The sequence below is a fragment of the Saprospira grandis genome (assembly GCF_027594745.1).
Taxonomy (GTDB): Bacteria; Bacteroidota; Bacteroidia; order Chitinophagales; family Saprospiraceae; genus Saprospira; species Saprospira grandis.
In genome coordinates this window covers 3,787,915-3,845,585 of sequence record NZ_CP110854.1, presented here as the reverse complement: position 1 = coordinate 3,845,585, position 57,671 = coordinate 3,787,915, and the positions used below count along the sequence as shown (strand labels likewise).

The window sequence follows — 57,671 nt, the reverse complement described above, 5'->3', positions numbered from 1 at the left end:
CGATGATATCAGAACCATGGCTAAAGATCCTATTATCTTTGCCTTGGCCAACCCAACTCCCGAAATTATGCCCGAAGAAGCCTATAAAGGTGGGGCTGCAGTAGTGGGTACAGGCCGTTCTGACCTGCCTAACCAGGTGAATAATGTACTTGGTTTTCCCGGTATTTTCCGCGGAGCCCTAGATGCTCGCGCCAAGGTCATTTCTCCCAAAATGAAGTTGGCCGCTGCCTATGCCATTGCCGACTGTGTGCATCCGCCCACTCGCGACATGATTATTCCTCCAGCCCTCAATGAGGTAGTTGCCTATAAGGTGGCCAAAGCCGTTAAGGAAGCCGCCCTAGCCGAAATGGGCCTACCCGATGAGATGACCGGATACAATGGCTAAGCTGTATAGCTTTCTGCCTAAATGAAAAAGACCCAATTGCCACAGCAATTGGGTCTTTTTGTCATAAAAAAAGTGGCCCTCTTGCCCAGAGCCACTTTCATTATTTTGCCTTTATTTCAGAAATTGTGCGAACAGTTTGCTGTAATTTCTTTCCTTTAAAACGAGCCCTTCTAAAAAACTGCTGCTTAATAAAGCAAAAAAAATTGAAAAATGATTAAAAAAATTTTGCCCCTCTTCTTTGGGCTCTTGGCCCTTTCGCTAACCGCCCAACATTGTCCAGATTGCCAAGCGCTGAAGGAAGCCGCCTGGAAAAAAGGCTGGGATGGCCAGGCTTTCCAAAAATCGAGTTTGCATCGACTAAAAGATATGGATGTGCTCTCTTATGCCTTGGAGTTGGAGCTTTTGGACCCTAACAAACGATTTTTGAAGGGCAAGGCCCTTTTGCGCATTCAACTTTTGCGAAAAGGCCTAAAAGAAATAGAACTGGACCTACAGGGACTCAAGGTCCAAACCGTAAAAGTTAATGGTAAAAAACGTGCGTTTAAGCATAATGATCCCCTCTTGCTCATTCGCTTGCCCAAAAAATATAGCCTAAAAAACCCCATTGAGGTAGAAGTACTGTATGAAGGAGCGCCCCAAGAAGACAAAAGCTGGGGCGGCTTTTACTTTGAGCAAGGATTTGCCTACAATATGGGCGTGGGCTTTGCCGACAACCCCCATAATTATGGACGAATTTGGTTTCCCTGCGTCGATAACTTTCAAGATAAATCAACTTACAGTATTTCGTTAATCACCAAAGACAGTCTTGCGGGCTACGCCAATGGTCTTTTGGTTGAAGACCGTCTATTAACCAATGGTTTAAGGAAAAGAAGTTGGGAACAAAAAGAGGCTATTCCTAGCTATTTGGCGGCCATTGCCGTGGCTAACTATAGCGATATAACCCAAGCTTTTGCGGGCATAAATTCGTCCATACCCATTGCGTTAGTCGTTCCAAAAAAAGACAGTCAAAAGGCGGTGGCGTCTTTTATTCATTTGCCGCAGGCGCTTTCGGCTTTTGAGTATTGGTTTGGGCCTTACCGCTGGTCCAAAGTGGGTTTTTGCATGGTTCCCTTTGAGGCTGGGGCCATGGAGCACGCTAGTTTGATAGCCTACCCCCTCTATGCGGTAGACGGCAGTTTGAAGCAAGAGCGTTTGATGGCCCATGAGCTTTCTCATCATTGGTGGGGCAATTTGGTTACCTGCGCCAAGGCCGAAGATATGTGGATCAACGAAGGCTTTGCCAGCTATTGCGAGTTTCTGTTTAAGGAAGCCTGTTATGGGCGAAAAGAGGCCTTGCCCATTTTGCAAAAAAACCTAGCCATCAGTTTATATCAGGCGCCTAAGCGAGAGGGAGGGCATCGGCCAGTGGCGGCAGTGCCTTGGGCGCATACTTATGGCAGCCATGTCTATAAAAAAGGGAGTTTGGTGGCCCATAACTTAAGACATTATTTGGGAGACAGTCTGTTTCGGCAAGGGATGCAGGCTGTTATGGATAGCTTTGCCTACAAAAACTTATCGACCGAAGAGTTTTGCCAGTTTTTGAGCAAAGAGTTAGGACAAGATATGCAGCCTTTTTTCAAAAATTGGTTGTGGCAAGCAGGTTGGCCCAGTTTGCATATTGTGCAGGAAGAAATTGGGGCCAATAGCATCCAGCTGACTATTGAGCAGCAGCTTATAGGAAGAGATAGCCTCTATGAAAAGCTTCCGCTGAAGATTCGTTTATTTTTGGCTAATGGCGCATATGTAGACCGTGAAATTCTGCTTAGCGAAAAGAAACAGCAATTTCATTGGAAAGAGTTAGCAGCCCCTGTTGTTTATGCTTGGATCAACCCCAATCAAAGTTTGGTGCAAGCTCGTTTTGAGCATTTTTTTGAAGATTGGAACAGTCAAAAGAAAGAGCTGAGTTTGCTCCAAATAAAAGACTTTCGTTTTAAGCGGCCTTGTTTAGCTGCCGAGCAGCTGCATTTGGCCTATTATCCCGAAGCGGAGGGCGAAGCCTACTGGCAAATCAGAGGACGGATAAAAGGAGCTAGCGTTCCGGCCGAGCTGGCCCTAAAACAGCCGACTCCATCGGCCCGGCTCTATTATCGTACTGCGGCGGGCCAAGACTGGCTACTTTATCCGCATTCTGGAAAGAGCCAAGCGGGCTACTACTATATAGAGCAAGTTCTTTTGGGCGATTATAAGTGGGTAGAATAAAATCTGCGGTTTTGCAGGGCCGAAGGCCCGCAGGCCCAGCGATGTGCAGCAGTGGCCGAAGGCCAGACCGAGCAAAAACTTGTTTTTGCGAAGGGCCGAGCGAATAGCGAGCTGCGCAACGTAGCGGCGGCCAGCTTGCTGGCCGCGGGCCCCTCCCCTTTATTCAATTCGTCTATAAAAAAGAGCGCTTGGGCCAAAAAGCCGAGAAGAAGTTCGATAAGGCTTAAGTTCTTTGGGCGCTTTTAACTTTAATTGCGTTTAGTAGACAGTAGTCACCCCAAGATTTCACCATCAAAATTATTACAGCATGCAATCCCTCCCTTATTTGGGCCTAGTCCTTCTGTTGTTCTGTTTTAGCAGCCAGCTTTGGAGCCAGGAAAAAGTCAGTTTATCGGGCTATCTTCGAGATGCCGAAACTGGAGAAGAACTGTTATTTGCCAATGTCGCCATTCCTGCCGAGGCCATGGGCGTGAGCACGAATGAGTACGGCTATTATGCCCTGAGTTTGCCCAAGGGGCAATATGTGGTTTCTTATTCTTATGTGGGTTATCAGACTGTTTTGGACACCATTGATTTGCAAGCGGATTTGGTTAAAGACATCGAGCTTTTGCCAGAATCGACCACCGTAGATGCGGTTGTCGTGACCGATGAGCGGACCGATGAGAACGTGAAAAGTACCGATATGAGCGTGCTTTCGCTAGATATGAAAGAGGCCAAAAAAGTGCCCGTTATTTTTGGGGAGCAAGACATTGTCAAAACCCTTCAGTTGATGCCTGGGGTGAGCCCCAGTAGCGAGGGCGGCAGTGGTTTTTTTGTGCGTGGGGGAAATGCAGACCAAAACCTAATTTTGCTTGATGATGCTCCGGTTTATAATGCGGCCCACCTTTTGGGCTTTTTCTCGGTCTTCAATTCGGATGCCCTCAAGGATGTGAAATTGTATAAAGGAGGCGTGCCGGCTGAGTTTGGTGGGCGGGCCTCTTCGGTTATGGATGTACATATGAAAAACGGAAACAGCAAAACGTTTTCGGGTTCTGGAGGTTTGGGCCTCATTTCTTCTCGGCTGACCTTAGAGGGACCAATCGTAAAAGATAAAGGCTCTTTTATTGTGTCTGGCCGCCGCACCTATGCCGATTTGATGTTTCAGTTGGTGGCCGATGATTTTGATGGCGGCTCGCTTTATTTTTATGATTTGAACCTGAAGGCCAACTATAAATTGGGCCAAAAAGACCGCCTTTATCTGTCGGGCTATTTCGGCCGAGATGTCTTTGGCTTTGATGGTTCGGGTTTAGATTGGGGAAATGCCACCCTGACGCTTCGTTGGAACCACCTCTTTAATGAAAAGCTCTTTGCCAATACCACTTTTGTCTATAGTGAGTATGATTATGGCTTTGCCGTGCGCACCGATAACTTTGATATTGATTTATCGGCTGGAATTAACAACCTCAACCTCAAGCAAGATTATAGCTACTACCTCAACCCCAATAACAACATCAAATTTGGCTGGCAGTCGCTTTATTACAACTTCCGTCCAGGCAGTTTTGAGGCTAAGGATTCGGAGACCGATGATGTTTTGGGCTCGGCCAAATTGGCCCAACAATATGCCCTAGAGAATGCGGCTTACATTAGCAATCAGCATAAAATTAATAAGAAACTGAGCATGAACTACGGTTTGCGCCTCACTTCTTTTTCCAATATTGGCGCCACTACCGTAAAAACCTACAATGAAGCCAATGAGGCCATTGATAGCGTGAGCTACGGCTCTGGGGAGTTTTTCAATACTTACTTTGGGCTAGAACCTCGGGTGAATGCGGTTTATTTGCTAGACGATAAGAGCTCAATCAAGGCCTCTTATAACCGCATTTATCAATATCTACACATTTTGTCTAATGCCAGCTCGGGCACACCCACCGATATTTGGGCCCCCTCTACCCCATTGATTAAGCCACAGTATGCCGACCAAGTTGCGCTGGGCTATTTCCGAAATTTCCTCGATAATAAGCTGGAATTTAGTGTAGAAGGCTACTACAAGCAACTAGGGAATCAAGTTGATTATGAAGATGGGGCCGAAACCTTTCTGAATGAAGACCTAGAAGCCGAATTGGTCTTTGGCCAAGGCCGCGCCTATGGTATGGAAGTCTTTTTGCGCAAACGCCAAGGCAAATTTACGGGTTGGGTTTCTTATACCCTCTCCAAATCAGAACGCCAATTTGCCGATATCAATAATGGCAACTGGTTTTCGGCTCGACAAGACCGCCGCCACGATATTTCTGTCGTTGGGGTCTATGATATTACTAAAAAATGGTCACTTTCGGCCGCTTGGGTCTATTATACTGGCGATGCCATTACCTTCCCTTCTGGAAAATATGAGGTGGATGGCCAAATTGTCAATCTCTTTTCTAGCCGAAATGGCGACCGCATGCCCGATTATCATCGCCTAGATATTGGCGCCACTTATGTCTTCCGAGATAGCAAAAAATGGTATTCTGATATCAACTTTTCGGTCTATAATGCCTACAACCGAAAAAATGCCTACAGCATTTCTTTCCAAGAAAATGAGGCCGGTACAGGCACCGAAGCCGTTCGCCTAGCCCTCTTTGGCATTGTCCCTTCTATTAGCTGGAACTTCAAATTTTAATCTTATGCGCAGTTTATCATATTGCTTTTTATGCCTTTTGGCCCTTTCTTTTACCGCCTGCCAAGATGTGATTATCCTCGATTTGGAGGAGTCCGCACAGCAGACCATTGTGGAGGCGAATATCCTGAGCGATGCCCAAAGAGCGGAGGTTCGCCTTTCTAAATCTGGCGGTTTTTACCAAAGTAACGATTTTGAGATGGTCAATGGGGCCAGCATTACGCTTTCGCTCAATGGCCAAAATTATAGCTTCCAAAGCGATAATAATGGCTACTATTGGGCCGATAGTCTGCAAATTCAGGCCGGCGATTCTGCCTTTATGAGCATTAGCCTGCCCGATGGCCGCCAAATTTCGGCCGCGGCCGCCTGCCCCAATTCGGTCTTGCTCGATAGCCTGAGCTATGAAGAGTTTAGCTTTCCCTTTGGCGGCCAAATTGGCTACCGTCTCTATTACCATTTTCAGGACCCCGCCGATACGGCCAACTACTACCGCACGAAGGTCTGGACCAATGGCGAAATAGAGGATAATTACATCCTCATTGAAGACGAACTCCGCGACGGCGATTATCTCGATTTGCCATTTTTTGGCCCACCTTTCGAGCCTGAAGATAGCATCCAATTGCAACTGATTTCGGTCAATAAGGCCTATTACGATTACTTTGAACAGGTCTCGGAGGTCAGCCAATCTGGCGCCTCGGCTAGCGTGCCCTACAACCCCAAAGGAAATTGGGACGACCCTAGTATTTTAGGCTATTTTGGCATCATCCACCGCCACCAACTCCAAATTGAAATGCCGCAATAATTCTTTTTAATAAGGATTTGGGGCCCGCGGCCGCCCATGGGCGGCCGCCGCTATGCTGCGGGGCTCGCTATTCGCTCGGCCCTTCGCAAAAAACAAGTTTTTTGCTCGGTCTGGCCTTCGGCCACCCGCTCCGCAGCGCTGGGCCTTTCGGGCTCGTAAAAAAAGGCTGCTGTGCTTATGCACAGCAGCCTTCCCTTATTTGCGCCTAAACGATATTAGTGCGCATGGCCCAACATTAGCAGACTGACTGCCATGACGGCCATTCCAGCCAACATTCCATAAATAGACAAATGGTGCGCCCCATAATCTCGAGCAGAAGGCAGCAATTGGTCTAGAGAAATAAAGACCATAATTCCAGCTACCCCAGCCAATAAAATAGACATGACCGTCTCATCTAAAGCATTGCCAAAAAGGGCAAAAATAAGAATTGCGCCTACGGGCTCTACCACCCCAGACAAAAAGGAGTACCAAAAGGCCTTAGACTTGCTGCCCGTAGCATAATAAACGGGCATAGAGACCGCAATCCCCTCGGGAATATTGTGCAAGGCAATAGCCAACCCAATGGTTAAGCCCAAACTGGGGTCTTCTAAAGCCGCTACAAAAGTAGCCATACCCTCCGGAAAATTGTGTAGGGCCAAGGCCAAAGCCGTGAGCAAACCCACCCGCATTAGTTTACCGTTTTTGCTGTTTTGCCGCTCCAATTGTCCCGGCTCCTGCTCATCCAACTCCTCTTCGGTCATCAACTCATGAGGGTTCTCCTCATGGGGAATCATTTTATCAATTAGGGCCACTAAGATCATCCCCCCAAAAAAAGCCAGTACGCCCCAATGTCGACTATGACTGTGGTCCAAATGGGCCAAAGCATGCGGAAAAATCTCCATAAAGGAAACATAGAGCATCACTCCTGCCGCAAAACCCATAGAAACCGTCAAAAAATTAAAATTGCGCCCCTTTACTACAAAAGCAATAGCGCTTCCAATACCTGTAGACAAACCCGCCAATACAGTCAGGCCAAAAGCAGCCCAAAAATGTTCGTGCATTATGTATAATGATTTATAAGGAAGTATTTATTTTAGTGTTATCTAAAAATAAGATTCGGCTAAATCTAAGGAGAAAAACCGAGCTTTCTTGCAATTAGGTTGCAAATTTAGGCAAAAGGCAGTGATTATTGCGTACTTTTGAATACAGACTTAGACTAAACAGAACCAAAGACCCTTTGTGATGAAAAACAGTAAAATTATATTTACAGGTAGCTTTGCCGCAGGCAAAAGTAGCATTTTGGCCCAACTACTAGGAGATACTTTTCAGAGCAGTTATCATACGACAATTGGTCCCCGTTTTTTGGAGCACAAAAGAGGGAAAGACCATTACTTTTTTGTGGATTTGGGCGGAGAAGTGGGCCAAGAAAAAATTCCCGCCATTCGCTTCATCAATGCCAAGCATATTGTTTATGTAGTAGACCTCAGCCGCCCTCAGCTTTTTGAGCAGGCAAAAAAAGATCTGACTTTTTTGAGCCGGCAGTATCCCGATATTCCACTTCATTTTTTGGCCAATAAACAAGACCTACTAGACGAAGATATTTTGGCCAAACGGCTGGCGGCTTTGCCCCAAGAACCCATTTTGGTTTGCAGCGCAAAGACGGCAGAAAATATTCAGGAGATTTGGAAGTTGTTTTAGGTCTAGATGTAGGCAAAAAAAAAAGAGAAAGGAGCTCCTTTCTCTTTTTTTTCGTCCAGCCTTTAGCGATTTAGAGATCGCTATTATTCATGGCCAAGTTTTCAATTTCAGTAGCCACCTTTTGAGGAATATAAAGAATAAACTTCATTTCTTCCTCTAGGGCTTGGCCTTTGAGTTTAACCACCTTTTGGCCCTTGGGCATAATAATTTTGTAGGCGGTGCCCATATCTTCTAGGGCAATTTCGTAGCGGCCTACGGCCACTAGGCGGTCCAGAATTACTTGTTGGCAGTTTTCTACGGCTACAATAGTTTGTAGTCGGGCAAAATCTTTGTCCCAAACCTGAAGCTCTACCTGGCCAGGCAGGCTAGCCAAGAGTTCAGTGCGTCCCTCTAGGGCAATAGAGCGGACCAAAGTTTTTTGGGCCTGGGCGGCCATTTGCCCTACAAACATAAACTGAAGGGCCAAGATGCTGAGTATAAAGTATAGCTTTTTCATAGGGTATATAATTTTATAGGGAATGGGAAATTTTATTTCGATTCCCTTCATTCATTTTCTTTCTTACAAAACGATCGTCGGGGGCAAATAGTTGGTAGAAAATTTAATATTTTATAAAATAAAGGGCAAAAGCCTTTTTTGTTAAATTGTAGTACTCTTTTAGCTGGCCCCGAAAGGCCTAAGCAAAATCCTTATCTTTAGGGCTCGGCCTGGCCTAGCGATGCGGCGGGGTGGCCGTAGGCCAGACCCAGGCGGCGCAGCCGCCGCAGGGCCGAGCAGACCTGCGAGCCCCAAAGCGTAGCGCCCGCCGAAGGCGGGAGGCCCCAAAAAAAATTTAATCATCATAATAAATAGCAATGCAAAAATTCAGTATTCTAGTTTGTGCCTTTTTATTGTTGGCTCCTTTGGGCTTGCAGGCGCAAAAAAGTTTAAGTTTGGAAGATGCCGTGATGCAACAATGGCGAAAATTTCGGCCAGAGCATTTGAGAGTAGCGCAATGGCGGGAAGACGGCAAGGGCTTTACGCAATCGGGGCCTCGTTATCAGGAAGTATTTTATTATGAGGGCAAAAAGGCGCCAGAATCTTTGTTTTCGACCAAGGATTTGCAGGCGGCTTTTGGGGAGCAGGTTCCTTATATTGCCAACTTTGGCTATTTGTCTAAGACAGAGATTTTCCTCTCTTTTAGGCAGGCCTACTACCGCTACGACTACAAAAGCAAGAAAGGCAAAAAGTGGGTGGCTTATCCGCAGGAGGCGGCCAATCTGGCCTTTCATGAAGAGACGGGCCGTTTGGCTTATACGATAGACAACAATATTTATTTGGCGACGGAGCAGGAGGAAAAAACGGCGGTTACTCGTTTCAATAATCCAGCAATTGTATCGGGCCAAGCCATTGCCCGCAGTGAATTTGGCATTAGCAAGGGCTTATTTTGGTCGCCTAATGGGCAATATTTGGCCTTCTACCAAAAAGACGAGTCGGAGGTATCCGATTATCCTTTGGTCGATATTAGCAGCACCCCCGCCAAATTGCGCAATATTAAGTACCCGATGGCTGGCCAAGCCAGTGAAAAAGCTCGAGTAGGCGTTTTTGATCCAGCATCTGGACAAACCGTTTACCTCAAGATTGAAGGCGATGAAGCCGATCAGTATTTGACCAATTTGGGTTGGGGCCCAAAAAGTGAAAAAATTTATTTGGCGCAGATCAATCGCGACCAAAATGCCATGCGTTTGAACGTTTATGAGGCCAAAACGGGCAAATTCATCAAAACCCTTTTTGAGGAAAAACATGAGCGTTATGTAGAGCCAGAAAAAGCCGTTTGGTTTTTGCCCAACAACCCCAAGGAATTTCTTTGGGCGAGTGAGCGAGATGGCTTTACGCATTTGTATCGCTATGAGGCTGAAACGGGCAAATTGCTCAATGCCGTGAGCAAGGGAAATTGGGAAGTAGAAGAAATTTTGGGCCTAGACAGCAGCGGAAAATCGGTCATTTGTATGGGCACCGACCCTTCTGGTCTTAATTTGTATGCCTACAAGCTTGCCCTAAACGGCAAAAAGCAAATGCAACTGACTAAGGAAGAAGGGCAGCACCACTGCCAATTGAGTCCCAACGGCAAATGGTTGTTGGATGAATATAGCAACATCAGCACGCCTAATGTCGCTCAACTGATCTCGACCAAAAACGGAAAACTAAAGCGGGAGTTCATCAAGGCCGAAAATCCCTTGAAAGATTATAAGGTAGGCACCACCGAGCTACTCACACTCAAAGCTGCCGATGGTACTGATTTGCAGGCGCGTTTGATTAAGCCCTCTGACTTTGATCCGAAGAAAAAATATCCTGTTATTGTTTATGTCTATGGCGGTCCACATGCCCAAATGGTGACCAATAGTTGGTTGGGCGGCGCTTCGCTCTGGATGCAACAGCAGGCCGAAAAAGGCTATTTGGTCTTTACCCTAGACAATCGCGGTTCGGCAAATCGAGGCTTTGATTTTGAGAGCATCATCCACCGCCAATTGGGCGAAGTGGAAATGCAGGACCAATTGGTTGGGGTGAATTACCTCAAGCAACAAGCCTTTGTAGATGCCGATCGGATGGCGGTGCATGGTTGGAGCTTTGGTGGCTTTATGACCACTTCTTTAATGCTTCGTCAGCTAGGTGTTTTCCGTGTTGGTGTAGCGGGTGGCCCAGTAACCGACTGGAAATTTTATGAGGTGATGTATGGCGAGCGCTATATGGATCGTCCAGAACAAAACCCTGAAGGCTATGCCAAAAATCGCCTCCATAATTATGTAGATCAATTGCAGGGCGATCTCTTATTGATTCATGGCAGTGTAGATGATGTGGTCGTTTTGCAACATAACCACAGCCTTATTCAAGCCTTTGTAGAAGCCGAAAAGCAGGTAGATTACTTTGTTTATCCAGGCCATCCGCATAATGTGCGCGGCAAGGATCGGGTGCATTTGATGCGCAAGGTACTGCAGTATATTGAAGATAAGTTGAACTAACTTTTGGCGGAAATAAATAGAAAAGAGCGGGCAGATTTGCCCGCTCTTTTTTTTGGGGCCTGCCCTTCCCGAACTAGGAGCGCATAAACATTAGTTCATTCTATTCAATAGTTTAGTCATGCTTATATCATTTTCATCCAAGCAATTTTCAGAAAAAAAATAGCTTCTATGACTATTTTCAGCATAACAAACTAATAATCCATCCTGTACAAAAAGATCTAAGCAAGCAAGCATTTGAGGTAATGGGATATCCTCAGCTATAGTTTCTTGAGACCTATAAAACTCTTTAAAGCTCCATAAGGATATGTACAAATCCCCCTCCCCTAATCCTACTACATTATAATCTAAATCGAAACTAGGAAATTTAAGACTACAGCCTGCACCATGATAGTTGTAATGTACAGCTTGGCCCTGTACGGAAATTACTCCTTTTGAAGGAAATAATTTTTGAAAGAAATACGGCTGACCTTTTATAGTATACTTATTCATCAATGCAAATTCAAAGCATCGAATACTCTCAGCATAGATCAATAACTGTTTCTTCAGTTTCACATACATATCAGTCTAAATATCATTTTTTTACGCTATTGTATTTGTATTTTTTGGGGCCTGCCGCCTGCGGCGGCCGGGCCCTTGCAGGGCTCGCAGGTCTGCTCGGCCCTGCGGGCTTCGCCCTTGGTCTGCCGCTGCGCGGCCCCCTTTCAGGCCCCTAGGCCGATTTGGCCTTCGGCCCTTTTTATTCGCTATAAATAATCGAAAAAGTCTTCAAAAAACAGCATTCCTGCACTAGGCTGCGCGCCAAAAAACTTCATCCCCTCATGAACAAAGTCTAATCCAGGGATTACATATTCCTCTTCACTGTAAGTGATTTTGTGAATCCCATGCTGATCAAAAAATGTAGTCAGTTTTTCGTCCAAATCAAATTGTTCTTGGGTAAAGTATTCAAAGTAACTCTCTGTATCAATCCGTTTATCCCAAGCCTTAGGATCTGGGTTTTTCACAGTACAACAAAACGTTAGGCGTACTACATCCACTAGTTTAGAAATGACTATAGTCGTACTATAGTTAATCTCTAATTCCCCATACTTAAATGTGGGGTGATTAACATAAGCGCTCACCCTTGGAAGATCGAAGTTATCATAAATTTCGGCCGATTCTCCTAATTCTGCTCTCAATGCATCTATTAGCGGATAAGGCTGCATAACTTTTTCTCGGTATTCCTCCTTAGAGAGCGCCATCACACGATCAATTAAGGGATAAAAATCATCATCCATATTTCTTACTCTTTTCAGTTGTTATTTAGTCTCTCCCCTTAAAGAATAATCCTAGCGCTAAGTTCCAATTAACGGCATAAAATAGGACTGCCTAAAGTTTTGTGTTTTTATTTTTTGGGGCCTGCCGCCTGCTAGCTGTGGCTGCAGGTTGAAACCTACAGCCATACAACAACCCCATTCTACATCTATAGTGCGGAGAGGATTAAAATCCTCTACCGCTTTGAACAAGGGTTGTTTTTTCTTCGGTAGGTTGATTTTGTTTTTTCTCCCCCATAAATTTCATAGAAACCCTAGGGCCAAGGCCCTAGGCTAGCTAAAAAATCGTCATCCCCTCATTCGAGGGGATTTTCTGTTCTACTAGGCCCCATCAGCAAACAAGGGCTTTAGCCCGCCAGTTTGCTCAGACCCGCAACCATGGGCTTCAGCCCATGGAAGAAAAGGCTAGCCAATATAATCTTTAAGCTTATTTAAGCGGCCCTGGGCTGAAGCCCAGGGTTGTAGACTTGAGCGAACTGACGGACTAAAGTCCTTGTTCGCTTTTCTTGCTTCTAAGGGCCCAAAACTGCCCAGCTGCTAAAAGACACTTTCTTTTTCTCCCTTTTTCAAACTCCAAGGAAAAGTTGAGGGACTAATAAACTAGGGCGATGGGGTTGCACAAGCCCCAAATAGGGGTCCTCTAAGGTATAAATTAGGTCCAAGAACCCCAAAATACACCTTCTAAGCTTTGCTTGCAACTATAGGCACTGCTATTTAGATGTCCAAAACTTACTGGCTAAGTTTCTTGGCCCAAGAATAGCCGTCTCTGACTGTATTCAGTAGGTCTAGAACAGCTAAATATCATTCTACAACTCCTTGAATCCTCTTCTTGACAAGATAGATACAGTGCTAAACTCCAGCCAAGAAGCAGTTTAACCCTTAGGAGCTATACTTTTACCTTTGGCTGCAGTTCGTTTATCCTCAGCTTCAGTTTTTTTATCTTCAACTCCAGTAATTTTATCTCTGCTAGCTGTCTATTATAGAAAAGGTCGGGTTCTGAAACTTTTTTAGTTTAGTTTATGAACTGCAAGCTTAGACTTCTCCAGAATTTGCTTGCAGTAGGAAAGAGAAAGCCAAGAGTTAAATTATATCTGCCATGGAGTTCAGGACGACTCTTATGCAGTAAGAGGAGCTATAACGAACAGCTAGTGACTGCATGCAATGACTTTGACAAGCTATATCGTAGAGTTCAGGACGACTAAAAAGGAGTTTTGCTAGACATTAGCCCATAAATATATAGTATATACACCTGTAGGTTGAAACCTACAGCAACAAAAGCGGCCAAGCTAAGCACAATAAAAATGAGCCGAAGGTTGAAACCATCGGCCCATAACTAGCGAGACTAATTTCCTGCGTCTAGAAGGAGCGAAGCGACTGGCCTAGCGATGGTAGGCAGTGCGGCAAAGCCGCAGACCAAGCAAAAACTTGTTTTTTGCGCAGGGCCGAGCGAATAGCGAGCTGCCGAACGTAGCGCCCGCCGAAGGCGGGAGGCCCCAAAAACAAGAAATAACAAGAGGCTTAGACTAGATTTCTGGAGCCGCTTAAATTATGACAAAAATTCCTTAGTTTCGCTGCACACTTTAAGCGCAGAAAAAACTATGGTAAACGTACAGATTTTGGCCGTGGATAGGCAGCGGGAGCATCAGGCAACTTTAGAGCAGTTTTTGGCTCCTTTAAAGGCTAGCGGACAAATTCAGATTGTGGGGGAGCAGGAAGAAAACCCCTTTGAGGCCTATGAAGAGAAAGACTTGGCCGTTAATATTTTGATCTTATTGCTTTCTCCCGCCTATTTGGAAGATGCCCAATTGGAGGCCGCTCCTTTGGCCCAATTGCTGGCCCGAAAAGCGCAGAAACGCCGCGAGTATTGGGTGCAACCCATTTTGTTGGAGGCCTGCGATTATAGCCATAAACCCTATGCGGATTATCCCGTTTTTCCCATGCCCAATGGGCAAAAAACAGCCCTGCCCGTCTTAGATCCTAGCTGGTCCTCTACCGCAGAGGCCTGGAAAAGAGCCGTGGAAGGGGTAGAATTGGGCGTGACTTATATTGAGCAGCAACGCAGCAATGCGCCTACAGCCGCTGGGCCGCAACAAAAATTGCTTTTGCTGACGGCCAACCCTAAAAATACGCAGGCCTTGGACCTCAATATTGAGATCAATGCCATTAAAAATGCACTTCGCCGCTCTGATTATCGCGATAATTTTGAAGTGGAACTGTCTTTAGACATTCAGAAAAAGGCCCTTTTAGAGACCCTTTTGCAAGAAAAACCTCGCTTTGTCCATTTTTCTGGCCACGGAAGTGGAGAAGACGGCCTACTCTTTTATGGCGCGTCTGGAGAATCAGAATTAGCAGACGGACCAAGTTTGGCCCAACTCTTTCGCCTCTTTCAAAAATACATTGATTGCGTTTTCCTCAATGCTTGTTACTCTGAGGCACAGGCCAAAGTAATTGCGCAATATATTCCCTATGTTATTGGGACCAATAACGCCCTTTCTGATCAGCAGGCCATTTTATTTTCTGAGGCTTTTTATATGGCCATCTTTAACGGTACCACGCCTGCAGAAGCCTTTGCCTTAGCTTCGGCCCAGGTCGATTTTCAAAATTTACCCCCCTCGGCCCAAGCCATGTTTTATGAGCATGGCCAACTGACCCTTTCTCAGAAAGCGGCCGCTAGCGGTGGAACGCCTGTTGGTCCCAGCCGCTCGGCAGAGGTAGAAAAAGAGGAAGAGCCAAAAGTGGAGGAACCGCCAAAAACAGAGGAGCCGCCAAAAGCAGAGGAGCCTCTCCCCCAGCCAGAGGTTTCTGCAGAAAAAACAGCCTCTTATTGGACCGATCCCAAAGATGGGCAAAAGTATCCTGTGATTAAGATTGGGAAACAAGATTGGATGGGGCGCAACTATGCCTTGGCTTTAGCGGACAGCATGCCCTCTAGTTTGGCCGATGGTGGACAGCTATACAGTTGGGAGCAGGCCGTCAAGAACTGTCCTGCCGGTTGGCGCTTGCCCAATAAAAGTGATTGGGAGGCCCTATTGATCATGGTAGATCATAAAAGCTCGGCCCTAAAGGCCAAAACGAGCTGGGTCAATAAAAAAGGGCTAGATAGTCGTCAGTTTGCGGCCCTGGCCTGCGGAGAGTATAAATTGGAGCGCAAACTGCTCTGGCAAGAAGGCCATTATGGCCATTTTTGGTCGAGTACCGATCGGGCTGGAGAGATCTATAAAGGGGAACAACTGGCTTATCGGCTGCGCTTAGCCTATAATAGCGAGCAATGTCAGTTGGCAGCCATTTATAAGAGCAGCTACTTCTCGGTCCGTTACATTAAGATCGAAGAATAATTTTCTTGAAAAAAATTAAAAAAGTTTTTCCCTGATAATCTTAGAGTTAGCTCCAAACGGGCATTATCAGGGAACTTTTCTAGAAAAAAAGATTTGGAGATTTAAAATCTTGCCGTATATTTGCAATGCATTCAACGGAAAGCAATACAAAATAAGGGCGAATAGCTCAGTTGGTTCAGAGCATCTGGTTTACACCCAGAGGGTCGGGGGTTCGAATCCCTCTTCGCCCACTACAAAAAAGAGTTACTGATTTAATCGGTAACTCTTTTTTTTGCTTTCTAGAAAGCTATATTCGCACTGGCAAAATCAACCGACAGGCGACTACCTTACCTTTATGTTTAGCGGGCTGCCAGAGATATTCTTTGTCTAGTTGTTTTAGGGCTTGAATAGCTGCTTTTTCCAGTAAGGGCGTCTTTCTTCTTCCTGGGGGATAAATAGCTTGTATTTGGCTTAAATTACCTGTTGTACTGACAACAAACTGAAGATAAACTGCCGAGAAGCGCTCCTCCCCCCTATTGGGCGGAAGATTTTTGTTCATTTCCTTGGCCATCAACTTCAGTAGGAGATGATTGCCGGCTGCTCTTTGGGCTTTGCTATATGTTCCAGCACAACTATCGGTCAATAGGTAGGGCATTTCTTCGGCAATAGTCAGCACCCTATCCTTTTTTGGAGTTTGTTCTACACTTAGCCTTGGCGGCATCCCTCTCCGTTGCCAGCAATTTGTACTATCTATGGCTTGGGCAAACCCTAAAGAAGAAGAGAGGAGCATAAGGCTTAGGCATTTAATTATTAGGTTCATCTAGCTGTCATTTTTTAGTTAGATGCCCAGCTTTAGAAAAAGGTTGCTGCCTATAGATTTTTCTTTTTTTGGGGCTTGCCTGCTAGGCTCGGTGTTTCCCTTATTCGTAAAACTAACGCCCACTAGTTTTTCACTTCAGTATTCGCACCCAAAGCCCGGCCATCCTCCATTTCAATACGTAATTCAATTTTCGTACTATGGGTATCAGCTAGTAGCTTTTTAAACTCAGCCTTAGGCATCCAAAAGTAAACTTCACTGCCCAAGAGGTCTTTCCAAGTTTTCTTAGAATTAGAATTATAGTTCCTTTTGAAATCAGTTAAACTTGAAAACACTTCTGTCCCTAAACAAGAACAACTATTGGTGCCGGAAGGATAACTCTCTGTAGTATAGGAAGTGTTTACAGCTTTTTCTATATTGACAAAACTGAAGTTTTCATTTCCTACAAGGAAGCTATCTATAGAGTTTTGATCAAACAACGTTTGTAATGATATCTTATGAATTTTTTCTTCTGTTCCATAAAAACCTTTTGGCTGATACCCAATAACTATGTAAGTGCCATTGGTTGAATCAGAATAAAACCTTTTATAAAACCTAAGGGCTATACCGCAGGAGTCATTTTTCCTCTCATTCAAATAACTATCTATGATAGCGCAGCCCATACTGTCTTTGCCAAGATAGTCAACTACTCGAATAGTTACTTTCTCCAAATAAAATCGGTCTTCAGGGTATTTCTTCTTACAGGAAAGAATACAATAGAGTGCTAGCAAGCTAATAGCCCCCAAATAAATAAAACTAATTTTTTGCATAAAATGGTCCGCAGCCTTTTAAGTAACAAATCTCTTAAATTAAGGAATTTAATTCTTACGATATCTCTTCATAAGGATACTTTTTTTGGGGCCTGCCTGTAGGACGGATATATCCCCCTACAGCTATAAGCCCTCATCTAAAATAAGGCATAGAGTTACGGTAATTTAAAACCCATGAACACTCTTGCCTCCGTATAGCTGAAGTATCATGGCTTAAAGAAACAAAGCCATATCTATAGTCTACAATAAAATTACTAGTATGAATGCTATCTGATACCCATATTTGCTTGTCCCTTTTTCTGTCTAATTCATAAGCCATCAGGCCAAATTTAAGCCCATCTAAAGCGATTTTTGCCCCTTTTATCTCTCGTTTTCCATTACTAACAGTAACAGTTGTCGATTCAGGATAAACATAAAGGATTGCAGTAGACTTTAAAGATGCAGAAACCACTAGCAACTTCTCTATGCAAAGCACTTCATCAGACATAACATCACTATTGTAAACTTCTAATCGCCTACTGCTTTTACAGCTTAACAAAAACACAAATACAATAAGTAAGGTATACTTCATATTTTTTTGTCTTGTCCTGGGCCTTGTTGCATAAATAACCCCCTTCAAATCAGCTAATTACAAAAAACCTTGCGAATTAGGCATAAAAAAAGGGACAAGCCCCGTAGATTTAAGTTTTTTCGACGAACAATAAAACCTCGAGCTGTCCCATGACAAATGTAGAAAAAACCTTACAGAATTACGCACTAACCAACAGATTTTATACCGCCCAAGGGGAGTTTATTTTTAATGTTTGGTTCCCGCCTTTGGCAAGCAAAAACCTCATAGCTAAGCCTTCAAAACGCGGCAGACCTAAAACAATTTCTGATGAATTTATTCGCTATTTATTCCGCTTAAAAGTGCTTTTTTCGTTTGGATACCGACAATTAGAAGGTATTCTAAAATGCGTTATTTCCGAATATAATTTGGATGTCAATCCAATATCTTACAGCCAAATATGCCGCAGAGTCAAAAAACTAAAGCTGAATATTAAGCCTAAAAAAACGGATACAAAAAGATCGATAGCGATAGATAGTACAGGGCTAAAAACCAAAGGACAGGGAGAATGGTTAAGAAAAAAACACCTAGAAAAACAGCGCTCTAGCTGAATTAAAGTGCATTTAGCAGTGGATGATAAAACAGGAGAAATCTTATCCGTAGAGATTACCACAGAGCGAAAAACCGATGCCTCTCAGCTTCCAAAGCTGATGAAAAAAATGAAATCCTTGCATATTACCCATGTTTACGCAGACGGAGCCTATGACCAAATAAAATGTCGAGAAGCAATTTGTGCGGTTGGGGCGGTTCCATTGATTCCCCCACGTAAAAATGCTCGCCTAAAAAAAGGAAAAAATGGAGAGCTAGTCGATAGTTATCGCAATGATGATATTTTATATATCTGGGAGTTAGGAGCCGCTGCTTGGAAACAAGATTTAGGCTATCATCGTCGAAATTTAAGCGAGACTGCAATGATGCGACTCAAGCACTTTTTCTCTGAACGGCTCTCCTCGCTCAGCTTTAAAATGCAGAAACAAGAAGTCCTGATGCGTATTCAAATTTTAAATGAGCTTAATGCTATCAAGCTAGAAGTTGCTACTAATCAATAAATTATGATTTATGCAACAAGGCCCTTGTCCTGAACAATTCTATTTTTTTGGGGCCTGCCGCCTGCGGCGGCCGGGCTGTGTCGCAGCTCGCAGGTCTGCTCGGCCCTGCGCCGCTTTCAGCGTCTTGGTCTGGCCTTCGGCCACTGCTATCCATCCCTAGGCCTGCGGCCCTTCGGGCCTGCTAGCTGTGGCTGTAGGTTTCAACCTACAGCCATACAACAATCCCATTCTACATCTATAGTGCGGAGAGGATTGAAATCCTCTACCGCTTTGAACAGGGTTGTTTTTTCTTCAGTAGTTTGATTTTGTTTTTTTTCTCCCCCATAAATTTTATAGGATCCCTAGGCTATTGAAAAAATCGTCATCCCCTCATTCGAGGGGATTTTTCTGTTCCACTAGGCTTCATCAGTAAACAAGGGCAAAATGTTTATTTATGGAGGGTTTCAACCCTCCATTGAACACAAAAATGCATTCGTTAATTGGCTGTAGGTTTCAACCTACAGGCCCATATAGCAGGCCCCTAGGGCCGCACTACAGGAGCAGCGGAGCGGATAACTAGTGAGCTTTGCGAACATGGCTATTCCGCTGAGTAGCTGCACGACTGCGAGACCGCCTCTAAGCCCATTTTTGATGAGACTGTCGGCAAAATGGACGGCGCAGTAGTAGCAAGCAGCAACGCTTTACCAAATACTATCTTCCCATAAACCAATTGTAGTTAAATATTTCAATTCACCAAAGTTTTCGAAACCTGTCCCAACGCTAAAAACACTATTTGGTTGAATTGGCTCTTTAAATACTCCGATAAATGGCACTATAAATTCAACTATTTCAATAGTATTTAATTTGAAGGTTTTTACTTCAGTTTTGAATCTCAAATATATTGAAATATGACCACCCAAATAATATGGATTGTAAATTACTACTCTAGCTCTATCTTTTAGTCTAAGAGTGTCGTTAAATTTTTTCACAAATTTTATTTCGCCTTGCATTAAAAACGATCGATCATCCATTATTTTCTTTTTTCGTATTTTAATATTTTTCTCATCATTCGTTTATAATAATACGGATTAGCAAACGCCCTAATTCCTTTTATAAGCCTGCGGCCCTTCGGGCCTTTTAACTGTAGGTTGAAACCTACAGCAACAAAAGAGGCCATACTAAACGCAATAATATGGGCCGATGGTTGAAACCATCGGCCCATAATGAGTTGTAATAAACAGCTTTATCATTTATAGCAAACAAGGGCTTCAGCCCGCCAGTTTGCTCAGACCCGCAACCATGGGCTTCAGCCCATGGGCCCAAACTGACTAACCGCCGAAGAAAACAGCCCAAAGAAAAAAAACAGCTGAGCGGCCCAGCGCTGCGCAGCCGTGGCCGTAGGCCAGACCAAGTTTTTTTGAGCAAAGCGAAAAAAAACGAAGGGCCGAGCAGACCTGCGAGCGGCGCAGCATAGCGGCGGCCGCCTTGGCTTTGCCAAGGCGGCCGCGGGCCCCAAAATAAATAGATCTAACTACTTTTCATTAAATCTTAGCTACTGTTTGGAAAAACAGGATGGGATACATAATATTTGCGCGTTCATCCTGAGGGAAATAATCTACTTGATGGAGGTAACCCAACTGAAAAGAGAATTTTTCTAAGTCGTAAGTGGCTCCAGCATACAAGCGATTGCGCATAAAATGCCATTGTGCATGATGATTATTGGCCTTGATATAGACCTCTTCATAGGCGGCAAAACCCAAAGGCGAGTTGGGCAGGCGGTAGGCTAGCTTGAGCAAATAGCGAAAACGAGGGGTGTAATTCCAGTCGTTTTGATGCCATTCGGTCCCTTCAAAGGCCCATTTTTCCTTAATTTGATGCTCATAGCGGTAGCGATGCACCAACTTAAAGCCCTTGCCTAAAGGCTGCTTAATTTTTAGCTGAGCCCAGGGACGATATTCTCGAACCGGCCGAGGAATCCCCCCACCGGGATAAGTTTGGCGAAAGGTAAAAACCCCCGAAAGTTGAATATTTTTGCTCAGTGGATAATGATAAAAACCTGCCAGCATGAGGGCATCCCAGTTTTCGACCCAGTCTTCTCGGCGGATTTGCAGCTCGGCGGTCCATTTGCCCTTACCAGCTTGGCCACCAACTTGGAAATTAAACCAATTGTTCACAGGGCGAACCGAAGTCGTGTCACTCTGCGCCCAAATAGACTGCCCCAAAAAGAGAAAAGCCAAAATAAAAAGTAAGCGAGAGGCTCCTAAAGTTTTCATAGTTATAGAGTTGTGCAAGCCCCCCTTTTGCAAAATAAAATTTTAATTTCTCTCTAGATTGTTCTCATATAAAAATAAAATGAGGACAAGCTAGCTTATAGTGAATAAAAAATGATTTTGCTTGGAGGGGTATATAAAAAAAAGCTATCCCGACAAATCTAGGATAGCTTTTTTATATTGTTTGTAGGTCCAGTCACAAAGGATCTATTAGACTAGAACAGTTGCACTAACTGAGCACTTTTTTTTTTCGATTGCTTTTTGGGCCAAATCGAGGGCCAAATTTAGTTGTTCATTCATGCTCAACTCGCTATTATCAATAGTAATGGCATCATCGGCTTTGCGTAGGGGGCTATCCTCTCGGCTAGAGTCAATCTGATCTCTTTCCATGAGGTTTTCACGAACCTCTTCTAGAGAAGCGCTAAGTCCCTTGGCTTGCAATTCGGCTAGGCGGCGTTGGCTGCGGACCTCATAGCTAGCGGTCATGAATAACTTGAGTTCGGCTTCGGGAAAAACAACGGTGCCAATATCGCGGCCATCCATCACTAATCCTTTGAAGCGGCCCATGGCTTGTTGTTGTTTGACCAAAAAGCGGCGAACAGCGGAGATCGCGGCTACGGGGCTCACCCATTTAGAGACATGCATTTTACGGATTTCCTCTTCTACATCTTCGCCATTGAGGAAGCAATGGTTGGCTCCGGCTCTATGTCGGAAATCTATCCGAATATTATCCAAAGCCTGAGCAATCGCTTGCTCATCTTCTAGGGAGATTTTTTCTTGGAGAAAATAGAGGGTTACGGCACGATACATTGCCCCAGTATCTACATAGATGTAATTTAATTTTTTGGCCAAGGATTTAGCAAGGGTGCTTTTTCCACAAGCGGCAAAACCATCTAGAGCAATAATAATTTTTTGGCTAGGCATAAGGCTGCGATTCTCTGACTGTTTGAAAATGAAACTAAGAATTCGCTCACAAAGATAAGGAAATAAAAAGGCGGCCGAAAATTTAATTTTCGATTTGGTCCAAAAAAGCCCCTAAAAAACTAAGATAAAACAAAGCTAAAGTACTGATAAACAAAAGAAAACTAAATCATCCGCATTCTGATTTGTACAATTAGTGCGGCAAAAAAGGTAAGGGCCGCAATGCCATAAAAACAAGCCGTCAGGCCAAAGAAATACCAGAGCAGAGCCGAAAAAAGCGCCCCAAACAAATAGCCCAAATCTCTCCACAAACGAAAAATCCCAATGTATTCTGCTCGCTTTTGTACAGGGCTCAACCGACTAATCGCCACCAAAAAACTAGGGTACACCAAGGCCGTTCCCAAACCCAAGAAAAAACTAGAAAGCATAAAGCTGAGAAAATCAGAACTGTAAGCAAAACCCAAAATAGCAAAAGCCTGCATATACATCCCTCGGCGAATGAGTTCTTTGGTCGGCATTTTATCGGCTTGTTTGCCTGTGACCAATTGACCCAAGCCCCAAACAGCTGGATAAAGAGCCGTGACCCAGCCTATTTCATTGGGCAGTAAGTCTTGTTCCAATAATAAGATCGGCAACAAGCCCCAAACCATGCCGTCATTGAGGTTATTGACCCAACCCGCAAAAGTGACCGAACTCAAACTGGCCTCCAAAAAACTCACCTTCTTAAAGGTCGCCCAAGCCGAGGCCGCCTCCTCTTCCCCACTCAAGGGAGGAGAAGTTGTTTGCTCTAAAAGCGCATAAGGAGCTGTTTCTCGAACAAAAACCGCCGATAAGCCCAAGCCCAAAAGCACAAAAACTAAGGCACCCCAAAATAAAAGATCATTTAATGGCCCCAAATAAGCCGCCGTGGCATAAGCCGATAAGGCCAAGGACAAATAACCCGCCGACTCATTGATGCCCATCGCTAAACCCCGATCCTTAGCCCCCGCCAAATCAATTTTCATGACCACCGTGCTGCTCCAAGCAAAACCCTGATTGGCCCCCAACAATAAATTGGCAAAAATAATCAACTCCCAACTTGGCGAAAACGCAAAGAAAAAGGGAATCGGTAAGGCCAAGGCCCAACCCAATAACAACAACCGCTTGCGCCCCCACAATTGCATCAATAATCCCGCAAAATAATTGGCCGTGGCCTTGGCCAAACCAAAAGCCATAATAAAGTAGAATAAAGCTTCCTCCGCCGCAATTCCAAAACAAGCCTCTACATAAGCCCCAAAAACAGAACGCTCCAAACCCAATAATGCCCCCACCAACGCATTGACAAATACTAACAAAGCAAACTGATAGGCATTGGCCCGCAAACCCAATTTCAAATTTTCCATGCAACTTATATTTTCCCCAAAATACAGCTATTTCCAGAACTTTAAACAGAAACTAAAATAGCGGAATTAGTTTTATTTAAATTAAATCTAAATAAATTTTGGATTTTTAATCTGGCCGCCTACATTTGCAGCTGTTCAGCTATCTGTAATTAATCTAAATAAGAATAGAGCGCCATGAAAAAATTCAACCTCCTTTTTTCAGCCCTTTTGGGCGCAACTAGTCTGTTTGCACAGACCGTAGAATCTGTTTCTGTAGGCCCAAGCTACCAAGAGGCCAGTTATTACCGCCTTTCCGATGGCCAAACGCAAGAGTTGCCTCATGCCAATTGGCAGTTTGCCTTTTCTGTTTTTGGCCAACAAGATGCCGGCATTTTTGTCAATGAAGGCGCTAGTTTGGGCGGCACAGCCGTAAAGCTACACCTCAGTAGTACTACTGATTTTGCCACCACCATAGACCCTAGTACGGATTTGGTCCAAGAGCTCTCTAATCCCGAACAGAACTGGTCGGAAGGGGCTTTTAATACGGCTAGCAATAGCTCAAATTTTGATTATGGCTGGGGGAGCTACCAAATGAGCAACCACCAAATTGTTGGCGATAAGGTATTTGTGCTAGAGCTTAGCGATGGCAGCTACAAAAAACTGATGATCGATTCTTTGGCCTCTGGCAGCTATTATTTCCGCTATGCCGATCTGGATGGCAGCAACCTGGTCCAAACTCAAGTCAATAAAGCCGATCACAGCGGCCAAACCCTAGCCTATTATTCTATCGATTCTGCCGCAACTCTGCAAACAGCCGAGCTCAATGGCGGTTGGGACCTGCTGTTCACGAGATACGGCACGCTCATCGATGACGGCCAAGGTGGCCAAATGGCCTATGGCGTCACTGGCGTTTTGGCCCATAAAGATCTAGAAGTAGCCGAGGCCGCTGGCGTTACGCCTAGCCAAGTTCAAGCAAGTAGCTACCAAGATAGCTTCGCCACCGAGCCCCTCACTATTGTTGGCCACGACTGGAAAAGCTATAGTTTTTCTTCTGGCTGGGGCGTGTCTAGCGATCTAGTCTATTTCTTCAGAACTAGCGACCAGAATATCTGGAAGGTCCAGTTTATCGACTTTGAAGGTTCTTCTACGGGCGTTAGCCGCCTACAAAAGGAAAATCTTGGCCCGCTTTCTATTTTCCAAGCGCCCAATGCCGCAGTAAAAGGCATCAAGTTGTTTCCCCAACCTGCCCGCCAGCAAAATATCCAGCTTTTGATCGAGCCTACTCAAAATGCAACTTACGAAATTCAGATTTATAATACTCTTGGCCAAAGCATTTGGTCCAAGCAGTACAACTTGCAGCAAGGTTTGCAGCAGCTAGAATTGCCCAGCGCCCAATTTTCTGCCGGGCAGTATATTCTCCAAATTCGTCAGGGAGAACAGACTAGCGCCCTACCTTTCCTGTTGCTTGATTAGTCCCCAAGCAGCTATCATTTCAATTGTCAGTGTCAGTGTGGGTCCTGGTTTCGGCCAGGGCCTTTTTTTAAAGCTGTTTTTTTGGGGCCTCCGCAGTGAAACTGCGGCGGTTACTCCCTTCGGTCGTCGAACTGCGGTCTAAAGACCTTGTTGTCGTTTCCCAGCTCGCTGCTGTTTTGGGGCCTCCGCCTCGCTTCGCTCCTCGGCGCTACGTTTCGCAGCTCGCAGGTCTGCTCGGCCCTTCGGCCTTCGGCCTCGGTCTGGCCTGACGGCCACTGCTGCACATCGCTAGGCCATTTGGCCTACGGCCAGGCGCTTCGCGCCCAAATCATCTGTCCTAATTTCAATCTTTACTTATGAAAACGATTTCTTATTCTTTCCTATTTTTTGCCCTTTTTCTCTTTGCTGCCTGCCAAAATGAACAGGCAAAACCAAATACAGAACAAGAAGCTCCAGCAGCAGAAACACCCAAACGCATTGTTTCTCTAAATGGCAGCCTTACCGAATTGCTCTACCAACTGGATTTGGGCCAAAATGTTGTGGGAGTAGATGTAACGAGCAGTTACCCAGAAGCGGCCCAAGCCCTACCCAAATTGGGCCATGTCAATAAACTAAATGTAGAGGCGGTTTTGGCCCTCAATCCCAATTATATTTTGGTCGATTCTAATGCTTTGGCCAGCCCCGCCATTCAGCAGTTGGCCCAATCTGCAGAAATAGAAGTGCTGGCCGTTCCCGTTCCCCAACGCTTAGATGGCGCAGTAGCTAGCGCCAAAGCTTTGGCCCAAAAACTACCCATTGCCCCAGAAAAAATTGAGGCCCTAGAAGAAGAAATTCAAAAAGACCAAAACGCCCTAAAGGAGTTTTTGGCCCAACAAAAAGCTAGCCCCAAGGTCCTTTTTATTTATGCTCGTGGTAGCAAAATTATTATGGCCGCTGGCCCCAATACCCCTATGGCCAAAATGATCAAATTGGCTGGTGGACAAAATGCCGTAGACGATTTTGAGGACTTTAAGCCCCTGACGCCAGAATCTGTTTTGGCTAGCCAGCCCGATGTCCTACTGCTCTTTAATTCTGGACTCGCTTCTTTAGCCCAAGCCGAAAAATCTGCAGATGAAGCCCTGCTCAGCCTGCCCGCTTTGGTCCAAACGCCTGCTGCCAAACATAAACGCATTATTAGTATGGAAGGACATTATCTCTCTGGTTTTGGACCAAGAGCCGCAAAAGCCGCTCTAGAACTCGCCCAAAACTTAGAATCAGAAATGGACAAGTAGTAGTCATTTTTTTGGAGTTTAGTTTGTCTGTGGTCGCCCAGCTTGGGCGGCCTTTTTTTGTTTTGGACCAAAGAAAAACGCAAAAACTGAAAAAAACAGATGAGTGGCCCAGCGCTGCGCAGCCGTGGCCCGAAGGGCCAGACCCAAGCCGCCAAAGGCGGCTGCAGGGCCGAGCAGACCTGCGAGCGGCGCAGCATAGCGGCGGCCAGCTTGCTGGCCGCGGGCCCCAAAAAAAACTTTTTAAAAAAATTGCCCTTCTTCGGAACGATTTGCCCCTTCCTTTAGTTTGGGTAGATGTAAGGCAATAAATCCCATCATTTTTCTGGCATTTTCAGCTAAAGAGGAACAAGCAAGTTTGCTCCTCTAATTTCCTATTGCTTAGTAAAAACAGTAGGTCAAAAAACTGGGCTCGCCTTACATATATAAAAAGTTCTTTTTTGTTAAACCTTCAAAACCATTATTATGTATAATGTAAATAAGAAGAAAATTAACTACAGTGAAGATGTTTATTATTTTGACATCTACACCAACAACTATCCCGTCACGATTCATCGGAAGGATCGGGAGCTAGCGATCAAGACATTTCGTCGTTATCAGAAAGCAGGTAAGCGTTGCCAATGGTTAGGCCGTTGGAACGGAAAAAAGTTTGAGGACAATCAAGTTTTTGCCTCTTAGCATATTTATTTTCAGGTCTTCCCCAACAGCTAACATTTTTTCATCTAAAATTTATTTATGAGCGCCTCTTTAGCCGTATTATTCTCCAACTACCAACTTTATACACATCAATTAATTCAATTGCGCTGGCAAGCCAAAAGTCTTAGTCCTTGGATTTGGGCCCCTAAATTGGCCCAATTTGCTCTTGAGGCAGAGCGAGAAAAGGATTTGCTTCTGGACATTATGCTAGCAGAGGGCCAGCTTCCTCCGGCCAGTAAAAGTGCGCAACAGCGCTTGGCCAACATCCCAGATTTGCAGGGCGTGAAAAAAACTTTGCCCAAAATTTTACTGCGTCTTAGAGAGAATAGCCAGCTTATTTTGGGGCAAATTGAGCATTGGGCCAAAGAACAGCCGCAAGAAAAAAGATGGGCCAAACTAAAAGCGGCCCTTGAGGAGCGTTTATCTAGCTTAGAAGCTGGGCCTAAGCGGCAGGAACTCTCTGCCTAATTTTGAAAGCTCTCTTTATTTGCTTAGTTTGAGCCGAACTATTTTTCAATTTTAAATACTATACATGTTAATCATCAAAGTAAAAGACAACGAGCCTATCGATAGAGCGCTCCGTCGTTACAAGCGTAAGGTGCGTAACACCAAACTACTCCGTGAATTCCGCAAGCGCAAACACTTCGAGAAGAAGTCGGTACAGCGCCGTCATGAGGTCCTAAAAGCGATCTACAAAGACGAGAAAGAAAGAGCGATGGAGGATTAGGCCTTAGTCTAAAAACTTACCAGGCCCTTAGGGGTCGCATAAAATGGACTGTTGATTTTATATCAGTTCATTTTTTTTTGCCCTTTTCAAAAAATCGAGGTAAAATTCGGTCCAGCCCGCCCAGCCTTCAGCGGCATCAAAAGAGCTATTGTGCCAAAGACTGATGCAATTGCCCGATACTTCTCGCAGCTCGGCCAATAACTGATCGCTTAGCGTTTTGGCGGTTTCCACAGAACAAGATAAATAGTTTTTCAGGCTGACATCCATTAGGGCAAAGGGATAAATTTTTAGTTCTTTTTCTTCGTTTTCCCTCAAGTCGAACCAATAAAATGGGCGGCTATAGCCTGCTCGAAAGCCAATATTGGCGGCATAGCCCATGCTATAATCCTCTTTGATGCCTAGGGCCATCAGTTGCCGATAAGTTTGGGGAAAGCGCAGGCGCAAAAAGTGCTGTCGACTCTTTTTTGGGGCCTTTTTGGTCCAAAAAGCCAAACGCTTAATTTGCTCGCCCCAATCTGCAGCATAGGCCGGATGAATTCCTATTTGATTTCCCGCTTGCTCTAGCTCTTGAATTAAGCGGCCCAAAACGGCGGCCTTCCAAGGCGTGTTTTTATCATAAGGTCCATAATCGCCTAGCAGAAAAAAATAATGCGCAGCAGCAATACCCAAAGATTGATGCGCTTTGGCTAAATGCGAAAAGACATCATAGGGGTCGGGCTCCTGCCCTACTAAAACCGCTAACTGCCGCTTTAGTTCTTTGGGCCTTTGGTGGGCGTTTTTGAGCAGTTTTCCAGCCTGTCGCCAAAGCGGCAAGCCCTTATATTTGTAGGCAAAATCGATATCGTAAGTGGGCAAAAACGCATAGGCCAGTGCTTTGACTTTGAGCGCTGGAAACTGCTGGACCAATAGCTCGCCCAAGCGATTAAAATGATAATCTAGCCAAGGTCGCCGCAAATAAGCCGCAAAAAAAGATTGCTCCGCCGAGAAGCGCCCATGTGGGTCTTCCTCAAAAGGTAGATACTCCTCATAGCGACTGAGAGCCAAAAAGGCTAGGCTCAAGAGGTCAAAACCAATAATCCCCCCTTTTGCAGCAAGGGCAAAAGGCCAGTTATTTTGGTCCATTTGCCAAACTATAGCGGGCAAGGGCCGAAGATCCTCCTGCTCCAAAACCGCAGTAACTTTTGGAATAAAAAGCTTACTCTCCGCCAATTTGCCATAGGCTAGCTTAGGGCCAGAATAAGCCAAAAAATCAGCTTTGTTGCTCAAAACATGCAGCGAAAGGCCCAAATGCTGCTCAAAAATCAGGCGGGCAATATATTGCAGACGAGCAGAAGAAAAAGGGGCGTAAAAAGCAAGTAAAGCCATTTAAATGGGATCTTTGGTCCGCAGTAGTTTTTTACCAGATTCGTCTACTCGCTCGCCCAAATGGTTAATAAAAAAGTTCTCTTTGGCCTGCCAAACCTCCGTTCGGCCATTTCGGAAATGCCCCACAAAGTCATAGACAAAAGGAATCACTTCATTGCCTTCTACATCAATAAAGCCCCATTTATCCCATTTTTTTACGGCGGCCAAGTTTTCGCTAAAATCATAGGCCGCCAAATATTTGGGGGCAATAATGACCGTTTCATCTTTCTTATTATAAAAGCCCCATCGCTTGCTTTTGGCATCCTGAAAGCGACTCACATTTTCTAGCAGCTTGACCAAGTTCAGCATGCGGTCAATTTTTTCAAAGGCCTCGGCATGCATTTCTCTAACGCCAGAGAGCAAAAGCTCCACAGATTCGGCATAGCGCTGCGCCTCATAAGATTGCTCGGCCTGTTGTTCCGATTCTTGCCAAATAGCCTCTCTTCGGCAAATTTCTATTTTATGTAAAATGACGGCCTTGCTTGGCTTAAAATCCTCTTCATAAAAATCTAGGGCCTTGCGAAATTCTTCTTTGGCCTCGCCCCATTGCAGCTCCAGAAAAAGAGATTGAGCCGCCTTGATGTGCTTATCAAAGGGCGCTTTTTTTACCGCCAATTCTTCGGCCTGCAAAAGCTGATTGACTTGCTTAAATAGGCCTTCCATTTCTGCATCTTTGCGCAGTTGCAAGGCATCTTTACAGTTAAAATAGGCGTCTTGATAGCGTTTTTGCTGCCAAGCTTCTCGGGCGGCCCGGGCATAATGTCGAAAATCAATTTCTCGATGGCAACGATCAATTTTGGCCTCTAATAGCTCCCGATGAGGCACAAATCCCTCCCGCCAATGCTCCAAAGCATCTTTGTATAGGGGCAGGGCCGAGCGCAAACGCTCTGGCTGTTGCTCCCAATTGGCAAAAAGCGCATCGGCTTCTTGCAATAAATCTTTAAAGGTATCTTCTAAATCAAATTTTTGCTGCCGGACCTTCAGCAGCTTTTGGTTGAGGTCCTGCACCAATTGGTCAAAAAGCTCGTTCTTTACGTTTTCGCTGTCATAAATAGGCAAACCCGCCCGAGGCAAAACGGCCAGTTCTCGATAAGCCGTATCCTCCCACCAACAGGTGTTCAAAATGATGGGCACGACCAAGGTTTTTTCTTTTCGGTGTAGGGCTAAGGCCGTTTGTAGGTTGCGGCCCGAAAATAAAGGGCTCAAAATAGAGGCCTCACTCAATAATAATAATAACAAATCTGCAGCCTCCATCATCTCGGCCAATTGCTCATAATCGCTGCTCTCTAATTTGGTTTTGCTGTACCAAATTTTATTCACCTGATAGGTCTCGTTTTGCTCATCCAATTCTTTGAGGTGCTGATAGAGCTCCTCAAATTTAGTCCGGTCGTCCGGATGATAAGCAATAAAAATATTGAGCGTATAAGTGGCCTTAATATACATCTAGCTAGGCTTTTGATAACGGGCTAGCTTAAGTAAGCCCCATTTGTTGAGTCGATGCTGCAAAGATACACGCAAAACCCCAAAACCATACTTCATCGACCGCCTAAAGTTAATACTCGAGGCTTCTTCAAAGTATTTGGTGGGGCAGGTCACTTCCGCTATGTCAAAACCCGCATAGACAATCTGCGAAAGCATTTCATTGTCAAATACAAAATCATCATCATTGGCATTAAAGTCAATGCCCTCCAATAATTCCCGATGAAAGGCCCGATAACCCGTATGATATTCCGATAATTTGTAGTTGATCAATAGGTTTTGTGTAAAGGTCAAAAAGCGGTTGGCCACATACTTATAAAGCGGCATTCCACCCTTCAAAGCGCCCATGCCCAAAATGCGAGAACCCAAAACAGCCGGATACAATCCCTCTCCCAAAATATTTACCATAGCCGGAATTAGCTTGGGCGTATATTGATAATCAGGATGCAACATAATCACAATGTCCCCCCCAATTTCTAGGGCTTTGTTATAAAGCGACTTCTGATTTCCGCCATATCCTTTGTTGTTTTCATGCCGAATAATATGCTGTATGCCCAGCTCTCTGGCCACATCTACGGTATTATCTCGGCTGCAATCATCACAAAGAATGACTTCATCCACTAAATCAAAAGGGATTTCCTGATAGGTTATTTCTAAGGTTTGCGCTGCATTATAGGCCGGCAAAACGACCACCACTTTTTGTCCTTTATACATGGGCTATTTTTTCTTCTTCTTTTTCTTTTTGTCGGCCGCTTTTTTCAAGTAGCAGGTTTTCAAAACGATAGCGCTACCCTCTACCTTACAATCCACTTCTTCGGGATTATCGGTGAGGCGGATGCTTTTCACTTTGGTCCCTCTTTTTACGACCATCGAGCTGCCTTTCACCTTCAAATCTTGAGTTACAGTTACGGCATCTCCATCTTCGAGCATGTTGCCATGGGCATCTTTTACTTCCATTTTCTTTGCTTTAGTTCAACGAGACAAAGCCCGCTTTTATGTATAATAATGTTCAATTTTTTTCTTTGGGGCCTCCGCAGCAAAGCTGCGGCGCTAGGTTTCGGGGCTCGCAAGCCTGCTCGGCCCTGCGGCGGCAAAGCCGCCTGGGTCTGGCCTGCGGCCACCCCTACACAGCGCTAGGCCGTTTGCCGCCCTGCGGGCGGCAAGGCGCTTCGCGCCTTTTGGATCAAGCCCTTCGGCTGGAAGTTAACTATTTTTTTAGTCTTCTTTCTTCTGTTGCTGTAAATAGACCGCTCTAGATACCGCCTGATACTTATCAGAGCCTCCAATTACCTCCTGTTCTTCTTCCTGAGAAAAGCGCTGACTAAAGGGGGCATCTAAGCCCGAGCTCTTGCAAACTGCTTTTACATGCGTAATATCATCGCAGCGTGGAATCAAGCGGCTGATTTGCTCAAAGGGCTCTCTTTTGTAGTCTCCGCTAAGGCCACAACATTCTACAATTTTACCCTGATTGGCCCAACGGTCGGCAAAATCAGCCGCATCGGGATAAAACTGAATTTCGTCAATGCAAATGACATCATAATCCTGGACCAGATCGTCTAGTTCGGCTAATTTGGTGCAAGCCGTGGCTTCATACCGCAGTTTGTCATGCGTCACAATCATAGCTGCAGAATCGTCGTAGCGGCGGTCTTTGGCATATTTTACTAATAAACAAGCTTTTCCCGCAATCCGATAGCGGCGGTAGCGAGTGAGTAAGAGGGTGCTCTTGCCCGAGAACATCGGGCCCAAAATAAGGTGTAATTTTCCGTTCATGCTGCGCTTTGGTTTAAGAAGCTACAAAGCAACAGTTTTTTATAGAAAAAGGCAAGTTTTAGCTCTAGAAGAAAAAAGCCCCAAGGCCTTTTAGGCCTTGGGGCTTTTCGCTTTTTTTTCTCTTCCTAGCGATAATCGGGTTGGTCCAGAATATACATATCTTCTTTTTTGCGGATCACCTCTTCCATTTTGGCGGTTTCTAGGTTTTCGGCATCTGTCATATCACATTTAATGAGGATGGTCCGATAGAAAGTGGTGTTTTCCATATCTGTTTCTCGCAGGCTTGCCCCTTCCAAATTGGTTTTTTCTAGGTTTACGCCCACCAAGCTTGCGCCCGTAAAGTTGGTCCCTTCACAATTGGCTTTGCGTAGGCGGGCCCCAGTGAGGTCGGCCATGCTCAGGTCGGCATTTTTGAGATTGGTGCGGCGGAGTTCGGCTACTTTGCCATTAAACTCGCCAAAGTCGGCACCAGAAAGGTTAGCCTCTTCTAAGACCGTTTCATAGAAGTTTACCCCTCTTAGGTCGGCTTCGCTCAGGTTGGCCCCAGATAGGTCCATATTAGAGAGGTCCATGCCCGAAAGATTGGCCCCAGATAGATTGATGGCCTTATCGGGAAAATTTTTGCGGTAGGCATCCCAATATTTTTTGCCCTTTTTGAGCATGCGGTATTGCTGCTCGTCCATTTCGCCTTCTTCTTGGGCCAAAAGGCCAGTAGAAAAGCTAAAAAAGCAAATGAAAAGGAGGCTAAAGAGTGAAAGTGTCTGTTTCATGGTCATTATTTTTTGTCAAAAGATAGCTAATGCCCAGCAGATAACAAATAGCGTGCAATAAAAAAGCAGGCCGAAGAAAAAAGCTGGGCTAGAAAAAATGGATGAGCGGCAAAGGCCAAATAAAAGCCCTGCCACTTCTATCCTTTGATTTAATTTCCAGCTATTCATCGTTATTTTTCTCAGCCATAGCTAGGGCTATGCCTTTAAAAAATGCCTTGACTAGCTTAAAATTTTTATCAAAGGCTGGCCGAAGCGCAGAGCTCCTATTTGGCCTAGCGATGCGGCGGGGTGGCCGTCAGGCCAGACCCAGGCGGCAAAGCCGCCGCAGGGCCGAGCAGACCTGCGAGCCCCAAAGCGTAGCGCCGCAGCTTTGCTGCGGAAGCCCCAAAAACAGCACTAACTATTTAATTTTGGATAGGCCCAAACGATCAGCCATTGGCCCAGGGTGTAGGTAGACATGATGCCAAAGCCCGCCAAGAAAAAATTGGGATAAACAAAGGCGTTGAGTCCAATCATGAGGTCGGAAATGAGGAAAAGGAAGGCTCCCAAGCCCAGGGCGCCCAAGGTTTTTGCGGCCTGTTTTTTATAGACCGTCAGGGCCAAAATACTCATGCTGCCCAGCGCCAAGGCGTAGAGTGCCACGGCAAAAGGCAAGATGGGATCTGCTAATAATTTGGGCAGGGCCAAAAAATAAAAGCCAAAGGCCAGCGACAAAATCAGGGGCGCAAAAATGGGTCGGCGGCCCAAAAAGGAGGACCAAGAGCGCCGTTGAAAGAACAAATAACTATAGAGCAACTGCATCAATAAAAAGCTGCCGAGGCCCAAAATAAAATAGGCATCGCCTAGCATGAGGGCGACATCTCCGCCCCAGGCAAAAAGCAAAGCCAGTACAAAAAGGAGGTCGTTTTTTCGGGCATTTTGGGGCAGGCTCCAATAAAAACGGAGGGCCAAAATGGGCATGAGCAAGGGCTTACAACTATAATCTAGCTGCTGATCTAGGGGGGCATCGGACAAGCGGCCCAGCAAACAGCCCAAGCTAGCCAGCGCATAGAAAATATCTAAAAGCCAAATTGGTTTTTTCATCGCTTGAGGTCTTCGGGATAATCAATGCCATGGCTTTCGTACTGCGTTTCGGCCATATAAATGGGGTAGCCAGCCTCTAGCCAGCGCAACTGCTCTAGGGACTCCGCCTGTTCTAAGGCCGAGGGAGAGAGCGCCAACAACTTGGGTAATAATTGGGCATCATAGCCATAGAGGCCAATATGTTTGTAATAATTGTGTTTGGCCAAGGGATTTTCCTCTCCTCTAAAAAAGGGAATGGGAAAACGGCTAAAATAAAGGGCCTGCTGTTGGGCATTGACCACTACTTTAACCACCTGAGGCGCCTCGAGCATTGTTTTTTGCTCAATTTTTTTCATCAGGCTGCTAATGCCGCCTGGGCGAAGCGCTCCTTTGAGTTCCTCCAACTGTTCGGGCTGAATAAAGGGTTCATCGCCCTGAATATTCACCACAAAATCAAAATCTTCTCCCTGCGCTTGCAATTTAGCCAAGACCTCTCCTACCCTATCGCTGCCCGAAGGATGATCGGGGCGGGTCATCATGGCCAGGCCACCTCGGGAGTTCACCGCATTAAAAATGCGTTCGTCATCGGTAGCGACCACTAATTTGGTCCAATTTACTTTTTGGGCCTGCTGATAGACCCGCCAAACCATGGGCTGGCCATCAATATCGGCCAAAGGCTTGCCTGGAAAACGGGAAGAGGCATAGCGGGCTGGAATTACAGCTAAAATTTTCATTGGAAAAATCAATTATAATGTGCTTGCAAGCGGTTAATAATTTTTAGCCATTGGGGGGCGCTGCCGTCTATGGTTCGGCGCAGCCAAAAAGCTAGAATTTCGGCCTCATAATCATTATCGCGGTAATCAAAGGCCTGGGGATATTCTTGGCTAATTTTCTTGCGCTGCTCCAAAGTTTGCTTAAAAAACTGCTCATAAGCCTTATTGGCCATAATTTTCTCGTAGGAAATTCCCTTTTGCATCAGGGCCTGATATTGGCTTTTGAGGCTGGTCATTTGGGCCTCATCTTTCCAAGGAAGCAGTTGTCCGTAGGCCCAAGTTTGCAAGAGCAAACGGTCAAAAGGGGCGGGCATAGTTCGGTTTTTGGCCCAATCTGCTGTTTTCAGCTCTTGGTCGAGCCCTTTATACAGCTGCTCTAGCAAGGCGGGATTATGGTAACCAAAGCTAGTTTTATTCTCCAAGTCGAGTAGTTCATCAGTTTGGCAGCCGCCTAGAAAAAAGTTGGCGGGTTTAATCTTTTGCCAATCTTTTTGCCCAATTAAAGAGCTGAGATGCAAAAGGGCTGTGCGGTAGCCTCCTTTTTCGCCATAATCTACATCTTCCTTGGCCCGCCCCATAAACATCGTTTTGGGCAGGGTATGAAAAAGATGGTCGGCCAAATCGCTAAAGCCTTGGGCATCGGCTAGTGTTTTTCCTCTGTGCATCTGCGGCAACTGTTCGGCCTGTTCGCTCAAATGCTGGCCCAAACTGGGGCCGCTAGGGGTTTCGGCCTTAGGCAAAGGCGCAATTGTTTCTGTCTTTTCTGTTTTTGGGGCCGACTCACAAGCCAGTAAAAAAAAGGGAAGGCTTCCCCAAAGAAGTAATTGTTTTTTCATGCTTTTTCTTTGGGGAAAGATAAGAAAGTTCTGCGATTCCCCTAATCTTGCATCCCAGGAGAATAATCTACTTTTTCGACCTTCAGGTCTTCATTCCAGTCTACAATCCGAACCTTCAGGTCTTCACCATAATCTACCTTTTGCCATTGGCCACAATCATCTGCGCCCCATTCTACAAATTGGACCTTAATATCTGCATCATAGTCGACATACTTGATCTTAATATCTTCTCCATGCTCTACAAACTTCACTTTACCTTTTAAGGGCAGGCCATTAAAGGCACAACGCGCCTTGGGATGGCAATAAGGCATAATGGTCGAAAACAACATCAGAAAGCTGCTCGCCATTTTAATTTCGCTTGAGGCTTCGGGCAAATTATCTTGCAAATCCCAACTTTCCCAGTTTTTATCGCCACCAATGTAGCGGGTATTAAAGGCTAGGCGGCCTGTACTTTCTCCAAAATCTGGAACTAGCTCCCATTCTTCCCAGGCTTTTTCGCTGCTGCTGTATTTGGTCCGAAGTAAATAGACTTCATCGGGGGCGGCTTCGCTATAAATTTCCCATTCTTGCCAGGCCTTATCTCCATGTTGAAACAAACTGCGCATGACAATCCGCTCTTTTCCCTGCCATTCCCATTCTTGCCATTTTTTGCTCCCAATGCCTGTTGGATTAGCTTGGGCATCTACGGTTTCTCCCTCTATTAGCCAATCTTCCCAAGCATTTTTGCCTGAATAGGGCATATAAATTTTCACTTTTTCGTTAGCGCTATTTCGCAACCACCAAGAGCGCCAACTTTCTTTGCCGATATACTCGGTTTCCAACTGTTTTAGGGGGCTGGCTTCTTGGGCCAATAGGGGCTGGCCAAAAAAGCCAAGAAGCATTAAAAGACTAATTACTGATTTCATATATTTTGTTTTTGCTGCCGATTGCAAAAATTGCGCAAAAAAAAACAGCTCTATACAGAGCTGTTTTTTATCTCGAAAGCGATGAATTAACGCAATGACTTCTCTTTATCATTGTATTTTTTCCAGTTCGCATCATCATTTTTGCGGGTGTACACTTCTTTGAGGGCACGGATGAGGCCTAGATCATCTGGATTTACTTTTTCGGCTTCTAGCAAGCGGGCCAAACCTTCATCCAAATAGCTCATGTATTCTTTTTGCAAAGCCTCGCCTTTTTCTTTTTCCTTAAGGCTTAGGCCCTTCATCTGAAGCACAAAGTAGTTAGAGTGGTTGACATAAATGGCGCCCAAACTGTATAGCGAGTTAAAGTGGTCGGCTTTAAGTGCTTTTGTTTTTTCGTACCATTTTACGGCTTTCTCAAAATAGCTTTTTGCCTCTGCATAAGCGGCTTTGTCTGTTTCGGCTTTTTCTAGGGCCTTACGGAAAAGCTCATCGTACATATTGCCCAAAACAAAATGCAGTTCTACATTTTCTTTATCGGCTTCTACAGCTTGCTTAAGTTCTGACTCCAGTTCTGCTAGACGACCCTCGGCCAAAGCGATGTTAATCTCTGCAATGAGTAGGTCAAAATTGGTAGCATATTTATCTCGGCCTTTTTTCAAGATAGTTTTGGCCGCAGCCGTATTTCCTTCATTAAAGTAACCTAAAGCAAGTTTAGAGTAAGCCGTTTGCTCATTGGCTTCAGAAAGGCTTCCCTTTTCTAAGGCAGGCAAAAGTAGGGCTTCGGCCTCTTTGCTTTTTTTGTTATTCACGGCAGCCAGACCGCCCAAAAAGCGAGCATTACTGACCATATCTACAGTATTACCTGCGGCTTCAAAGGTCAAGTCAATTTTACCTTTGGGGTCAAAGGCAGCTGTTCTTTCTGGAATAGCGGCCACTCTACGAAAGTTCTCGTAGGCTGCCGTCCAATCTTGGCCATTAAAGGCGGCTGTAGCGGTATTATAAAGAGCAATTCCCGCATTCTTAAAGCCAGTTCTAAAGTCGCCTTTTCCCTTGATTTTACTTTTGGGCTTGCCTTTGGCTTCCACTTCAGCCTCGGCCATACTCAATGCTTTTTCATAAGCATCATAGCATTCGATAGCGGCATTGGGGTACTTGGGGCCTAGTTCTGCATCCGAAGCGATTCGGTGATAAATCTGCCCCTTATACTTCCAGCTTTTTACGTCATCCTTGGTCTTTTCATGCAAAACGACTTTATCAATATTCGTTTTAGCTCGCTCTAAAACGCCTTTTTTGGCAGGCGCTCCGCTATAATCCATAAGGTCCATAAAAGCGGAAGTTCGCAAATTGTTTTGTGCCTGTACGGCTACTCCCATTCCCACAAAAGCCGCTATGGCCAGATATTGCTTCATTTTCATAATAAAAATTCATTTGTTTTTGATGCACATTTTTTGTGCTGTTGTCGGTTAAGTTTGTTCTTTTTTTGGGGCCTCCCGCAGCAAGCTGCGGGCGCTACGTTTCGGGGCTCGCTGCTCGCTCGGCCCTGCAGCCGCCTTTGGCGGCTTTGGTCTGGCGCTTTGCGCCCCCCCTTCACATCGCTAGGCCGTCGGGCCTTCGGCCCTCTTGCCAATTTTGCTGAGGCGGGGCAAATTTACGCTAAAATATTTTGTAAAAAAGGTAAAAGTGCCTTTTCCAGTTCTTCGGGCCAGGCTTCTAGCCTACTTTCTTTGGATGCGCTCTCCTCTACTTTTGGTGGATGTTTGGCCAGTTGTAACATTTTTTGCCGCTCCGAGCGACTAAACTGGCTAAAACTACGCCTTAATAAGGGCAGTAATTCCTGAAACTGTCTGGCTGGCAGAGCGCTTAGCCACTGGTCCAAAATCAACCAAAGCGACTGATTGTGAATCAACAGCAGCCCACTCCCATACAAAAAGCCTTCTATCCAGGCGGCCGCAGCTGCTCGCTCCTGACCCAAAGAAAGGGCCAAACTCATCTTGGCGGCTAGCTCCTCTAAGGGCAATACCTTTTGGTCGAAAAGTAGGCGCAAGGCCAAGCCCTGCAAATTCGCTCTCAAGCCTTTTTGCTCTCCTAGCTGCAATAGGGCCGACTGCCAAAGGGCCAGTTGCTCCTCCTCATTGAGCAAAACCACCGCTTGATGCAATTTGATTATGGCCTTAAAAAAGGCCGCAGAAGCTTCTTCATCTAGGGCCGTAGCCGCCCTAGGCAAGGCCACCACCACCCTAGCCAATAATTGCTCCACCAATTGCCCCAAAGTAGAAAGGTCCGTTTGTCGAACATCTCCATAACGCAACACCTGCACTAAGGGCGGCAAAGCATCCATGAGCATCAATACATCTTTGGTCAGAGCCGCCCGATGCTGAAATTCGGCCAAAAGTTGCTGCATCAATTCTGGCAAATGCGCCTTAAGCACCAATTCCAATAAATTGCTCAAATCCTCTAAGCGCTGCATCTCTTTGGCCTTGGCCAAACTCATTTGCTCCGCAGCCAATAGCAAAGTATTTCCGTAGGTGTTGGCCTCTATAATATGTAGGGCAAAATCTGCCTGCCATTTCAATTGCCAATATTCGTTGCGGCTACTCTTTTCACGGCCCGTTTGGGCCTCTTCTTGGCCCCAAGGCAGACCAATTAGGCAAAGACGATGCAAAAACCGACTCTGTTCTCGGTCAAATTCATTTCGCAAATCTAAGCCGCCTCTGGGCCTAGACTTTGTGGCCTTTAGCCAAAGTGCCTCCGATGATTGACGGTATTTTTTAAGCTTCAAGCTTTTAATCTGCCGATCTATATCTTCTTGCAATGGCAAACTGGGAATATCCGCAGAGACCTCCCCAAAGGCTTCCCCCACAATCAATCGCTTGCGCAAAAGGGCCAAGGCTTCGGTTTCTCCTTGTGTAAATAAGGTTTGGGCCGCCTCAAATAATTCCTGAATGCCTGGCAGCATCTGCCCTCGCAAATGGGCCGTGGCCTGGGCCAAACGAATGGCATCAATGACCTGGGCCGGACTAGCCGACAAGCCTTCCGCTCTAAATAATTGCGCCGCCCGACTCATCCAACGCAAAACCGCTTCTTCCCTATGCTCAAATAATAGGCTGTACCAAGCTGGAGAAACAATGCCGGCCCCATAACCCGCCTCTCTAGACAAACGCTCATAGGACCAAGGGATCCAACTTGCCGCCGTTTTCACCTTGGGCAAGCCCCGAAGTAAAGCATTATCTGCCTGCTCCGAAAAAGCCGATAAATCAAGTGCGGGCGTATGCCAAGCCCCACAAACCACCACTACTTTTTTAAACTGTCGGCGCTTGGCCTGACGCAAGGTTTTGCGCATATAAGCCTCCCGCAGGGCTTCTATAATTCCGTTTGCCGTGGGTTGATGCGGCATATCCTTACGCAATTCCTGCATCAAGCTCAAAATTTGGGCAAAAAGGGCCGCAGGCTCCCCATCGTATTGTTCAAAATGGACCTCCCACCAGCGCTCACTATCTTCATAACCCGCCAGTTTGGCCATATAGCCCAAGGGGTCTTTCCTGATTTCATCCTGATTGATCGACTGATTTTCTAGGGCGGGCGCTTCTAGCTGCTCGGCTGCCTGCTCCAAAGCCGAAGCCTCTGTTGTCTGTAGGCCAAAGCGAATAGATTGCGGCAAATCAAAATGCCAAAGCGGAATATTTTGCGCTTGGGCATAACGCATAGCCTGCCATTCTGGAGAAAAAGCCGCAAAGGGATAATAAACAGCTTGTTGTAAATTCTTTGGATTATAAATGAGTTGGGCCAATGGAGGCTGCATATCCTCTCGGTCCAAATAAGGCAGTAAAGCATCGGCATCTTCTACCCCCTCCAGCAAAATAAGCTCTGGCTGATAGCTTTCTAAAAAGGCAGCTAGTGCCCTAGCCGAACCTGGTCCATGATGTCGAATGCCTAACAATTGTAAATCCATAAATTCTTTTTTTGAGCAGATATTGAGCCGCTGAAAGATAAGGAACTTTGGATAGAACTCATTTCAAAATGTCTTTCTTGTCGTTTTTGAGCCCTAATTTTAAAGGAGGAGCAAGATTTATTTTTGTTTTTTGGGGCCTGCCGCCTGCGGCGGCCGGGCCCTTACAGGGCTCGCAGGTCTGCTCGGCCCTGCGCCGCTTTCAGCGGCTGGGTCTGGCCTGCGGCCACCCTTTCAGGCCCCTAGGCCGTTTGGCCTTCGGCCATGGGCCCTCTTCGAGGGTCTTTAAAAGAGATCTATCATAAATAAAATTTCACCAAGTCTCATATTTAGCTTTCATTCTTCTATCTAACAACCTTAAACTCTCTGTATTTAAAGGGTTTCCATAGACATTAAATATTCTATACCTCCTATCGAAAACAGATAGTGGAATTTTTTTAATTTTATTCATAGCTACAACAATATCAATTCGCTTATCTCGCCTCAAATTAGTTAAACAAAGAGGATATTCTGTAAAACTATTCCATGAAACATCTACTGTATACAAATACTTCAAACTATCTAATGCAGGAAGATCAGTTAGTTGATTTTCATTTAAGTTCAATGATTTTAGCTGCCTAACTCTTAGTATAGATTCAGGTAGTTGCTTGAGTTGATTTTTTTCATAATATAGTACCTCTAAATTTTTCATATTTGCTAAAACAGCAAATACTTGTTCATGATTTATATTGGGAGACTCATATATTTGAATCCAACTCAGATCTGTTATCTCTGTACAGATAGGAGGAAGGCTATCTATATCACAAGCCAAAAAACCAATTTTTATCAAGCTTTCATAATCAACTAAAGAAGTTAAAGGCGCCCCATTTAGATTACGAGCATGATAAAAATTCAGATGCTTTGTTTTAACTAGACAGGGAAGTATTAACTCTAAATTTAGATCTCCATGTATACTTGTTATTTCCAAGTTAGGAAATTGAGTTTTAAAATTTTCTACGGTAAAAAAGCTCCTATCCAAAGCTCCTACATTTTCAGCATTCAAAACAATGCCTTTGATTCTACGCTTATTTATTTTATCGAGTCGATCAAAGTCTTCAAATCTATAAATACTACAAGAACAAATCAACAAGAATAAAACACTATATTTTAACAGCTTAATTACTAACATCAAAACCTATTTTTGTTGGATATTTTGAAGGACCATATGGAAATAGTGGAGTGTGCGCTTTCTTTATCTCCTTTTTTCAAAAACCCCAAGAAAAAGCTGAGGGACTAACAAAAGCTATTATATCCTCCAGCCTAGGGACAACTAGCAGGCGGCAAAGCCGCCATGGCCGTAGGCCAAACGGCCTAGCGATGTGCAGGGGTGGCCGAAGGCCAGACCCAGCGGGTGCAGCCCGCGCAGGGCCGAGCAGACCTGCGAGCCCCGCAACCTAGCGCCGCAAGGCGAAGCCGCAGCGGAGGCCCCCAAAAATAATCCTCCTCAATAAAAAATTGGGGGAAATGGAACTTATTTAGGTAAAAAAGCAATATCAATCGCTTTTTTTGTAACTTAATGCTGCCAACATTTAACCTACTTATGGATAGCCGTGCAGGGCTAAACAGGCCATTGCCCAGCCACAGCCATTAAAACCTTAAAAATGACAAAAGTAGAACTGATCGCTGCCTTAGAAGAGGCGCAGTCGAAAGCTGATTTCTACCAATTGGATAGTTTAATTGAAGAGGCCAAAACAGAATATGGCGAAGAGGCCTTCTGTTTTTATTATCAGGCCGAATACTATCGTTTGCTCAAGGACCAAGAGCAGGCGATTGATTTTTACCAAAAAGCGATTGCCATCTCGCCCCAAGCCAATTATCGTTTGGCTCTGGCGCTGAGCTTATTGCAAAAAGGAGAAGCCAAGGAAGCCCTGGCCCTTTTGCAGGCCTTGCAAAAAGAAATTCCAGAAGAAAAAGACTTGCAATATGCCCTAGCGCTTTATTATAGCAGCCAGGGCGAGGAAGAAAAAAGCCTTTTGCAACTCAATAAGCTGTTGGCCCAAGCCCCCGATGATGTTTTGGCCCTCCGCCTAAAAGTGGATAGCCTAGAGCAATTGGGACAATATGAAGAGGCCCTCCAAAGTCTACAGTTTTTGAAGGGAGAAGAGGTCGGCGCTATCTTATTGGCCCAGCAAGAAATTGCTCTACTCAAAAAGCTAGAACGCAGCGAGGACGCCATTAAGGCCTATCGAGATTTAATTGCAAGCGACCCCAAAAACATTGAATATCGCCTCGCTTTGGGCGATTATTATATGCAGTTGGCCAATTATGAAGAGGCCGAATATTGCTTTGCCGATGTTTTGGATATCGAAAAGAAACAGGGCGGCCAAACCGCTTATACCCTCAAGAAAAAAGGCCGTGCCCTTCTCTATCGCAACCAACTAAAAGAAGCACAAGCCGATTTTAAAGCCGCCATGAAAACCGAAGGCGATGATAGCGAAAGCTACCTGCTTTTGGCCCAAACTGCAGAACGGCTCGGGCAGTTGCCCATGGCCAAAATGTACTTGGAACTCGGCCTCGATATGGCCGCCTATAACCGCTGGCCCCTCTATCAAAAACTCGGACAGATTGCCCTAGCCCTAGAAGAATGGACCGAAGCCGAAAAAGCTTTTGAAGGCATGACCCGAGAAGCCGCCGGCAAAGCAGAAGGCTTTTATCAACTTGGCCTGCTCTATATCCGCCAAGGCGATTTGGCCAATGCCTACGAAATGCTGCTAGAAGCCGATGAGGAGTTTCATGAAAAGGCCATGGATATGCTCAAGCTGCATTGTGCCGACTTCCTCGCCAAAAAGGCCAAGGAAGAAGAAGGGGAAATGCTGGACGAATTTGCTGCCGCTATGGCCGAAAATGCCCAGTCTCCCTTTATCCAAGAGGTTAATGCCAAGCTGTGGACGGTCCACCGCAAAGCCACAATTGCTCAAAATCCCTTACTCAAGGAGCTGCCCAAAGAGATGCAAAGCCTCTTGCTCAAAGCCTTTGAGGGCATGCTTTTGCAACTTACCCCCAAGGGACTTTTCCTCCTTAATTTGGGCCAAAAACCCACTCGCGCCATTTATCGCATCCTCAAAGAGGCTAGCTCTGGCGTAGCGATCGAACTACAACCGCTAGACAGTGGCAAGATGAGCCAAAATATGCAGTTCCGCCTCCGCAAAGCCTTCTTTGTGCTCTGTGGCATTGGCGAGGGAGACGCAAAACTCGACATTTATTTCCAAGAACAATCGCCTAAAGATTTGCCCGCTGCCATTAAGGCCGCTTATAAAAAAGCTCATCAGGCAGAAGAACTGGCTTTTTTGAAGTAGTTCTTTGCTCCAATATAACCGAAAGGGCGCTAGCGAATTGGCTAGGGCCCTTTTTCTGTTTAGGAAGAGATGTATTTTCTTTTGGGGCTGCCCCGCCCTGCGGGCGGGTCGGGCCATTTCGCAGCTCGCAGGTCTGCTCGGCCCTGCGTCGCTTCGCTCCTTGGTCTGCCGCCTTCGGCGGCCCTGCTACAGCCCCTCAGCCGAAAAAAAAGGCCCAAAACGATCGTTTTGGGCCTTTGCGCAATACAGCTAAACTTAGTGCTTCGCTCTATCTTTCCAAGCAGAACGCTTTGCGCCCTGATTGTTACTAGCGGTTGTAGCGCTAGCCTTATTTCCTTTTTGATCAAGCAAATGCGCCACTAGCATAGCGGCCAAAAGCTCTTCTTCTGGCGCTTCTTTTTGCAGCAATTCGGGACGGAAATAGTTTTTGACAAAATGTGTATCAAACTTTCCGCTCACAAAAGCCTCATGCTCTAAAGCAAAGCGGCCAAAGGGCAAAGTAGTAGCTGGACCATCAATTTCATATTCCTCAATCGCTCGCAACATCCGACTAATGGCCTCTTCTCTATCCTTACCATAAGTAATCAACTTGGCAATCATGGGGTCATAGTAAATGGGAATCTCCATACCTTCCTCATAACCATCATCCAAACGAACGCCCACGCCTTTGGGCGCACGGTAGCGCTCCAAGCGGCCAATAGAAGGCAAGAAGTTATTGGCGGGATCTTCGGCATAGACCCGAAGCTCTAGCGCATGTCCCTGAATCCTCAAATCCTCTTGCTTAATTTGTAGGACTTCTCCCCTAGCAATGAGAATCTGTTGGCGGACCAAATCCACTCCAGAGATGAGCTCTGTTACGGGATGCTCTACCTGCAGACGAGTATTCATTTCTAGGAAATAGTAATTATTATTTTCGTCAAAGATAAACTCTACTGTTCCGGCGCCTATATAATCACAAGCGCGGGCCACATCACAGGCAGATTTGCCCATAGCTTCCCGCAATTCCTCGGTCAAAATAACAGAGGGCGCTTCTTCAATCACCTTTTGGTGGCGGCGTTGGATAGAGCATTCCCTTTCAAAGAGGTGGATCACATTGCCATGTCCATCGGCTAGGACCTGGATTTCGATATGGCGGGGAGAGCTAATGTACTTCTCGATAAAAACGGAGCCATCACCAAAAGCATTTTGGGCCTCAGAAACGGCTCTTTTCATTTGCTCTTCTAGCTCTTCGGCCTTTTCGACGATACGCATTCCTTTTCCACCTCCACCAGCAGAGGCCTTAATGAGAATGGGAAAGCCAATCTCGGTGGCTACGGTTTTGGCTTCTTCAATATCGGTCAAAGCATAATCGGTACCGGGCACCAAGGGAATATCATAAGCTTTGGTCGCTTCTTTAGCGGCCAATTTGCTCCCCATCATTTCGATGGCCTTAGGTTTTGGACCAATAAAAGTGAGGCCTGCTGCGGCTACGGCCGCTGAAAAGCCTGCATTTTCGCTCAAGAAACCATAGCCGGGATGAATCCCATCGACCCCTAACTTTTGGGCTTCTTCAATAATTTTATCGGCCAAGAGATAAGATTGATTAGAGGGGGCGGGGCCCAAACAAATCGCCTCATCGGCATAGCGTACATGTGGAGCGAGGCGGTCAGCCTCCGAATAAACGGCCACAGTAGCAATCCCCATTTCTTTACAGCTGCGCATAATGCGCAGGGCAATTTCGCCACGGTTGGCTACCAATATTTTCTTCATTGCGTATCAGTCGTTTAAATTATTTTAATTTTTCGCAGGCCTCCGCTATGCGGCGGCAAGCTTCTTTGAGGTCTTCTTCGCCTAGGGCGTAGCTCAGGCGCAGGCAATTGGCATTGCCAAAGGCAGAGCCGCCCACTAGGGCCACATGGGCTGTTTCTAGAAGATAAAGGACCAGGTCCTCATCGGTTTGGATCTGGTAATTTCCGTAGCTTTTGCCAAAAAGGGCCGAAACATCGGGAAAGAGGTAAAATGCCCCTTGGGGTTTATTCACTTGGAATCCAGGGATTTGGCGCAGCAGCTCGATCAATAAATTGCGGCGGCGTTCAAAGGCTTCGCGCATGGCGAGGGTGGCCTCTTGTTCAGCTTCTAGGGCATAGGCGGCGGCCATTTGGCCAAAGGCATTTGCGCCAGAAGTAAACTGTCCTTGAATTTTGATACAGGCATCGGCAATCCATTGGGGGGCGGCCATATAGCCTAGGCGCCAGCCCGTCATGGCAAAGCCTTTAGAAAAGCCGTTAACGATAACGACCTGTTCTTTGATTTGATCAAATTGGGCTATACTCGCATGGGCTTGGCCACTGAAGTTAATGTACTCATAAATTTCGTCTGAAACAATGATTAGATTGGGAAATTCTTGGAGTACCTCCACCCAACTGGCCAATTCTTCTTTGGTTAGCAGGCTGCCTGTGGGATTACAGGGAGAAGAATAGATGAGCAGGCGGGTTTTATCGGAAATAGCCGCTTTAAGTTGTTCGGCAGAGACCTTAAAATCTTGTTCGATACCTGCAGAAACGAATTTCACACTAGCCCCACTTAGGTTGAGGATTTCCTTATAAGACACCCAATAGGGACTGAGAATAATGGCCTCATCGCCTTCTTCTAGCAGGGCCATAGAAAGGTTGGCGATTGCTTGTTTGGCGCCATTGGAGACCACAATTTGGCTAGGCGTATACGCTAGGCCATTATCTCGCTTAAATTTATGGCAAACGGCTTGGCGCAATTGGGGCAAACCGGCCACGGGGGTATATTTAGTAAAGCCCGTTTGCAGGGCTCGAATAGCGGCATCTTTAATATGCTGGGGCGTATCAAAATCGGGTTCTCCGAGGCTAAGGCTAATCACGGGATGTCCCTGAGCGGCTACATCTCTAGCCAATTGGGCCATCCGCAAGGTGGCCGATTCTTCCATTTGTGCTAAGCGTTGAGCTACGCGTTTTATCATGCTGTTCTTGTTTTTTACGTTCTAGAAAGAGAGCTGCTTCTCTTTTGTCTGATTAGCTGTTTTGCTTTATGTTGTTGGTTTGAGTTCGTAGCAGGCGGCTTGGCCGCCTTTGGCCTGAAGGGCCAAAATGGCCTAGCGATGTGCAGGGGTGGCCGAAGGCCAGACCGAGCAAAAATGCTTTGCATTTTTTGCGAAGGGCCGAGCGAGCAGCGAGCCCCGAAACGTAGCGCCCGCAGCTTGCTGCGGGAGGCCCCAAAAGCAGGACCTCCTACTTAGTTTTTGCTTCATTCCAGAGGGCATCCATTTCGGACAGGCTCATTTCGTCTAGTGGTTTACTGGCCTGTTCTTCAATGTATTGGAAGCGTTTAATAAACTTGCGATTGCAGCGTTCTAAGGCCAGTTCAGGATCCACTTTGAGGAAGCGGGCATAATTGATCATAGAAAAAAGCAGGTCGCCAAATTCCTCTTCAATTTTATCTTGTTCGTTATTTTCGACCTCTGCTTCTAGTTCGGCCAACTCTTCTTTGACCTTAGCAAAAACGGCTTGGCGCTCCTCCCACTCAAAGCCCACTTGCTTGGCTTTTTCTTGGATGCGATAGGCTTTGACCAAGGCGGGCAATGATTTTGGCACCCCTTGCAAGACTGATTTTTTGCCTTCTTGCAGTTTAATTTTCTCCCAATTGGCTTTGACGGTAGCCTCATCTTCGGCCTTGGTATCGCCATAAATATGGGGGTGTCTACGGATGAGTTTTTCGCAGAGATTATTCAGGACATCGGCCACATCAAAGGCGCCTTGTTCGCTAGCAATTTTGGAATAAAAGACCATATGCAGCATAATATCGCCGATTTCGCCTTTGAGTTCGTCCAGGTCATTTTCCAGAATAGCATCGGCCAGTTCATAGGTTTCTTCGATGGTCAGGTGGCGAAGGCTTTCGAGCGTTTGTTTGCGGTCCCAGGGGCATTGTTCTCGGAGCTCGTCCATAATTTTGAGTAGGCGCTCGAAGGCGGTCAATTTTTCGGCTAGAGTATGCAAGGCAAATAGTTTTGGTCCAAAAAGAGGGTTTGCTTTAAAAAACAAATGTACAAACAAAGTTTGTAGAAGCTAAATTTTTGCTTTGATAAGCTAGGGGTCGGAAAATTATCTTTAGGGGGTTGTTCTTTTTTTGGGGCCTGCCGCCTTCGGCGGCCGGGCCCTTACAGGGCTCGCAGGTCTGCTCGGCCCTGCGCCAGCAAGCTGGCTGGGTCTGCCGCTGCGCGGCCCCCTTGCAGGCCCCTAGGCCTGCGGCGGCTTCGCCGCCTGTAGGATGGATATATATACCTGTAGGTTAAAACCCACAGCAACAAAAGAGGCTATGCTAAACACAATAAAAATGAGCCGATGGTTGAAACCATCGGCCCATAACATTTATAGCAAACAAGGGCTTCAGCCCGCCAGTTTGCATAGTCTACAACCATGGGCTGAAGCCTATGGGCCCAAAACTGCCCAGCCGCCAAAGAAGAAAGCACGGACTGAAAAATGTTTATTTATGGAGGGTTTCAACCCTCCATTGAACACAAAAATGCATTCGTTAATTGGCTGTAGGTTTCAACCTACAGGCCCATATAGCAGGCCCCTAGGGCCGCAGGCCTAGCGATGTGCAGGGGTGGCCGAAGGCCAGACCAAGCGGGCGCAGCCCGCGCAGGGCCGAGCGAGCAGCGAGCCCCGCAACGACAACAAGGACTTTAGTCCGCAGTTCGACGACCAACGGGAGTAACCGCCCGCCGAAGGCGGGAGGCCCCAAAGGCAAATCAATACAGATGGGGCTACTCATGTAAAAGTGAAGTATCTTATCAACATTGATTTATAGGTATTTACCACTTCAGTATAAACTTTGAATTTGGCTTATCTCCCTCATTTCTGTAAACAACAGCTATTTCATCTTCATAAAAGATGATATTTTCCAAGCATCTGTCAAAAAAAAGGCAATTTGTTTGCGTTAAATCATACTCAACTAGCGTATCCATTTTTGTCAGTTCAATTACAGTTAAAACATATTCCTCTGGATTCATTCTGTATGTAACTACCCTATTATGAGAACTATCTACAGCCAAGGGATTTAGAAATTTGTAGCTGATTTTAAAATCATCTTGTTTTAGGTAAGCATTAAACGCATTGTCTGTTTCTAGGTAAACAGATCGTATACAAATAAGATCTTCATTTGACCACAATACTTCTATATATCTATCAAGATCTTCATATTTTTCCTGGAAAGGATAACAAAACTCAGCTAGGCTAGTCGCCTTATCATCATAGTGTATCTCAAAACAAAAATTCAAACTGTCTACAGGAGCTGCTTTAATTGTGTACATAGCATTTTGAAATGCTTTAGGTAAATTGCAAGGAGTAGACACATATTCTTTTCCATCTAAATGTCCAGGAGCATTCAAACAAGACGTTGTTGTTAAAAACAGTAAAAATACAATAACTATCATTAGTATACTTTTTTCCAATTAATTCCTATATTATAATCAATTCTAAGATTTGTTTCAAGGTCATACTTAGGGCCATCTGAAAACTTCCAAAATATCACCCCTCTTATTACCTGACTTGAAGTTAACCTAGCGCCCGCTGAAGGCGGGCGGCCCCAACTGCCAATCAATACAGATGGGACGACTAGTACGGATAAGCAGCTATTTACCCTCTTGTAGAGAAAGAAACATTGGGTAAGCCCTCTATTTTTATTTCCGAATAATAAAAGTAGAGTTTATGCCCTCTTAAAATAAAGGTAATATTTTTTACATGACTTAATTTTTTCAAAATTTCTACAGCTGCCTTAACTTCTCTTAGGGACTTTACATCCCAATAAATCTTCTCTAAAGAATCTAATTCACTCAAAATATTTACATTGTGTTCATTAATGAACAATTCCTTTATACGTAAACGTTTTAAATGTTTCATTAAAGCAAAGCTCTTTGGCAAGTTCTCATTCCATCCCAAACCTAAAAAATTTAGTCTTGGACTATTTATGAGAATATTCATAGTTGCAGTATCTGCAATATCAAAGTCACCTAATAAGGTAGTTAAACTATCACTTAAGTGACTACCTAGTAATTTAATTTGTTTTTCCTTGGGACAAACTTTATTTCTCTTGGTATGAAACAAAGATAAAGATTTGAGAGACGCTGAAAAATACTTTGTATCTATTATGTCTCCATTATTTACAGGAACAGTAAGTCTTTTAATTTTTTTTCCTCTCACTACCGTTTTAAAAGTTTCCAATGATATAGGAGCCTCTAATGCAAGATTTGTTAATTCTTCATTGGTTTTCAACCATTCCTCTAAAAGCTCATGATTTTCCACCCTACCTCTTATTTCTAATCTACTGATCTTTAAACTACAAATACATTGAGGCAAGACGGTCCTATACCTCCAACTGGCGTAAGACAGTTCTCCTATCCAAACAGTATCTAGCTTTGCTAAATCACAAATAACATTGGGCAGATGACTTTTCCTATAGTCTACAACTACGATCCTTACATTTGGACTTTCTTCAAATAAAGTAGATAAATTCTCAGGTTCCGTCATCAGTTTTATCCCATAATATTCCTCATCTTTTAGAAGACTGTAATCAATCTTTTTTTCCTCTATCCACAACCAACCATGGCCTGCATATTGTGCGCTCATTTCTGCCCAACTTATAATCATAAGGAGAATCAGTGTAATTTTTTTAATGTGCATGTTTCAGTCTATTTCTTACTTGTTTTTTATTGTTATCACGGAAGTCTCCTGCCTTAGATTTACTATTTAAGCCCATAACTAGCAAGACTAATTTCCTGCGCCTAGAAGGAGCGAAGCGACTGGCCACAACAAGGCTGAAAGCCGTCTTCGACGACTGAAAGGAGTACCCCCCCCAAAAACCTCCCTAGCCCAATAAAAAGCTCACTAACTGCATCAATAAAACGCCTAAAAAGGCCAAACTCCCCAATTTGCCGCCCACCCCCTTAAAGTATGGGGCTGAAAAACCATACAATAAAGCAGTAAAGCTAGCGGCTGCAAGCATACTCAAATAGGGCCAAGAGAGTGGCAGTTGGCTCATGCCCAAAAAGCTGCCGCAATAAAGCGCTACGGCCCATTTTTGCTGAAAAAAATGATCGAGCATGGCGCCTAAACAGCCCACTAAAGCCGAGGCCATCACCACAGAGATCCCCAACTCTTGCTGTAAAGCCAAGGCCCCTAAGGCCCCAACTATAATCGCCAAACTATCGGCCCAATCTAAACGGCCCAACTCCAGTACCCGATGATGACTGAGGTAATAAGCCAAGACTAACAAGATCCAAATAGGCCACAAAAAAAAGGCTTCTTCGCCAATCATGGCCCCCAAAAAGGCCGAATGCCCCAAGCCCAAAACCAATAAACTGCCCTTAGTCCAAAACCCCATATTCCTCTATTTTGCCCCAATCCATAGAACGCTCCCAAATTTGTTCGGCCAAAGCCCGATCCTGCGCCAAGACAGAAGGCTGCTCCACTCCCTTGGGCGTAAAATATTGTCCCTCAATGAGCAAGTATTCATCAGCAGTTAGTAATTCTAGGATTTGCTGGCCAACCTGCTCCGGCTGTCGCATAAAACGGCCCAAATGACGATACAAAAAGGCCGTAAAGCCTTTTCCCTCTTGCGAAAAATTAGTATTCACAACTCCCGGATGTAAGGCATTGACGCCAAAACCATCTGGACCAAAACGCTGGGCCAATTGCTGCGTAAAATAGAGGTTGAACAACTTACTCAAGCCATACTGATAAAAACGACCAAAGCGCTTTTCTCCCTGCAAATTGTCTAGTTCTAACTTTCGGACCAGTTTGTGGGCCGAAGAAGAAAGATTTAATATTTGCTTGCGCTCTCCAGCTCGAAGCAAACCCATTAGCTGATGCGTGAGCAGAAAATAGCCCATATGATTGAGCGCAATATGCTGCTCAAGACCATCTAAACTCAAGCGGCGCTTAGGAAAAATAGCCCCCGCATTGTTAATCAAGATGTCTAGTTTGGGATAACTTTCTCTAGCATATTGGCCAACTTTCCGAATCGATTCTTGATCAGATAAATCAGCCAATAAGAGGTCAATTTTTGGGTTTTGACTAGCCTGGGCAATAGCCCGCATAGCCGCCTCTCCCTTTTCTGGATTTCGGCAAAGGAGGACCAAATGCGCCCCTTCTTTGGCCAAGGCCAAGGCCGCCGCATAACCAATGCCCGAACTAGCCCCACTCACCAAGGCAATACTATCCTTCAGTTTCATCTTCTATTGCTTCTATATTGATGCGAATCCATTTGCTGCCGTCTTTTAGGGCTAGGCGCAATCGCTGCCCATCCTGCAAATCGGTCCAACTATGAATAATTTGGCCCTCTTCATTGCTCAATTGAGCAAAACCGCGTTTCCAAGCTTTGTCTGGAGATAAGAGCTCCAACTGCTTATCAAAATGCTCTAGTTGCTTTTGGGCCAAACGCAAGCGCTCTTGGCTACTCAAACGCAAACGGCTGTGCAATTGCTCTAAACGCAGCTCCTCTCGACGGATATGCCCTTGTACGCTAGCCCGCAGTTCTTGCTGTAAAAGGGCCAGTTGCTGCTCGGCCAAAAATAATTGATGGACCAAAAAGTCGGCAACTGCCGTAGGGGTTTTTAAGGCCGTATGGGCCACCAAATCGGCTAGACTCTCGTCAATGTCATGGCCAATTCCCGTGAGCACGGGCAGGCTGCACTGCGCCAAATCTCGGCAAAGCTCATAGTCATTAAAGCCATAGAGGTCCAGTTTGGCCCCTCCTCCACGGATGAGGACTACGCAATCAAAACAGTCCTCTTGTTCCTCAATTTCTCGAATCTGTTCCCGAATTTCCTTTTGCATTTGCTGGCCCTGCATGGCCGCCTGAAATAACTCGGTCCGAAAAGCATAGCGCTGACTATTGGCATTGAGCTGTTCCAAAAAGTCTTGCAAACCCGCCGCCTCCTTAGACGAGATAATGGCAATTCGCTGCGGCAAATGAGGCAGCTCCAAGCCCTTGTTTAGCTCAATTAAATGCTCTTGTTCTAAGCGCTTGAGGTTATTGAGCCGGCCCAACTCCAATTGGCCAATGCTAAAAGAAGCATCTAGGTCCAAAATTTCTAAACTAAAGCCATATTGCTCACTAAAATGAGCTTGGACCTTAATAAGGACCTCCTGGCCCTCTCGCATAATGCTCCAAAAGGTATCGCCTAGCTTTTTGCTAATCCGATGCCGACTACTAGCATATAGCAGGGCCTTGGCCTTGGCTTTTGGGCGCTGCTCTTCCTGCTCAATCAAATTGAGGTAGTAAATCGAACGATTCTTTTTTAATTGAGCAATTTCGGCCCGCAACCAAAGCGGCTGAGGCAAGTTTAGACTGACCAAACGCCGCAAATGCTGCATTAGGTCAAATAAACCCAGTTGTTGACTTTCTGGAACCATAGTTATTTGTTTAGCAATTTTGGACCTAGAAGCGGGCGCAGCCCGCTGGCTGAGGGATGGATAGTGGTGCGGCGCAGCCGCAGACCGAGCGGGCGTAGCCCGCGCAGGGCCGAGCAGACTTGCGAGCCACGACACAGCCCGACCCGAGCGATAATTCATGAGGGTTTTAACCCTCATTTTGTATAAGCTCGCAAAGCGATGCCGCTTTGCGCTGGGTTTCAACCCGGCGGAAGGGGCAGCCCCAAATCCTATCCTAATCCTCTGTTAACCAACTTTTGTAATAATCGCCCTGCTCAATGGCAAAGGCTTCTTCTGTCATATAAAGTGGGCGGAAAGTATCCACCATGACTGCTAATTCTAGGGTTTCTTTGGCCCCAATACTCTTCTCGATAGTGCCCGGATGTGGACCGTGGGGAATGCCCGCCGGATGCAAACTAATCATCCCTCTTTCGACATGTTTACGGCTCATAAAATCGCCATCCACATAATAGAGCAACTCATCGCTATCAATGTTGCTGTGGTTGTAGGGGGCGGGAATCGCCTGCGGATGATAATCGAACAAACGAGGCACAAAAGAGCAGATCACAAAACCGCGGCTGCCAAAGGTTTGGTGCACGGGAGGCGGCTGATGAATGCGGCCCGTAATGGGCTCAAAATCGTGAATTGAAAAGGCGTAGGGATAGCAATATCCGTCCCAACCCACGGCATCAAAAGGATGATTGAGGTAGGTGTAGGGATAAATAATGTCCTGTTTTTTGATAAAAAACTTGAATTCGCCCTGCTCATCATGGGTTTGCAAATCTTGCGGCTTGCGAATATCTCGCTCGCAGAAAGGCGCATGCTCAGCTAGTTGGCCAAACTCATTGCGGTAGCGTTTGGGCGTGCGGATGGGCGAATAAGATTCGACGATCAGCAAGCGATTGTTTTCCTCCTCAAAATCAATCTGATAAGTCGTTCCACGCGGAATAATCAGATAGTCGCCATAGCCAAAGGGAATTTGCCCATAAAGGGTTTTGAGTACGCCCTTGCCCTCATGCACAAAAATCATTTCGTCGGCATCGGCATTCTTAAAAAAGTAATCGGTTAGAGACTGTTTGGGGGCGGCCAAGATCACCTTACAATCCTCATTGGCCAAAATCACCTTGCGGCTTTTCAAATAATCGGCCTCAGGCTGCACCTCAAAGCCCATCAAACAGCGGGGCTTGAGCTGATTATCCTTTTTTAGTTTTGGGGCCACCGAATAAGGCTCGCCCAACTGCTTAATTTGGGTGGGCGGATAAAGGTGATAAATATTAGAGTAAATATCTGAAAAACCCTCGGTAGAAAAGAGTTCTTCTTGGTACAAACTGCCGTCCTCTTTGCGAAATTGAGTATGGCGTTTGGGCGGAATTTTTCCGAGTTGGTAATAATGCATAGTTGAGATTTTTATCCGTTTATTCTTCTACGGCCACTTTTTCGAGCAAGCGAACAATATCGTCTAAGGCTTTGGGATAGCTCAGATATTGTTGTTTGGCATCGGGGCCGGCATAAATGGGCAGCATCACAATTTTGCGGCCCTTATGCCCTCTACTAATGGCCAAACTGAGGGTCACCGGCCTAGGCGTTTCCTTGAGGCGGTCCATACAATTGGCCGTTTGGCAGGGGTAAATTTGTTCCCACTCAAAAAAACCTTTTTTTTCTATATACGCAACCAATTGCTCGAGTTCTGCCCGAGAAATCTGCGATTCCCAGACCCGCAAGCCCTGCTGTTCGTTTTGCAATTTGCGCTTTACCAAGCCCTCTGAGTTGATTGTCAATTGGTTTTTGCGCACAAAATCGGGTGGACCATAAAATCCGCCGCCCACCAGTTCAATTTCAAATTTGGGGGTGGTATCCAAAGGCGAATCTGGGCGAATTTGGCCCTTTTTTCCCGCTTTGGGAATCCGCCGCTTGCCAGGCTCATCCTTGAGGTAGCGATAAGGATGCGGATCGCTGCCCATAATCGTCCGCTCGACAACCGCCTCTGGATATTGGCCCAAATCATAGCGAAAAAAAGGCGTTTCGGCCTCGCTCATCCGTATAAAATGGTACTGATAGCGGCCCTCTCCCCCATTCAACTCAAACTCCAAAACCAGATGTTGCGCATTATAATTGGCCACTTTCCAATGCTCGACCTGCGCAAAATTATAATAGAGTTTGTCAAAAGGAGCCGCCAAACGCCAACGGTCCTTGCTCAAGGCCCCATTGAGGTAGGTTTGCACCGTTTCATCATACTTAAACCAGACAAAATGCTGATATTCCTCCTCGGCCCGAAAAAGCACATCCTGACTTTCGGCCTCGCAGGCATAGCTAAATTTCCAACGGCTATTATTAAAGGCTTTTGGCCAAGTTTGGGCCATAATGGAACTGCTCAAAAGCAGCAAAAAAAGGGTGAGTTTTTTCATGATCACTGGTTTTAATCGGGGCCTTTTTCTGAATGACTTTCTGCTGTTTTTGGGGCCTCCTGCCTGCGGCAGGCGCTACGTTTCGCAGCTCGCTATTCGCTCGGCCCTGCGCTGCCAAAGGCAGCTTGGTCTGGCCCTTCGGGCCACTGCTGCACATCGCTAGGCCGGTCGTCGCTTCGCTCCTCCCCAAGGGCCTAAAGCTTGGCCAAAAAGTCGAGGCAAAGCTGCAACAATTTTTGGCTATGCGGGGGCAGCTCGGCCCCTGCCGCAAAAGGATGGCGACCGCCAAAAACATGGTCTGCTCCTTCAATAATCTGTAATTCTGCTTTAGGAGAATGCTCATCTAAATAATGGGCCGAAGTGAGAGAAACCGCTGGGTCTTGACTGCCATGTACAATTAAGTGGGGACAAGATAAGTCGACTAATTTTGGTCCAAGGCGAAAGGCCTCTTCATGGGCCTTAAAGTCTTCATAAAGTTGGTAGTCCAGGGGCATATTTTGCTTAGTTCGTCCATTTCGGATAAACTGCCGCCCTTCTTTTTTCCAATGGGCCAAAAAGGCTTGATCTTGCCAGGCATAATCTAGCTCATGTACGCTGGCCCAACTAATGAGCGCTTTGGCCCCTCTTTTTAGGGCCGTTAGGGCCGCAATGGGACCGCCTCGGCTATGGCCAATGAGCACGGGAGCCCTCTTTTGGATGGGCCAATCGCTTTTTTGGACAAAATCGAGTACCGCCTCAAAATCAAAGCATTCTTTGCTATAATTGTTTTGGCCAAAGGCATCAAGATCCTCAAAATCAATTAGATTTGGACCTAAGCCATTATGCGAAAAATTAAATTTGAGAAAAGCATAACCCGCCTGAGCAAAGGCCTCGGCTAGGGCGTTCCAATGGCCCCAATCCTTAAAGCCCTTAAAGCCATGGGCAAAAATGAGCAGTGGCCAGCCTGCTTCGGGCGCCCTGCCGCTCGGAAAACTAATATCTAGGGCCAATTGGCGGCCAGCGGCGGCTGGAATCCAAGCCGTTTTCTTCTTGATCATATTCTATTTGTTCTTAAGTAATTGGATAATTTTGGCCTGAGAAAATCGGCCCAGGCAGGCCTTGGCCTGCAACGGCTGAGGGATGGATAAGGGTGGCCGCAGGCCAGACCGAAGCGCGCAGCGCTGAAGGGCCGAGCAGACCTGCGAGCCCTGACACAGCCCGACCCGGCTGAAAGCCGGGGCAGCCCCAAAACTTAACTAAAAATAATGAAATCTTACTGAAGTTGGGCATTTTCATAGAAAGCTGTTCCTCTTGCTTGAAGTTCTTTGTATTTTTGCAAAAAATAAGGGGCCGGCTCATCTTTTTAGGCTGCTTCTTGTTCTTATAGAAACAATATTATATACACTATATAGCAGCCCATGAAGACCTTGATGAGTTTGAACCAGATAAAAGCCCCAATTGCCGAAGAGCTAAAGACCTTTGAGGGGGTATTTGAGGAGGAATTGCGTTCGCAGGTTTCTTTATTGGATACCATTATGCGTTTTGTGGTCAAGCGGAAGGGCAAGCAAGTGCGGCCTTTATTTATCTTTTTGTCGGCCAAAATTTGCGGTGAAATTGGGGAGATGAGTTATCATGCCGCCTCTTTGATTGAGATGTTGCATACGGCCTCTTTGATCCATGATGATGTGGTGGATGATTCTATGCAGCGCCGTGGATTTTTCTCGCTCAATGCGCTTTGGGGCAATAAAGTGGCCGTATTGATTGGCGATTATATGTTGGCCAAGGGGCTTTTGCTTTCTTTGAAAAATGAAGCTTATCATTTGCTACAAATCAGCTCCAACGCCATTAAGGAAATGAGTGAGGGCGAGCTTTTGCAGATTGAAAAAGCTCGTCGTTTAGATATCAAAGAGGAGGTCTATTATGAGATTATCCGCAAGAAAACGGCTTCTTTGATTGCCGCAGCCTGTGCTTTGGGGGCGGCTTCTGTGGGCGCTACGGAAGAAGAGGTGGAGCGCATGCATTTGCTGGGCGAAAAAATTGGGATCGCCTTTCAGATTCGCGATGATTTATTTGATTTTGGCGATGGCGATGCGGGCAAGCCGCAGGGCAATGATATTCAGGAGAAAAAGATGACCTTGCCCTTGATTCACGCCTTGAATACGACCGATAAAAAGACCAGAAATTATATGGTCAATATCATCAAGAATGAAAATACCAACCCTAAAAAGATACAGGAAG

At 45.6% G+C, this 57,671-nt stretch carries 51 protein-coding genes and 1 tRNA gene (2 of these 52 only partly in view); 17 read left to right on the top strand and 35 right to left on the bottom strand.

The features are described from left to right. The 4 genes from OP864_RS15175 to OP864_RS15160 form a co-directional block, all read left to right on the top strand. Positions 1–385, top strand: the 3' end of a protein-coding gene (locus tag OP864_RS15175) for an NAD(P)-dependent malic enzyme (protein ID WP_270098994.1). 827 nt of this gene lie to the left of the window's left edge; 385 of the gene's 1,212 nt are visible here — the last part of the coding sequence; the start codon falls outside the window, past its left edge; it ends in the stop codon at positions 383–385. Positions 386–595: 210 nt separating this feature from the next. Beyond that, positions 596–2,623 carry a M1 family metallopeptidase gene (locus OP864_RS15170; RefSeq protein ID WP_270098993.1) on the top strand — a complete coding sequence of 676 codons (2,028 nt, stop codon included), beginning with the start codon at positions 596–598 and terminating at the stop codon, positions 2,621–2,623. A 307-nt stretch (positions 2,624–2,930) separates the two neighbouring features. Beyond that, positions 2,931–5,258: a TonB-dependent receptor gene (locus OP864_RS15165; RefSeq protein ID WP_270098991.1), complete on the top strand. Its 2,328-nt coding sequence runs from the start codon at positions 2,931–2,933 to the stop codon at positions 5,256–5,258. Positions 5,259–5,262: 4 nt separating this feature from the next. After that, positions 5,263–6,057, top strand: coding sequence for a DUF4249 domain-containing protein (locus OP864_RS15160; protein ID WP_270098990.1), 795 nt, complete (start codon positions 5,263–5,265; stop codon positions 6,055–6,057). A 215-nt stretch (positions 6,058–6,272) separates the two neighbouring features. Here the strand turns inward: OP864_RS15160 and zupT are convergent, their stop codons facing one another. Then, positions 6,273–7,097: a zinc transporter ZupT gene (gene zupT, locus OP864_RS15155; RefSeq protein WP_270098989.1), complete on the bottom strand. Its 825-nt coding sequence runs from the start codon at positions 7,095–7,097 to the stop codon at positions 6,273–6,275. Positions 7,098–7,278: 181 nt separating this feature from the next. Between zupT and OP864_RS15150 the strand changes: the two genes are divergently transcribed. Continuing rightward, on the top strand, positions 7,279–7,734 hold the full coding sequence (locus OP864_RS15150) for a Rab family GTPase (RefSeq protein WP_270098988.1): 456 nt from the start codon (positions 7,279–7,281) through the stop codon (positions 7,732–7,734). A 70-nt stretch (positions 7,735–7,804) separates the two neighbouring features. Here OP864_RS15150 and OP864_RS15145 read toward each other — a convergent pair whose 3' ends face one another. Then, the gene (locus tag OP864_RS15145; protein WP_270098987.1) at positions 7,805–8,230 is read right to left on the bottom strand and encodes a hypothetical protein; all 426 of its coding nucleotides are present in this window, start codon (positions 8,228–8,230) and stop codon (positions 7,805–7,807) included. Positions 8,231–8,586: 356 nt separating this feature from the next. Here OP864_RS15145 and OP864_RS15140 point away from each other — a divergent pair, with 356 nt between their 5' ends. Continuing rightward, the gene (locus OP864_RS15140) at positions 8,587–10,731 is read left to right on the top strand and encodes a S9 family peptidase (RefSeq protein ID WP_270098986.1); all 2,145 of its coding nucleotides are present in this window, start codon (positions 8,587–8,589) and stop codon (positions 10,729–10,731) included. A gap of 90 nt (positions 10,732–10,821) precedes the next feature. Here OP864_RS15140 and OP864_RS15135 read toward each other — a convergent pair whose 3' ends face one another. Together OP864_RS15135 and OP864_RS15130 are read right to left on the bottom strand one after the other, a co-directional pair. Further along, positions 10,822–11,289, bottom strand: a complete 468-nt coding sequence (locus tag OP864_RS15135) for a DUF6896 domain-containing protein (RefSeq protein WP_432423425.1) — start codon at positions 11,287–11,289, stop codon at positions 10,822–10,824. Positions 11,290–11,474: 185 nt separating this feature from the next. Next, positions 11,475–11,969: a hypothetical protein gene (locus OP864_RS15130; RefSeq protein ID WP_270098984.1), complete on the bottom strand. Its 495-nt coding sequence runs from the start codon at positions 11,967–11,969 to the stop codon at positions 11,475–11,477. Between the two features lie 1,670 nt (positions 11,970–13,639). On the opposite strand from OP864_RS15130, the gene OP864_RS15125 reads away from it, so the two are divergent. Further along, positions 13,640–15,376, top strand: coding sequence for an FISUMP domain-containing protein (locus OP864_RS15125; protein ID WP_270098983.1), 1,737 nt, complete (start codon positions 13,640–13,642; stop codon positions 15,374–15,376). 155 nt (positions 15,377–15,531) lie between these two features. Continuing rightward, a tRNA-Val gene (locus OP864_RS15120) sits at positions 15,532–15,606 on the top strand. A 56-nt stretch (positions 15,607–15,662) separates the two neighbouring features. Here OP864_RS15120 and OP864_RS15115 read toward each other — a convergent pair. The 3 genes from OP864_RS15115 to OP864_RS15105 all read right to left on the bottom strand — a co-directional run bounded on the left by OP864_RS15115 (position 15,663) and on the right by OP864_RS15105 (position 17,552). Then, positions 15,663–16,175: an energy transducer TonB gene (locus OP864_RS15115; protein ID WP_270098982.1), complete on the bottom strand. Its 513-nt coding sequence runs from the start codon at positions 16,173–16,175 to the stop codon at positions 15,663–15,665. 122 nt (positions 16,176–16,297) lie between these two features. Further along, on the bottom strand, positions 16,298–16,981 hold the full coding sequence (locus OP864_RS15110; RefSeq protein WP_270098981.1) for a hypothetical protein: 684 nt from the start codon (positions 16,979–16,981) through the stop codon (positions 16,298–16,300). 133 nt (positions 16,982–17,114) lie between these two features. After that, positions 17,115–17,552, bottom strand: coding sequence for a hypothetical protein (locus OP864_RS15105; RefSeq protein ID WP_015694108.1), 438 nt, complete (start codon positions 17,550–17,552; stop codon positions 17,115–17,117). 149 nt (positions 17,553–17,701) lie between these two features. Between OP864_RS15105 and OP864_RS15100 the strand changes: the two genes are divergently transcribed. Both OP864_RS15100 and OP864_RS15095 read left to right on the top strand, forming a co-directional pair. Continuing rightward, on the top strand, positions 17,702–18,139 hold the full coding sequence (locus tag OP864_RS15100) for a transposase (RefSeq protein ID WP_270098980.1): 438 nt from the start codon (positions 17,702–17,704) through the stop codon (positions 18,137–18,139). Between the two features lie 6 nt (positions 18,140–18,145). Beyond that, positions 18,146–18,637: an IS5 family transposase gene (locus OP864_RS15095; protein ID WP_270098979.1), complete on the top strand. Its 492-nt coding sequence runs from the start codon at positions 18,146–18,148 to the stop codon at positions 18,635–18,637. Positions 18,638–19,317: 680 nt separating this feature from the next. On the opposite strand, the gene OP864_RS15090 is transcribed toward OP864_RS15095, so the two are convergent. From OP864_RS15090 to OP864_RS15075, 4 genes are all read right to left on the bottom strand, one after another. After that, entirely contained in the window at positions 19,318–19,647 is a 330-nt protein-coding gene (locus OP864_RS15090) for a hypothetical protein (protein WP_270098978.1), read from the bottom strand. A 510-nt stretch (positions 19,648–20,157) separates the two neighbouring features. After that, positions 20,158–20,889, bottom strand: coding sequence for a DUF2490 domain-containing protein (locus tag OP864_RS15085; protein ID WP_270098977.1), 732 nt, complete (start codon positions 20,887–20,889; stop codon positions 20,158–20,160). A 207-nt stretch (positions 20,890–21,096) separates the two neighbouring features. After that, positions 21,097–21,810 (bottom strand): (d)CMP kinase, encoded by a 714-nt coding sequence (cmk, locus tag OP864_RS15080; RefSeq protein ID WP_270098976.1) that lies wholly within the window; start codon positions 21,808–21,810, stop codon positions 21,097–21,099. Positions 21,811–21,971: 161 nt separating this feature from the next. Then, a complete protein-coding gene (locus OP864_RS15075) occupies positions 21,972–23,189 on the bottom strand; it encodes an MFS transporter (RefSeq protein ID WP_270098975.1) in 1,218 nt (405 codons plus the stop codon). A 174-nt stretch (positions 23,190–23,363) separates the two neighbouring features. Here OP864_RS15075 and OP864_RS15070 point away from each other — a divergent pair, with 174 nt between their 5' ends. The 5 genes from OP864_RS15070 (at position 23,364) to rpsU (ending at position 27,332) form a co-directional block, all read left to right on the top strand. Beyond that, the gene (locus OP864_RS15070) at positions 23,364–24,641 is read left to right on the top strand and encodes a T9SS type A sorting domain-containing protein (protein WP_270098974.1); all 1,278 of its coding nucleotides are present in this window, start codon (positions 23,364–23,366) and stop codon (positions 24,639–24,641) included. 356 nt (positions 24,642–24,997) lie between these two features. Further along, positions 24,998–25,912 carry a heme/hemin ABC transporter substrate-binding protein gene (locus OP864_RS15065; RefSeq protein WP_270098973.1) on the top strand — a complete coding sequence of 305 codons (915 nt, stop codon included), beginning with the start codon at positions 24,998–25,000 and terminating at the stop codon, positions 25,910–25,912. 462 nt (positions 25,913–26,374) lie between these two features. Continuing rightward, positions 26,375–26,587, top strand: a complete 213-nt coding sequence (locus OP864_RS15060) for a hypothetical protein (RefSeq protein WP_015694096.1) — start codon at positions 26,375–26,377, stop codon at positions 26,585–26,587. A gap of 57 nt (positions 26,588–26,644) precedes the next feature. After that, complete coding sequence (locus OP864_RS15055; RefSeq protein WP_270098972.1) at positions 26,645–27,073, top strand: hypothetical protein; 429 nt, start codon at positions 26,645–26,647, stop codon at positions 27,071–27,073. Positions 27,074–27,137: 64 nt separating this feature from the next. Beyond that, positions 27,138–27,332, top strand: a complete 195-nt coding sequence (rpsU, locus tag OP864_RS15050) for a 30S ribosomal protein S21 (protein ID WP_002661178.1) — start codon at positions 27,138–27,140, stop codon at positions 27,330–27,332. A 57-nt stretch (positions 27,333–27,389) separates the two neighbouring features. Here rpsU and OP864_RS15045 read toward each other — a convergent pair whose 3' ends face one another. The 13 genes from OP864_RS15045 to OP864_RS14980 all read right to left on the bottom strand — a co-directional run bounded on the left by OP864_RS15045 (position 27,390) and on the right by OP864_RS14980 (position 41,445). Next, positions 27,390–28,697: a polysaccharide deacetylase family protein gene (locus tag OP864_RS15045; protein ID WP_270098971.1), complete on the bottom strand. Its 1,308-nt coding sequence runs from the start codon at positions 28,695–28,697 to the stop codon at positions 27,390–27,392. After that, positions 28,698–30,179 (bottom strand): WG repeat-containing protein, encoded by a 1,482-nt coding sequence (locus OP864_RS15040; protein WP_270098970.1) that lies wholly within the window; start codon positions 30,177–30,179, stop codon positions 28,698–28,700. Continuing rightward, complete coding sequence (locus OP864_RS15035) at positions 30,180–30,929, bottom strand: glycosyltransferase family 2 protein (RefSeq protein ID WP_270098969.1); 750 nt, start codon at positions 30,927–30,929, stop codon at positions 30,180–30,182. 3 nt (positions 30,930–30,932) lie between these two features. Continuing rightward, on the bottom strand, positions 30,933–31,172 hold the full coding sequence (locus OP864_RS15030) for a zinc ribbon domain-containing protein YjdM (RefSeq protein WP_002661184.1): 240 nt from the start codon (positions 31,170–31,172) through the stop codon (positions 30,933–30,935). A 258-nt stretch (positions 31,173–31,430) separates the two neighbouring features. Continuing rightward, positions 31,431–31,985 carry a thymidine kinase gene (locus OP864_RS15025; RefSeq protein WP_270098968.1) on the bottom strand — a complete coding sequence of 185 codons (555 nt, stop codon included), beginning with the start codon at positions 31,983–31,985 and terminating at the stop codon, positions 31,431–31,433. A 125-nt stretch (positions 31,986–32,110) separates the two neighbouring features. Then, positions 32,111–32,755: a pentapeptide repeat-containing protein gene (locus OP864_RS15020; RefSeq protein WP_270098967.1), complete on the bottom strand. Its 645-nt coding sequence runs from the start codon at positions 32,753–32,755 to the stop codon at positions 32,111–32,113. Positions 32,756–33,151: 396 nt separating this feature from the next. Further along, on the bottom strand, positions 33,152–33,838 hold the full coding sequence (locus OP864_RS15015) for a lysoplasmalogenase (RefSeq protein WP_270098966.1): 687 nt from the start codon (positions 33,836–33,838) through the stop codon (positions 33,152–33,154). Continuing rightward, a complete protein-coding gene (kdsB, locus tag OP864_RS15010) occupies positions 33,835–34,551 on the bottom strand; it encodes a 3-deoxy-manno-octulosonate cytidylyltransferase (protein WP_270098965.1) in 717 nt (238 codons plus the stop codon). Before kdsB ends, OP864_RS15015 begins: the two co-directional genes overlap by 4 nt. A gap of 8 nt (positions 34,552–34,559) precedes the next feature. Next, a complete protein-coding gene (locus OP864_RS15005) occupies positions 34,560–35,426 on the bottom strand; it encodes a hypothetical protein (protein WP_270098964.1) in 867 nt (288 codons plus the stop codon). Between the two features lie 41 nt (positions 35,427–35,467). Beyond that, positions 35,468–36,331, bottom strand: coding sequence for a 7(1) septoil knot domain-containing protein (locus OP864_RS15000; protein ID WP_270098963.1), 864 nt, complete (start codon positions 36,329–36,331; stop codon positions 35,468–35,470). Positions 36,332–36,417: 86 nt separating this feature from the next. Then, positions 36,418–37,746, bottom strand: a complete 1,329-nt coding sequence (locus tag OP864_RS14995) for a tetratricopeptide repeat protein (RefSeq protein ID WP_270098962.1) — start codon at positions 37,744–37,746, stop codon at positions 36,418–36,420. A gap of 233 nt (positions 37,747–37,979) precedes the next feature. Continuing rightward, entirely contained in the window at positions 37,980–40,280 is a 2,301-nt protein-coding gene (locus OP864_RS14990) for a DUF5682 family protein (protein ID WP_270098961.1), read from the bottom strand. 310 nt (positions 40,281–40,590) lie between these two features. After that, entirely contained in the window at positions 40,591–41,445 is an 855-nt protein-coding gene (locus OP864_RS14980) for a leucine-rich repeat domain-containing protein (protein ID WP_270098960.1), read from the bottom strand. Positions 41,446–41,917: 472 nt separating this feature from the next. On the opposite strand from OP864_RS14980, the gene OP864_RS14975 reads away from it, so the two are divergent. Next, positions 41,918–43,612, top strand: a complete 1,695-nt coding sequence (locus tag OP864_RS14975) for a tetratricopeptide repeat protein (RefSeq protein WP_270098959.1) — start codon at positions 41,918–41,920, stop codon at positions 43,610–43,612. 255 nt (positions 43,613–43,867) lie between these two features. Here OP864_RS14975 and accC read toward each other — a convergent pair whose 3' ends face one another. The 11 genes from accC to OP864_RS14920 all read right to left on the bottom strand — a co-directional run bounded on the left by accC (position 43,868) and on the right by OP864_RS14920 (position 56,491). Beyond that, on the bottom strand, positions 43,868–45,361 hold the full coding sequence (accC, locus tag OP864_RS14970; RefSeq protein ID WP_270098958.1) for an acetyl-CoA carboxylase biotin carboxylase subunit: 1,494 nt from the start codon (positions 45,359–45,361) through the stop codon (positions 43,868–43,870). Between the two features lie 19 nt (positions 45,362–45,380). Next, entirely contained in the window at positions 45,381–46,577 is a 1,197-nt protein-coding gene (locus tag OP864_RS14965; protein ID WP_349294459.1) for a pyridoxal phosphate-dependent aminotransferase, read from the bottom strand. 271 nt (positions 46,578–46,848) lie between these two features. Beyond that, positions 46,849–47,613 (bottom strand): nucleoside triphosphate pyrophosphohydrolase, encoded by a 765-nt coding sequence (mazG, locus tag OP864_RS14960; RefSeq protein ID WP_270098956.1) that lies wholly within the window; start codon positions 47,611–47,613, stop codon positions 46,849–46,851. 818 nt (positions 47,614–48,431) lie between these two features. Beyond that, a complete protein-coding gene (locus OP864_RS14955; RefSeq protein ID WP_270098955.1) occupies positions 48,432–49,052 on the bottom strand; it encodes a hypothetical protein in 621 nt (206 codons plus the stop codon). 202 nt (positions 49,053–49,254) lie between these two features. Further along, a complete protein-coding gene (locus tag OP864_RS14950) occupies positions 49,255–50,298 on the bottom strand; it encodes a hypothetical protein (protein WP_270098954.1) in 1,044 nt (347 codons plus the stop codon). A gap of 184 nt (positions 50,299–50,482) precedes the next feature. After that, positions 50,483–50,998, bottom strand: a complete 516-nt coding sequence (locus tag OP864_RS14945) for a hypothetical protein (RefSeq protein WP_270098953.1) — start codon at positions 50,996–50,998, stop codon at positions 50,483–50,485. Then, the gene (locus OP864_RS14940; protein WP_270098952.1) at positions 50,982–51,848 is read right to left on the bottom strand and encodes an SDR family oxidoreductase; all 867 of its coding nucleotides are present in this window, start codon (positions 51,846–51,848) and stop codon (positions 50,982–50,984) included. The genes OP864_RS14945 and OP864_RS14940 overlap by 17 nt, the downstream gene beginning before the upstream one ends. Beyond that, positions 51,832–53,031: an exodeoxyribonuclease VII large subunit gene (gene xseA, locus OP864_RS14935; protein WP_270098951.1), complete on the bottom strand. Its 1,200-nt coding sequence runs from the start codon at positions 53,029–53,031 to the stop codon at positions 51,832–51,834. Before xseA ends, OP864_RS14940 begins: the two co-directional genes overlap by 17 nt. Positions 53,032–53,284: 253 nt before the next feature. Continuing rightward, positions 53,285–54,445, bottom strand: a complete 1,161-nt coding sequence (locus OP864_RS14930; protein ID WP_002660384.1) for a homogentisate 1,2-dioxygenase — start codon at positions 54,443–54,445, stop codon at positions 53,285–53,287. Between the two features lie 19 nt (positions 54,446–54,464). After that, positions 54,465–55,454 carry a hypothetical protein gene (locus OP864_RS14925; protein ID WP_270098950.1) on the bottom strand — a complete coding sequence of 330 codons (990 nt, stop codon included), beginning with the start codon at positions 55,452–55,454 and terminating at the stop codon, positions 54,465–54,467. Between the two features lie 194 nt (positions 55,455–55,648). After that, positions 55,649–56,491 (bottom strand): alpha/beta hydrolase family protein, encoded by an 843-nt coding sequence (locus OP864_RS14920; RefSeq protein WP_270098949.1) that lies wholly within the window; start codon positions 56,489–56,491, stop codon positions 55,649–55,651. A gap of 360 nt (positions 56,492–56,851) precedes the next feature. Here OP864_RS14920 and OP864_RS14915 point away from each other — a divergent pair, with 360 nt between their 5' ends. Further along, positions 56,852–57,671 carry the 5' portion of a polyprenyl synthetase family protein gene (locus OP864_RS14915; RefSeq protein ID WP_270098948.1) on the top strand. The gene runs 161 nt beyond the window's last position, so only the first 820 of its 981 coding nucleotides appear in the window; its start codon is at positions 56,852–56,854; its stop codon lies beyond the right edge, outside the window.

What these genes read in the sequence shown, in the direction of transcription:
- OP864_RS15140 (WP_270098986.1), top strand. Translation starts at nt 8,587, where the DNA reads ATGCAAAAATTCAGTATTCTAGTTTGTGCCTTTTTATTGTTGGCTCCT.
- kdsB (WP_270098965.1), bottom strand. Translation starts at nt 34,551, where the DNA reads ATGAAAATTTTAGCTGTAATTCCAGCCCGCTATGCCTCTTCCCGTTTT.
- OP864_RS14955 (WP_270098955.1), bottom strand. Translation starts at nt 49,052, where the DNA reads ATGATAGTTATTGTATTTTTACTGTTTTTAACAACAACGTCTTGTTTG.
- OP864_RS14940 (WP_270098952.1), bottom strand. Translation starts at nt 51,848, where the DNA reads ATGAAACTGAAGGATAGTATTGCCTTGGTGAGTGGGGCTAGTTCGGGC.
- OP864_RS14925 (WP_270098950.1), bottom strand. Translation starts at nt 55,454, where the DNA reads ATGAAAAAACTCACCCTTTTTTTGCTGCTTTTGAGCAGTTCCATTATG.
- rpsU (WP_002661178.1), top strand. Translation starts at nt 27,138, where the DNA reads ATGTTAATCATCAAAGTAAAAGACAACGAGCCTATCGATAGAGCGCTC.
- OP864_RS15055 (WP_270098972.1), top strand. Translation starts at nt 26,645, where the DNA reads ATGAGCGCCTCTTTAGCCGTATTATTCTCCAACTACCAACTTTATACA.
- cmk (WP_270098976.1), bottom strand. Translation starts at nt 21,810, where the DNA reads ATGCCTAGCCAAAAAATTATTATTGCTCTAGATGGTTTTGCCGCTTGT.
- OP864_RS14930 (WP_002660384.1), bottom strand. Translation starts at nt 54,445, where the DNA reads ATGCATTATTACCAACTCGGAAAAATTCCGCCCAAACGCCATACTCAA.
- OP864_RS14995 (WP_270098962.1), bottom strand. Translation starts at nt 37,746, where the DNA reads ATGAAAATGAAGCAATATCTGGCCATAGCGGCTTTTGTGGGAATGGGA.
- OP864_RS15015 (WP_270098966.1), bottom strand. Translation starts at nt 33,838, where the DNA reads ATGAAAAAACCAATTTGGCTTTTAGATATTTTCTATGCGCTGGCTAGC.
- OP864_RS14980 (WP_270098960.1), bottom strand. Translation starts at nt 41,445, where the DNA reads ATGTTAGTAATTAAGCTGTTAAAATATAGTGTTTTATTCTTGTTGATT.
- OP864_RS15150 (WP_270098988.1), top strand. Translation starts at nt 7,279, where the DNA reads ATGAAAAACAGTAAAATTATATTTACAGGTAGCTTTGCCGCAGGCAAA.
- OP864_RS14950 (WP_270098954.1), bottom strand. Translation starts at nt 50,298, where the DNA reads ATGCACATTAAAAAAATTACACTGATTCTCCTTATGATTATAAGTTGG.
- OP864_RS15145 (WP_270098987.1), bottom strand. Translation starts at nt 8,230, where the DNA reads ATGAAAAAGCTATACTTTATACTCAGCATCTTGGCCCTTCAGTTTATG.
- OP864_RS15090 (WP_270098978.1), bottom strand. Translation starts at nt 19,647, where the DNA reads ATGGATGATCGATCGTTTTTAATGCAAGGCGAAATAAAATTTGTGAAA.
- OP864_RS14990 (WP_270098961.1), bottom strand. Translation starts at nt 40,280, where the DNA reads ATGGATTTACAATTGTTAGGCATTCGACATCATGGACCAGGTTCGGCT.
- OP864_RS15110 (WP_270098981.1), bottom strand. Translation starts at nt 16,981, where the DNA reads ATGCAAAAAATTAGTTTTATTTATTTGGGGGCTATTAGCTTGCTAGCA.
- OP864_RS15020 (WP_270098967.1), bottom strand. Translation starts at nt 32,755, where the DNA reads ATGAAACAGACACTTTCACTCTTTAGCCTCCTTTTCATTTGCTTTTTT.
- OP864_RS15115 (WP_270098982.1), bottom strand. Translation starts at nt 16,175, where the DNA reads ATGAACCTAATAATTAAATGCCTAAGCCTTATGCTCCTCTCTTCTTCT.
- zupT (WP_270098989.1), bottom strand. Translation starts at nt 7,097, where the DNA reads ATGCACGAACATTTTTGGGCTGCTTTTGGCCTGACTGTATTGGCGGGT.
- OP864_RS15130 (WP_270098984.1), bottom strand. Translation starts at nt 11,969, where the DNA reads ATGGCGCTCTCTAAGGAGGAATACCGAGAAAAAGTTATGCAGCCTTAT.
- OP864_RS15040 (WP_270098970.1), bottom strand. Translation starts at nt 30,179, where the DNA reads ATGTATATTAAGGCCACTTATACGCTCAATATTTTTATTGCTTATCAT.
- OP864_RS14945 (WP_270098953.1), bottom strand. Translation starts at nt 50,998, where the DNA reads ATGGGGTTTTGGACTAAGGGCAGTTTATTGGTTTTGGGCTTGGGGCAT.
- OP864_RS15065 (WP_270098973.1), top strand. Translation starts at nt 24,998, where the DNA reads ATGAAAACGATTTCTTATTCTTTCCTATTTTTTGCCCTTTTTCTCTTT.
- OP864_RS15105 (WP_015694108.1), bottom strand. Translation starts at nt 17,552, where the DNA reads ATGAAGTATACCTTACTTATTGTATTTGTGTTTTTGTTAAGCTGTAAA.
- OP864_RS15025 (WP_270098968.1), bottom strand. Translation starts at nt 31,985, where the DNA reads ATGAACGGAAAATTACACCTTATTTTGGGCCCGATGTTCTCGGGCAAG.
- OP864_RS15135 (WP_432423425.1), bottom strand. Translation starts at nt 11,289, where the DNA reads ATGTATGTGAAACTGAAGAAACAGTTATTGATCTATGCTGAGAGTATT.
- OP864_RS15005 (WP_270098964.1), bottom strand. Translation starts at nt 35,426, where the DNA reads ATGAAAAAACAATTACTTCTTTGGGGAAGCCTTCCCTTTTTTTTACTG.
- OP864_RS15085 (WP_270098977.1), bottom strand. Translation starts at nt 20,889, where the DNA reads ATGAAAACTTTAGGAGCCTCTCGCTTACTTTTTATTTTGGCTTTTCTC.
- OP864_RS15060 (WP_015694096.1), top strand. Translation starts at nt 26,375, where the DNA reads ATGTATAATGTAAATAAGAAGAAAATTAACTACAGTGAAGATGTTTAT.
- OP864_RS15000 (WP_270098963.1), bottom strand. Translation starts at nt 36,331, where the DNA reads ATGAAATCAGTAATTAGTCTTTTAATGCTTCTTGGCTTTTTTGGCCAG.
- OP864_RS15100 (WP_270098980.1), top strand. Translation starts at nt 17,702, where the DNA reads ATGACAAATGTAGAAAAAACCTTACAGAATTACGCACTAACCAACAGA.
- accC (WP_270098958.1), bottom strand. Translation starts at nt 45,361, where the DNA reads ATGAAGAAAATATTGGTAGCCAACCGTGGCGAAATTGCCCTGCGCATT.
- OP864_RS15045 (WP_270098971.1), bottom strand. Translation starts at nt 28,697, where the DNA reads ATGGCTTTACTTGCTTTTTACGCCCCTTTTTCTTCTGCTCGTCTGCAA.
- OP864_RS14975 (WP_270098959.1), top strand. Translation starts at nt 41,918, where the DNA reads ATGACAAAAGTAGAACTGATCGCTGCCTTAGAAGAGGCGCAGTCGAAA.
- OP864_RS14920 (WP_270098949.1), bottom strand. Translation starts at nt 56,491, where the DNA reads ATGATCAAGAAGAAAACGGCTTGGATTCCAGCCGCCGCTGGCCGCCAA.
- OP864_RS15165 (WP_270098991.1), top strand. Translation starts at nt 2,931, where the DNA reads ATGCAATCCCTCCCTTATTTGGGCCTAGTCCTTCTGTTGTTCTGTTTT.
- OP864_RS15125 (WP_270098983.1), top strand. Translation starts at nt 13,640, where the DNA reads ATGGTAAACGTACAGATTTTGGCCGTGGATAGGCAGCGGGAGCATCAG.
- OP864_RS15075 (WP_270098975.1), bottom strand. Translation starts at nt 23,189, where the DNA reads ATGGAAAATTTGAAATTGGGTTTGCGGGCCAATGCCTATCAGTTTGCT.
- OP864_RS15035 (WP_270098969.1), bottom strand. Translation starts at nt 30,929, where the DNA reads ATGTATAAAGGACAAAAAGTGGTGGTCGTTTTGCCGGCCTATAATGCA.
- OP864_RS15160 (WP_270098990.1), top strand. Translation starts at nt 5,263, where the DNA reads ATGCGCAGTTTATCATATTGCTTTTTATGCCTTTTGGCCCTTTCTTTT.
- xseA (WP_270098951.1), bottom strand. Translation starts at nt 53,031, where the DNA reads ATGGTTCCAGAAAGTCAACAACTGGGTTTATTTGACCTAATGCAGCAT.
- OP864_RS15170 (WP_270098993.1), top strand. Translation starts at nt 596, where the DNA reads ATGATTAAAAAAATTTTGCCCCTCTTCTTTGGGCTCTTGGCCCTTTCG.
- OP864_RS15030 (WP_002661184.1), bottom strand. Translation starts at nt 31,172, where the DNA reads ATGGAAGTAAAAGATGCCCATGGCAACATGCTCGAAGATGGAGATGCC.
- OP864_RS15070 (WP_270098974.1), top strand. Translation starts at nt 23,364, where the DNA reads ATGAAAAAATTCAACCTCCTTTTTTCAGCCCTTTTGGGCGCAACTAGT.